Genomic DNA, 54,028 nt, shown 5'->3' on the forward strand with positions numbered 1-54,028 from the left:
TCGCCGGGATTCAACAGGCTAGCTAAGCGCACGACGGTTTTGCCGTAACCTGCCTTACAATGAGAGCCCGCGTCTAAAGCGCGGGCTCTTTTTTTTGCCGTCCGCCGATCGTTGCCGGGCGGCGTCTTTCGGTACGACCGGCGCGCATCGCCGGCCGACCGCCAAGCTCATGACCGTAGCCGCCAAAGCCTTTGCCGCCACCGTGAACCACTTGCTTGCCCGCGAACCGTGGGCGCGCGACCGTCTGCGCCATCACATCGGGGCGTCTGCCCGGCTGGCGATGTCGGCCATCGACCTGCGTCTGCGCGTGGGCGACGACGGCTATCTGGTCGCCGCCGATGCCAACCTGTCTTGCGACGTCAGCATCGCGGTGCCGCCGGCGGCGCTCGCCGACTTCGCGGGCGGCGGTCAGGCGGCTGTCATGCGACACGTCAAGATCGAGGGCGATGCCGAGTTTGCCAACACGGTCTCCTATCTGGCCCAGCATCTGCGCTGGGAGGTGGCCGAAGACCTGAGCAAGGTGATCGGCGACGCGGCGGCACACCGGGTGACCGAAACCGGCAAGGCGGCGGTGGCCGGCGCACGCCGCACCGGCGGCACGCTGGCGCGCTCGCTCGCCGATTACCTCGTGGAGGAGAACCCGCTGCTGGTCGGGCGTGGGCGCCTCGATGCGATGCGCAGCGGCATCGGCACGCTGCGCGACGATCTCGCGCGGCTGGAAAAGCGCCTGGAGAAGCTCGAACGCCAGACGGCCGGGCGCGATGCGGCAGCCGCCTCGGTATCCCGCCCCCTGGGAGGTCGCTGAACGATGCGCCTCCTGCGTCTGATCAAGATCTTTTTCGTCAGCTACCGCTACGGGCTCGACGAACTGGTGCTCTCGAGCATTCCTCATCCCATCGCACGCGGGCTGCTGCGCGTGTTGTCGTTCGGGCGCAGTGGGCTCAAAGCGCCGCGCGGCGAACGTTTGCGCCTCGCGCTTGAATCGCTGGGACCGATTTTCGTGAAGTTCGGACAAGTGCTCTCGACGCGCCGTGATCTGATGCCGCCCGATATCGCGCAGGAACTGGCGCGTCTCCAGGATCAGGTGCCGCCGTTTGATCCGGCAGTTGCCCGCGCGAGCATCGAGAAGTCGCTGGGTCACCCGCTCGAAGACGTCTTCGTGGAATTCGAGCGCATGCCGGTCGCGAGCGCCTCGATTGCGCAGGTGCACTTCGCCCGGGTTCGCGATGGCGAGCACGCCGGCAAAGAAGTCGCGGTCAAGGTATTGCGCCCGAATATGCTCAACGTGATCGACAGCGATCTGGCGCTCATGCGCGATCTCGCCGGTTGGGTCGAGCGGTTGTGGCCAGACGGCAAGCGGTTGAAGCCGCGTGAGGTGGTCGCCGAGTTCGACAAGTATCTGCACGACGAACTCGACCTGATGCGCGAGGCCGCCAACGCCGCGCAACTTCGTCGCAACTTCATCGACTCGGGCATGCTGATGGTGCCCGAGATCTATTGGGAATTCAGTTCCAGCGCCGTCCTCGTAATGGAGCGCATGCACGGGGTGCCGATCAGCCAGATCGACGTGCTGCGCGAGGCGGGCGTCGACCTCAAGAAGCTTGCGCGCGAGGGCGTCGAGATCTTCTTCACCCAGTTCCTGCGCGACGGCTTCTTCCACGCCGACATGCATCCGGGCAATATCCTGGTCAGTCTCGACCCGGCGACGTTCGGCCGGTATATCGCACTCGACTGCGGCATCGTCGGCGCGCTGTCCGAGTTCGACAAGAATTACCTCGCGCAGAACTTCCTCGCGTTCTTCCGTCGCGACTACCACCGGGTGGCATCGCTGCATCTGGAGTCGGGCTGGGTGCCGGCCGACACGCGGGTCGAAGAACTCGAAGGGGCGATTCGCGCCGTCTGCGAGCCTTACTTCGACCGGCCGCTCAAGGAGATTTCGCTCGGGCTCGTGCTCATGCGCCTGTTCCAGACGTCGCGCCGCTTCAACGTCGAGATTCAACCGCAGCTCGTGCTGTTGCAAAAGACGCTGCTCAATATCGAAGGTCTCGGCCGTCAGCTCGACCCGGATCTGGATTTGTGGAAGACGGCCAAGCCGTTCCTCGAACGGTGGATGGCCGAACAGATCGGCCCGCGCGGTTGGCTTGAACGGCTGAAAGCCGAAGCGCCGCAGTGGAGCAAGACGATGCCGCAACTGCCGCGGCTCATCCACCAGGCGCTCGCCGCGCATGCGCGTCCGCAGGACGACACCGTGCTGCTCGCGTTACTTCAGGAGCAACGCCGCACCAATCGGCTGCTGACGGGCGCGTTCTGTCTTGTGGGCGGCGTCGCCATCGGCGTGTTGACGGCATTTGTCTGGCTCTACGGCGGATTCTGAAAATAGCGGAGCCTATGGTGCCCATCGTCCGAACGCCTTACGTCGCATTTGCCGCCCCTCGAGAAGATGACCGCCCGGAGACGGGCGGTGCGTCCGCCGCGCCTGCCGCACCTTCCGTCCCGACTTTCTCCCATCGCGATCCGTCGCGCGCGGAATTCTGGGACGAGCGTTTCGCGAGTGCCTTCATGCCTTGGGATGCGGCCGGGGTGCCCAGGGCGCTGCGCGACTTCGTCGCAGGCGAGGGCGCACCCCGGGCCACGCTGATCCCGGGCTGTGGCTCGGCGTATGAGGCCGCGTGGCTCGACACGCAAGGCTGGCCGGTGCGGGCCATCGACTTCTCGGCGACCGCCGTCGCGTCGGCCAAGGCGGGGCTCGGTTCACACGCGGCGCTCGTGGAACAGGCCGATTTCTTCACCTATACGCCGCCGTTCGCGCTCGAGGTGGTCTACGAGCGGGCGTTTCTCTGCGCCTTGCCCCGCACCCTCTGGCAGGACTACGCACGCCGGATGGCGCAACTGCTGCCCCAAGGTGGACGTCTGGCCGGATTCTTCTTCCTCAAGGAAACGCTGAAGGGCCCGCCGTTCGGCATCGCGCCGGACGCCCTGGATGCTCTGCTCGGTCAGGACTTCGTCTGCGAGGCGGACCGGCTTGTCGACGACTCGGTGCCGGTCTTCGCCGGGGCCGAACACTGGATGATCTGGCGCCGGCGCTGAGCGTCGAACACGCCTTTTGGCGTCTCGGCGGTGACTGCGCACAGGCACCATCAGCATGCAACGTCACCTCAGACGCTAGGCAATTCCCGATATTTGCCGCCATCGAACCGGGCCGTCGCGATTTTTCCTCCCCGCGTCGCGCTCGCGCCGCTATAATCGGCCGAAATTTTTTCGCCAGGCGGCACAGCGGGCAGATAAAAGCGCTCCATCGCATCGGCCCCGTCATGCACGACCTGATTTTCTGTTGCCCGGAAGGCTGCGGCCCAAGGCGCGGTATCGTTCGCTTGCGCAGTGGCCGTTTGAGGCCGGACCGGGCGCAAGACGGACGCCGCCACGCCATGACCGACGCCCCGGGGATTGGCGGGGGCCGCGCTATGCTGATCTGGTTTGTCATACTGTATTGGGTCATTTCAGTGGCCATCGGGCTGTTGGCCGCCCTCAAGGTCCGCAATACCAAGGATTTCACCGTCGCCGGCCGTCGCCTGCCCTACGGCATGGTCATCGCCGTGGTCTTCGCCACCTGGTTCGGCTCAGAAGCGGTGCTCGGCATTCCCGCCACCTTCCTCGGCGAAGGGCTGCGCGGCGTGGTCTCGGATCCGTTCGGTTCGTCGATGTGCCTGGTGCTCGTCGGCATGTTTTTCGCCCGCAAGCTGTATCGCATGAACCTCATGACGATCGGCGACTTCTACAAGCTCAGGTACAACCGTACGGTTGAAGTGGTGACGAGTATCGCCATCGTGATCTCGTACCTCGGCTGGGTCGGTGCGCAGATCAAGGCGCTGGGACTCGTGTTTCACGCGGTGTCCGGCGGCGCAATGTCCGAGCCCATGGGCATGGTGATCGGCGCGGTCTCGGTGCTGGCCTATACGCTGCTCGGCGGCATGATCTCGGTGGCGGTGACCGACTTCGTCCAGATGATCATCATCGTCGTGGGGCTTGTGTACATCGCTGTGCAGGTCTCTGGCATGGTGCCGGGGGGGGCGAGCGCGGTGATCACACACGCGGCTCAGGCCGGCAAGTTCGCGTTCCTGCCGGAGTTGAACCCAACCGAAGTGCTGGCGTTCATTGCCGCGGGCATTACCATGATGTTCGGCTCGATTCCGCAACAGGACGTGTTCCAGCGCGTGATGTCGTCCAAGTCGGAGAATGTCGCGGTCGCCGGTTCGGTCACGGGCGGCGTGCTGTACTTCTTCTTCACGTTCATCCCCATCTTCCTGGCCTACTCGGCCCTGCTGATCGCCCCGTCGATGGTGCAGAAGTACATCGGCACCGATCCGCAACAGATTCTGCCGCAGTTGGTGCTCACTAGTGTGCCGGTCGTGGCGCAAGTAATGTTCTTCGGCGCGCTCCTCTCGGCCATCAAGAGCTGCGCGTCGGCCACGCTGCTGGCGCCCTCGGTGACGTTCGCGGAGAACATCGTCCGCCCGATGCTGCGCGGTCGTATCGACGACAAGCACCTGCTGCGACTGATGCGTATCGTCGTGCTCTGTTTCACGGCGCTGGTGCTGGTGTACGCGCTGAATTCCACGGCGTCGATCTTCCATATGGTCGAGAGCGCATACAAGGTCACGCTCGTGTGCTGCTTCGTGCCGCTGGCGTTCGGACTTTACTGGAAGCGTTCGAGCTCGCTGGGCGGCACGCTTGCCGTGCTCTTCGGCCTGATCGTCTGGATCGGGTGCGAATGGCTGGCGCCCGAGGCCATGGTGCCGGCGCAGTTGGCGGGGCTGGCGGCCTCGATCGCCGGCATGGTCGTTGGCTCGCTCCTCCAACCCAACGCAGCGCATGCGCAGTCGCGGGAGCCGCAGGCGTCGACGATCTGACGACCCAGGCCGGGAAGCCTTTCACTACGCGGATTACGGCAACGACCCATCTTGATCTTGGGTCGTTGCGGCCCCATATGTCGCTGGACAAATCCCGAAAGCCTTGTGAAGCGGTTATAATTCAAGGCTTTGCGCGCCTTTTTCCGTCGGAAAGTACCATGCCTATCTATGCCTATCGTTGCGAAACATGCGGTTTCGCCAAGGATGTGCTGCAAAAAATGAGCGATGATCCGCTCTCCCAGTGCCCGGAATGCGGCAAGGACACGTTTCGCAAGCAGGTGACTGCGGCCGGGTTCCAGCTCAAGGGTTCGGGGTGGTATGTGACCGATTTCCGTGGCGGTTCGGGCGGCGCGAGTGCCTCGGGCGCGGCGTCGACCTCGTCGGCGCCGGCAGCGGCGTCGGGCGAGAGCGCGACGTCGTCCGCTTCGGCCTCGTCGTCTGGCGGCGAGTCGTCGAGCGCGCCGGCGGCGAGCTGTGGCGGCGGGTGCGCCCGCCACTGAGATAGACAGAACGATGCGCGTTCGAGCCCGGCGGCCGGATGCGCCGGAACGCGGATTCGCCTGCTGACATACCCATAGCCGCCCACCTTCGCGAGCCCTGCCATGCGCGTTAAAAAACCCGCGTTGAAGACGATTTTCCTCACCGGCCTGCTGGTGCTGGTGCCGCTCGCCATCACGCTGTGGGTCCTCGGCCTGATCATCGGCACGATGGATCAGACCTTGCTGCTGTTGCCGGACGACTGGCAGCCGTCGCACCTCATCGGCATGCGCGTGCCCGGCTTCGGCGTGGTGGTGACGCTCGCGTTCGTGTTCGTCGTTGGCCTTCTGGCGCATAATTTCATCGGCCAGAAGCTGGTCGGCTGGTGGGAAGCCATCCTGACGCGCATTCCCATCGTTGGACCGCTGTATGGCAGCGTCAAGCAGGTGTCCGACACCTTGCTGTCGAGCAACGGCAACGCGTTTCGCAAGGCGTTGCTCGTGCGATATCCGCACGCGGATTCCTGGACCATCGCTTTCCTGACCGGCGCGCCGGGCGGCGACGTGGTCAATCATTTGCAGGGCGAGTTCGTGAGCGTCTATGTGCCGACGACGCCGAACCCGACGTCGGGTTTCTTCCTGATGATGCGGGCGAGCGACGTGGTCGAACTCGACATGACGGTCGATGCCGCCCTCAAGTACATCGTATCGATGGGCGTGGTGGCGCCCGCCCACAACCCGCGCCAGCAACGTCCCGGTCCGCTCCTCTGAGCCACCGGGAATCGCCGGCGTCATTTTTTGAAAATCGGAACAGCAAAATGTCCATGCGTACCTCCTACTGCGGTCTGGTGACCGAGCAACAACTGGGCCAAACGGTCAAGCTGTGTGGCTGGGTCAATCGCCGCCGCGATCACGGCGGGGTCATTTTCATCGACCTGCGCGATCGCGAAGGTCTGGTGCAGGTCGTGTGCGATCCGGACCGCGCGGAGATGTTCAAGGCCGCCGAAGGCCTGCGCAATGAATTCTGCGTGCAGATCACGGGCCTGGTGCGCAGCCGTCCGGCGGGCACCGAGAACGCCAACCTGACGAGCGGCAAGATCGAAGTGCTGTGCCACGCGCTCGAAGTGCTCAACCCGTCGGTCACGCCCCCGTTCCAGCTCGACGACGAAAACCTGTCGGAAACCACGCGCCTCACGCATCGCGTGCTGGATCTGCGTCGTCCGCAGATGCAATACAACCTGCGCCTGCGCTACAAGGTGGCGATGGAAGTGCGCAAATATCTCGACGCGCAAGGCTTCATCGACATCGAAACCCCGATGCTCACGAAGAGCACCCCGGAAGGCGCACGCGACTATCTGGTGCCCTCGCGTGTGAACGCCGGCATGTTCTTCGCGTTGCCGCAGTCGCCGCAGCTCTTCAAGCAGCTCTTGATGGTGGCCGGCTTCGACCGCTATTACCAGATCACCAAGTGCTTCCGCGACGAAGACCTGCGCGCTGACCGTCAGCCGGAATTCACGCAGATCGACTGCGAAACCTCGTTCCTCACGGAGCAGGAAATCCGCGATCTGTTTGAGAACATGATTCGTCACGTGTTCAAGGAAGCCATCGACGTCGACCTCGATGCCAAGGTGCCGGTCATGGAGTACGCGGAAGCGATGCGTCGCTTCGGCTCCGACAAGCCCGATCTGCGCGTGAAGCTCGAATTCACCGAGCTGACCGACGTGATGGGCGACGTGGACTTCAAGGTGTTCTCGGTGCCGGCCACGACCGAAGGCGGTCGCGTGGTTGCGCTGCGCGTGCCGGGCGGTGCGGAGATCTCGCGTAGCGAAATCGACGCCTACACCGATTTCGTGAAGATTTACGGCGCGAAGGGCCTGGCGTGGATCAAGGTCAACGAAGTGGCCAAGGGCCGCGACGGTCTGCAAAGCCCGATCGTGAAGAATCTGCACGACGCCGCCGTTGCCTCGATTCTCGAGCGTACCGGCGCGCAGGACGGCGACATCATTTTCTTCGGTGCGGACAAGGCCAAGGTGGTGAACGACGGCATCGGCGCGCTGCGCCTGAAGATCGGTCACTCGGAATTCGGCAAGAGCCACGGCCTGTTCGAAGCCGGCTGGCGTCCGCTGTGGGTCGTCGACTTCCCGATGTTCGAGTACGACGAGGAAGATGCCCGCTGGGTCGCGTGCCATCACCCGTTCACGAGCCCGAAGGACGAGCACATCGACTACCTCGAGACCGATCCGGGCAAGTGCCTGGCCAAAGCCTACGATATGGTGCTCAACGGCTGGGAAATCGGCGGCGGTTCGGTCCGTATCTTCCAGGAAGACGTGCAGAGCAAGGTGTTCCGTGCGCTCAATCTCGGTGAGGAAGAAGCGCGCGCGAAGTTCGGCTTCCTGCTCGACGCGCTGCAGTACGGCGCGCCGCCGCACGGGGGCATTGCGTTCGGTCTCGACCGCGTCATCACAATGATGGCCGGCGCCGATTCGATCCGCGACGTGATCGCGTTCCCGAAGACGCAACGTGCGCAGGATCTGCTCACGCAGGCACCGTCATCGGTCGACGAGCGTCAACTGCGCGACCTGCATATCCGTCTGCGCCAGCCGGAAGCGCCCAAGGCCTGACGTGGCTCACGGGGTCGCTCGTCGGCCCCGCACGCAAGCTGAAAACCCCCTCTGCCGTCAGGCGAGGGGGTTTTCGTTTTTCGGGGGCATCGCGCATGCCGCAACACCCGGCGTTTGCCCTATACAATGCGTCATCGGTGCCGGTCTTCGGTGCCGTTCTCGAATCGCCACCTGCATGAAACCCTTCAAGATTCCCGAATCCGTGCTCGTCGTGATCTATACGCCGGCGCTCGATGTTCTGCTCATCGAGCGTGCCGACGCCGAGAACTTCTGGCAGTCGGTCACCGGCAGCAAGGACCGGCTCGACGAACCGCTGCTCGAGACGGCCGTGCGCGAAGTCTTCGAGGAGACCGGTATTCGCGTGGCAAACGGAACTGCGGTGCCCGCCGCTGCGCTGACCGATTGGCAGCACGAAATTCAGTACAACATCTATCCGCGTTGGGCCCATCGTTATGCGCCGGGCGTGACGCGCAATACGGAACACTGGTTCGGCTTGTGCGTGCCGCAGAACACCGCCGTGACGCTCTCGCCGCGCGAGCATGTCGCCTATGCGTGGCTGCCGTGGGAAGCGGCCGCCGCGCGTTGTTTTTCACCGTCGAACGGCGATGCCATCCGGCAGTTGCCGTTGCGCGTGCGCTAGCCGCGGCACGGCACGCCGATGAGCAAGTCCCTGCCGTTCTCCCGCGATAACGATCTGACGCTGCTCTATCTCGGTCAGCGCTACTTCACAGCGCTCATTGCCGCCATCGATGGCGCCACCCGCGACGTGGCGCTCGAGACGTATATCTTTGAGGCCGACGAGGCGGGGCAGCAGGTCGCCGCAGCGCTGCAACGCGCCGCGCAACGCGGCGTTGCGGTACGCGTCATCCTCGACGGCATCGGCACGAGCCGCCGACTGCCGTTTCTCGCCGATTGGCGCGAGCGCGGTGTGGCGTATCGCATCTACAATCCGCGGCTGTTCGGCAAGTTCGGTTTCTCGCGCACGCACCGCAAGCTGGCCATCGTCGATCACGCGGTGGCATTTGTCGGCGGCATCAACATCATCGACGACGACAACGCCGGTGGCGACACCCGCATGGACGATCCGCGCTGGGACTTTGCCGTGCAATGCCGCGGTCCCATCGTCGCCGAAATCTCCATCGCGTTTCACATTCAGTGGCTGCGCCTCGCGCCGGGGTATCTGGGGACGCCGTTCCGTCATCGGCGCCGCGGGCAACGTGGGCGTCTGCACGCGCCTTACGCCGGTCAGGCAGCCTTCGTGGCACGCGATAACCTGCACAATCGTCGCGCGGTCGAAAAGGCGTACCTGATGGCGCTGGGCCGCGCGCGCCACGAGGTTTGGCTCGCGAATCCCTATTTCGTGCCCGGCCGCCGGCTGCGACGTGCACTGACGCAGGCGGCCCGACGCGGCGTGGCGGTGCATCTGCTGATCGGCCGCAACGAGTTCCGCCTGCTCGATGCCGCGGTGCCCTGGCTTTACGCCAAGTTGCTCGATGCCGGCGTGCGCATCGGCGAGTACGACGTGCGTCAACTGCATGGCAAGGTGGCCGTCGTCGACGACGTATGGGCGACGGTCGGCTCCTCCAATCTGGATGCGCTGTCGCTGTTCCTGAATCACGAAGCCAACGTGGTGGTGCTCGACGATCCGCTGGTCATCGAACTGCGCGATCACATCCGCCGAGCCTTTGACGAGGCGCGTCTCATCGACCCCGCCCGCTACGGCGCACGCTCGCGCTGGCGGCGCTTCCGCCAGTGGATGGCGTATCGCCTCTATCGCCTGACGATGCGGCTCCTCACGCGCGGCAAATACGACTGATTTTCGGGCGGATGCCGACGGATGATCCGCCGTTGCTCATGGCTCTCGGCCCTGTGCCGACGTCGCCGAACCCCGCCCTCCGACGGCTACCGATTAGGTATTCCGATCTAATAAATTCCTTGTTCGCCCATGGGTGTCCCCCAATAATAGGACGGCCGTTCGATTTTTTGGTTAGCATCGGAGAACGGATAACCAAAGCGATGCCAAAGATATGCGAAAGGGTGAACAGACACGAGCCGCCATCCTGAATGCCGCGCTGGAACTTGCGGGGCGCGATGGACTTGAGGGGCTGACGATCGGCTTGCTGGCTGATCGTATGCAGATGAGCAAGAGCGGCGTCTTCGCGCATTTCGGTTCGCGCGAGGACTTGCAGATTGAAGTGCTGCGCGAATATCACCGGCGTTTCGAGGACGAGGTGTTCGCCCCCGGGATGGAAGCCCCGCGCGGCTTGCCGCGACTCAGGGCGCTGGTGGATCGCTGGATGGACAAGCGCATTCGCGAGGTGACGACGGGCTGTATCTATATCAGCGGTGCCGTCGAGTACGACGATCGCGCGGCCAGCCCGGTGCGCGAGGCCTTGGTGAAGAGCGTGCGGTTGTGGCGATCGGCCCTGCTGCGCGCGATCACGCAAGCGAAGGAGGAGGGGCATTTGCGTGCGGACACCGATCCGCGTCTGATGCTCTTTGAAATGTACAGCCTGACACTTGGCTTGCATCACGACGCGCGGTTCCTCCGGGAGCCGGGGGCCGTCGAGATGACCCGGGTGGCGCTGGAAAAACTGATTTCGTCTTATCAGCGCGGGTGAGGCGCGAGCCGTCCGCGATTCAATTCGATTTGTTCGGAGGAGTAGGTCATGGGACAGTACAACGCGCCGCTGCGCGACATGCAATTCGTTTTGCACGAACTGCTGGGCGTGGAAAACGAATTGAAGGCATTGCCGAAACACGCGGACATCGATGCCGACACCATCAACCAGGTGCTCGAAGAGGCTGGCAAGTTCTGCAGCGAAGTCGTCTTCCCGCTGAATCAGGTGGGTGATCGCGAGGGTTGCAAGTACGAAGGCGATGGCGTCGTCACGACGCCGACCGGCTTCAAGCAGGCCTATCGGCAATACGTCGAGGCCGGCTGGCCCTCGCTGGCGTGCGACCCCGCGTTCGGAGGCCAAGGGCTGCCGCAGGTCGTCAACAACGCCCTGTATGAAATGCTCAACTCCGCCAACCAGGCCTGGACGATGTATCCCGGCCTGTCGCACGGCGCTTACGAGTGCCTGCATGCGCATGGCACGCCTGAGCAGCAATCCACCTATCTGCCGAAGATCGTATCGGGCGAATGGACCGGTACGATGTGCCTGACCGAGCCGCACTGCGGCACCGACCTGGGCATGCTGCGCACGAAGGCCGAGCCGAATGGCGACGGCTCGTACGCCATCTCCGGCACCAAGATCTTCATCTCCGCCGGCGAGCACGACATGGCCGCCAACATCGTCCACCTTGTGCTGGCCCGCCTGCCGGACGCGCCGCCGGGAACGAAGGGTATCTCGCTGTTCGTTGTGCCGAAGTTCATCCCCGACGCGAATGGCGCACCGGGTGAGCGCAACGGCATCAAGTGCGGCTCGATCGAGCACAAGATGGGCATTCACGGCAATGCCACCTGCGTGATGAACCTCGACGGCGCGCGCGGCTGGCTCGTTGGCGAACCGAACAAGGGCCTGAATGCCATGTTCGTGATGATGAACGCCGCGCGTCAGGGCGTGGGCATGCAGGGCATGGGCCTGACGGAAGTCGCCTACCAGAACTCGTTGGTGTACGCGAAGGAGCGCATTCAGATGCGCTCGCTCACCGGCCCGAAGGCGCCGGACAAGCCGGCGGATCCGATCATCGTGCATCCGGACGTGCGCCGCATGCTGCTCACGCAGAAAGCCTATGTGGAAGGCGGTCGCGCGTTCTCTTACTGGACCGCGCTGCACATCGACAAGGAGCTGTCGCACGGTGACGAAGCCGAGCGTCGGGAAGCCGCCGATCTGGTCGCGCTGCTCACGCCGATCATCAAGGCCTTCCTGACCGACAACGCGTTCGAGTGCACCAACCATGCGATGCAGATTTACGGCGGCCACGGCTTCATCTCCGAGTGGGGCATGGAGCAGTATGTGCGCGACGCACGCATCAACATGATCTACGAGGGCACGAACTCGATTCAGGCGCTCGACCTGCTGGGCCGCAAGGTGCTCGGCGACATGGGGGCGAAGCTCAAGAAGTTCGGCAAGCTCGTGCAGGACTTCGTCGAGGCCGAAGGCACGAGGGAAGAAATGCAGGAGTTCGTCAATCCCCTCGCGGACATCGGCGACAAGGTGCAGAAGCTGACGATGGAAATCGGCATGAAGGCCATGGCCAATCCAGACGAAGTGGGCGCCGCCTCGGTGCCGTATCAGCGCGTGGTCGGGCATCTCGTGTTCGCTTACTTCTGGGCACGCATGGCGCGCATCGCGCTTGACAAGCAAGGCAGCGGCGACAAGTTCTACGAATCGAAGCTCGCCACGGCGCGTTTCTATTTCGCCAAGTTGCTGCCGGAGACCGCGTCGCAAATCCGCATGGCCCGTGCCGGTGCGAAGACGCTGATGGAAGTCGACGTCGACCTGTTCTGAGAGCGGAGGAGATCACCGTGAGCCAAACCAACAAACCCCTGGTCGTACGCAAGGTCGCTGTGCTGGGCGCCGGCGTGATGGGTGCGCAGATTGCCGCGCACCTCGTCAATGCGAAAGTGCCCGTCGTGCTGTTCGATCTGCCGGCCAAGGAAGGCCCGAAGAATGGCATCGTCCTGCGTGCCATCGACGGCCTGAAGAAGCTGAGCCCCGCGCCGTTCGCCGACAAGGCCGACGCCCAATACATCGAAGCGGCGAATTACGAGGACGACCTTGCAACCCTCGCCGGCTGCGACGTGGTGATCGAAGCGATCGCCGAGCGCATGGACTGGAAGCATGACCTGTACAAGAAGGTCGCGCCGCATCTGGCCAAGCACGCAATTTTCGCGTCGAATACGTCGGGCCTGTCGATCACTGAACTCTCGGAAGGCTTCGATGCCGATCTGAAGTCGCGCTTCTGCGGCGTGCACTTCTTCAATCCCCCGCGCTATATGCATCTGGTCGAATTGATCCCGACCGCCACCACGGCGCCGGAGATTCTCGACCAACTCGAAACGTTCCTCACGTCCACGCTCGGCAAGGGCGTGGTGCGCGCGAAGGATACGCCGAACTTCATCGCCAACCGCGTGGGCGTGTTCTCGATTCTGGCGGTGTTCGCCGAAGCGCAGAAGTATGGCATTCCGTTCGATGTGGTCGATGACCTGACCGGCAGCAAGCTGGGTCGTGCCAAGTCGGCCACGTTCCGCACGGCCGACGTGGTCGGTCTGGACACGATGGCGCACGTGATCAAGACGATGCAGGACGGCCTCAAGGACGACCCGTTCGCCCCGACGTATGCCACGCCGCCGGTGCTCAAGGCACTCGTAGAAAAGGGCGCGCTGGGTCAGAAGACGGGCGCGGGTTTCTACAAGAAGGAAGGCAAGGTCATCAAGGTGCTCGACCCGCAATCGGGTGAGTATGTCGAGTCGGGCAAGAAGGCCGACGAGATGGTCGTGCGCATTCTGAAGAAAGCGCCGGCCGAGCGTCTGCGTCTGCTGCGCGAATCGACGAACCCGCAAGCCCAGTTTCTGTGGGCGGTGTTCCGCGATGTGTTCCATTACATCGGTGTGTATCTCGAGCAGATCGCCGACAACGCACGTGAAATCGACTTCGCGATTCGCTGGGGCTTCGGCTGGAGCACCGGTCCGTTCGAGGACTGGCAAGCTGCGGGCTGGAAGGACATTGCGCAGTGGGTGCAGGAAGACATCGACGCCGGTCAGGCGCTCTCGAGCGCGCCGCTGCCCAAGTGGGTGACGAGCGGCAAGGTCGCCGAGGCGGGCGGTGTGCACACGGCGAATGGCTCGTATGCACCGGCCAAGGACGCGTTCGTTGCGCGCAGCACGCTGCCGGTGTATCAGCGTCAGGTTTTCCCGGCCTCGCTCGTGGGCGACGCCAGCGCCGACCCGCGCAAGTTCGGCAAGACCATCGAGGAGAACGACGCTGTGCGCCTGTGGGTCGACGAGACCCCGGGGCAGGACGACGTGCTTATCGTCTCGTTCAAGTCGAAGATGAACACCATCGGGCCGGCCGTCATCGACGGGCTGACCCGCGCGATCGATCTGGCCGAGCAGCACTATCGCGGTGTGGTCGTATGGCAGCCCACCTCGCTCAAACTCGGTGCGCCGGGTGGTCCGTTCTCTGCCGGCGCCGATCTCGAAGCGGCCATGCCCGCGTTCATGATGGGCGGGGCGAAGGGTATCGAGCCGTTCATCAAGAAGTTCCAGGACGGCATGATGCGTGTGAAGTACGCGCAGGTGCCCGTCGTCTCGGCCGTCTCCGGTATTGCGCTGGGCGGCGGGTGCGAGCTGTTGCTGCATAGCGCGAAGCGCGTGGCGGCGCTCGAGAGCTACATCGGTCTCGTGGAAGTCGGTGTCGGGCTGGTGCCGGGCGGCGGCGGCCTGAAGGAAGCGGCGATCCGCGCAGCGGAAGCCGCGAGTGCCGCGGGCAGCGTGCAGTATCTCCAGTTCGTGACCAAGTCGTTCACCAATGCGGCGATGGCGAAGGTCTCGGCCTCGGCGCTCGACGCCCGCGACATGGGCTATCTGAAGCCGACGGACACCATCGTGTACAACGTGCACGAACTGCTGTCGGTCGCCCGTAACGAGGCGCGCGCGCTGGCCATTGCCGGCTACCGTCCGCCGCTCAAGCCGGCTGGCATTCCTGTCGCCGGTCGCTCGGGGATCTCGACCATCAAGGCGTCGCTCGTGAATATGCGAGACGGCAACTTCATCTCGGCGCACGACTTCCTGATCGCCTCGCGCATCGCCGAAGCCGTTTGCGGCGGCGACGTGGAGGCCGGCAGCCTCGTGAACGAAGAATGGCTGCTGGCGCTCGAGCGTCGCGCCTTCATCGACCTGCTGGGCACGTCGAAGACCCAGGAACGCATCATGGGCATGCTGCAATCCGGCAAGCCGGTGCGCAACTAAGCCGATCGGAGACTGACATGAGCAAACAACTGCAAGACGCCTACATCGTTGCCGCCACGCGCGCGCCGATCGGCAAGGCACCCAAGGGCAGCTACAAGAACACGCGTCCGGACGACCTGCTCGCGACCATTCTCAAGAGTGCGCTCGCGCAGGTGCCGGATCTCGATCCTAAGGTCATCGAGGACGCCATCATCGGCTGTGCCATTCCCGAAGCCCAGCAGGGCCTGAACGTGGCGCGTATCGGCGCGCTGCTCTCGGGTCTGCCGAACACGGTGGGCGGGGTGACCGTCAACCGTTTCTGCGCCTCGGGCCTCACGGCGCTCGCGATGGCGGCGGACCGCATTCGTGTGGGCGAAGCCGACGCAATGTTCGCCGGGGGTATCGAGAGCATGAGCATGGTGCCGATGATGGGCAACACGCCGTCGCTCTCGCCGTCGATCTTCGAGCGCGACGAGAACGTGGGCATCGCGTACGGCATGGGGCTGACCGCCGAGAAGGTGGCGCAGCAATGGGGCGTGACGCGCGACGCGCAGGACGCCTTCGCGCTGGCCTCCCACCAGAAGGCGATCCAGGCGCAACAGGCGGGCGAATTCACGAACGAAATCACGCCGATCGAGATCGTCGAACGCTTCCCGAATCTGGCCACCGGCGACGTGTCGATCAAGACGCGCACGTTGTCGCTCGACGAAGGCCCGCGGCCGGATACGTCGATCGAAGGGCTCGGCAAACTGCGTCCGGTCTTCGCGAACAAGGGGTCGGTCACGGCCGGCAACAGTTCGCAGACGTCGGATGGTGCCGGCGCGCTGCTCGTCGTGAGCGAGAAGATTCTCAAGCAGTTCAACCTCACGCCGCTCGCCCGTTTCGTGTCGTTCGCCGTGCGCGGCGTGCCGCCCGAGATCATGGGTATCGGTCCGAAGGAGGCGATTCCCGCGGCCCTGCGCGCGGCGGGCCTGTCGCAGCAGGACATGGACTGGATCGAACTGAACGAGGCGTTTGCCGCGCAGGCCCTTGCCGTCATCAAGGATCTGGATCTCGATACCCGCAAGGTCAACCCGATGGGCGGCGCCATCGCGCTGGGCCACCCGCTGGGCGCGACCGGTGCGATCCGCGCCGCGACCGTGGTGCACGCGCTGCGCCGTCACAACCTGAAGTACGGGATGGTGACCATGTGCGTGGGGACCGGCATGGGCGCGGCGGGGATTCTCGAGCGCATGTAAGCGGGCGCGCCGTAGGCCGTCGGCTGGCAATCGTCAGACGTGCGGCGTACGACGGCCCAGGGCGCCGGGGTGCGGTTTCGCAACAGCGCGACCGCCCCCGGCGTTCTCATCTACGGCGGGCAGTGACCCGGCGTCGCCAGAGGCCCGGAACATCCGAGGAGACACACGAGATGGAAGACGTATTGGTGCATCGCCAGGGCGCGGTGCAGGTGCTGACCTTCAACCGCGCGCACAAGAAGAATGCGATTACCGCCGCGATGTATCAGGCAATGGCCGAAGGCATTGCCGAGGCGGAGGCCGATCCGTCGTTGCGCGTGATCCTGATCCAGGGGCAGCCGGAGGCCTTTTCGGCGGGCAACGATCTCGAAGACTTCCTGAAAAACCCGCCGAAGGACGACGACGCCCCCGTGTTCCAGTTCCTGCGTGCGATCAGCCGGGCGACCAAACCCATTGTCGCGGCCGTGGCGGGCAATGCGGTCGGCGTCGGCACGACGCTGCTGCTGCACTGCGATGTGGTGTATGCCACGCAAACCGCTCGCTTCTCGCTGCCGTTTTCGCAACTGGCGTTGTGTCCGGAGGCGGCGTCGAGCTGGCTGCTGCCGCGCGTGGCGGGCTACCAGCGTGCCGCCGAGAAGCTGCTTTTCGGCGAGCCGTTCGACGTGAATGAGGCTGTTGCGATGGGCTTCGTCAACCGTGCTGTGCCGGCGGACGAACTGGCCGACTACGCCGCGAAGCGTGCCGCGCAACTCGCGGCCATGCCGGCGGCGTCGCTGCGCGTGACCAAGCAGTTGATGAAGGGCGACAGCGCGCAAGCGGTGCAGTCGCGTATTCGCGACGAGGCGTTGGAGTTCGGCAAACGGCTCGTTTCTCCGGAGGCGCGTGAGGCGTTCACGGCGTTCTTCGAGAAGCGTAAGCCGGATTTCAGTCAGTTTTCATAACGCCCCCGCCGTCGCCGGGAAGACTCGGCGGCACAGCAGGCGCATCAACGCCGCACGCCTCATTCTGCGAGGCGGCGGCGTTTTTTTCGTTGGCGGACGCTCAGCTCGCCGTGTCGAGCTTGGGCAGCGGGCGCGGACGGCGATCTTCGTCGGTCGCCACGTAGGTGACCATCGCCTCGGTGACCTTGACGATCTCGTGCGACAGGCGCATGCGTTGCGCATACGCCTCGACGTAGACGGTGATCGACGTATTGCCGGTCTTCACGATCGTCGCGTAAAAGCTCAGCAGGTCGCCCACGAACACCGGCTCCTTGAACAGGAACGAGTTGACGGCAATGGTCGCCACGCGGCCATTGGCGCGCTGTGCGGCGGGGATCGAGCCGGCAATGTCGACCTGCGACATGATCCAGCCGCCGAATACGTCGCCGTGGGCATTGGCGTCGGCAGGCATCGGCAGCACGCGCAACGCCAGTTCTTTTTCTTCGGGCAGGGCCGTGAGGGCAGCAGTCGAGGTACTCATGAGGATCCTTGCGTGAGCCGGGAAGACTGCGAAAGTCGGAAACCGCGAGAAAGACGGCGACGGCACGCCGCTGCCGGTCCTGCTTCGGGTTTCCACGGGCGGGAGAGCCGCCCGGCGTCGGCTCAGCATGAGACGCCGGGTTCTGCGAAAATACGCCATCGACGATTTTAGCGGAAAGCCCTCGAACGAGCCGGACGCCGCCCCTCCCCATCATGAGACGTTACTCTTCGGCCGAGCCTGCACCGACGGCCTCCGACGCCGCTCGCCCCCCCCGCGGCGACTGGCAAGTCATCAAATCGCTGTTCCCGTATCTGCTCGAATTCCGCGGACGCGTCACGCTGGCGCTGTCGTGTCTCGTCATGGCGAAGGTGGCCAACCTCGGCGTGCCCATCATCATGAAGCACATCGTCGACGGGCTCGGCCCCGTGGCGACCTTCTCCGCCACGGCGCGCGCATCGGGCGATGCAAGCCTGATCGTCGTGGGCGGGCTCGGTCTGCTGGTCGTGGCATATGGGGTGGTGCGCCTGTCCACGTCGCTCTTCACCGAACTGCGGGAAATGTTGTTCTCGAAGGTGACGGAGAGTGCGGTGCGGCAGATCGCGCTCAAGGTGTTTCGCCATTTGCACGCGCTGTCGCTGCGCTTTCACCTGGAGCGTCAGACGGGCGGCATGAGTCGCGACATCGAGCGCGGCACGCGGGGCATCCAGTCGATGATCTCGTACTCGCTCTACAGCATTCTGCCCACGCTCATCGAGGTGGCGCTCGTGCTCGGCTTCTTCGTCGTGCGCTACGACGCGTTTTACGCCATCGTCACGCTCGTGGCACTGTCGTTCTACATCGTGTTCACGGTGAAAGTCACGGAGTGGCGCACGCATTTTCGTCGCACGATGAACGAACTCGACTCGAAAGCCAACGCGCGCGCCATCGATTCGCTGATCAACTACGAGACGGTGAAGTATTTCGGCAACGAGGCGTTCGAGACGCAGCGTTACGACGAGAACCTCAAGCGCTATCGCGCCGCGGCGATTCGGTCGCAGAACTCGCTCTCGGTGCTGAATTTCGGACAGCAGGCGATCATCGCGACCGGACTCATCCTGATTCTCTGGCATGCCACCCAAGGCGTGATGAGTGGCCGCATGACGCTCGGCGACCTGGTGCTCGTCAACACCTTCATGCTGCAGCTCTACATTCCGCTGAATTTCCTCGGCGTGATCTATCGCGAACTCAAACAGGCGATGACCGACATGGATCGCATGTTCACGTTGCTCGACGTGAATCGCGAAGTTGCCGATCCGCCGGGTGCGGCGCCACTTGTCTGTCATGGCGGCACCGTGCGTTTCGAGCACGTGAATTTCGGGTACGAGGCGTCGCGCCAGATTCTGCACGACGTCGATTTCACCGTGGCGGCGGGCACGACCACGGCTGTCGTCGGGCACAGCGGCTCGGGAAAATCGACACTCTCACGCCTGCTGTTCCGCTTCTACGACGTCGGCTTCCCCGGCGCGGCGGCGGGGCGCATCACCATCGACGGGCAGGACATTCGCGACGTCACGCAGGACTCGCTGCGCGCGGCCATCGGTATCGTGCCGCAGGACACTGTGCTGTTCAACGACACGATCTACTACAACATCGCGTACGGCAATCCGTCGGCGTCGCGCGAGCAGGTCATCGCCGCGGCCCGTGCGGCGCATATCCACGACTTCATCGAGAGCCTGCCGGCCGGCTATGAATCGATGGTCGGCGAGCGCGGGCTCAAGCTCTCCGGCGGCGAGAAGCAGCGCGTGGCGATTGCGCGCACCCTTCTCAAGAATCCGCATATCCTGATTTTCGACGAGGCGACCTCGGCGCTGGACTCGCGCTCCGAGCAGGCGATTCAGGCGGAATTGCGCAACATCGCCCGTGAACGCACGACGCTTGTCATCGCGCACCGCCTCTCGACGGTCGTGCACGCCGCGCAGATCATCGTGCTCGACAAGGGCCGCATCGTGGAGCGTGGCACGCACGACGACCTGCTGCGTGCCGAAGGACTCTACGCGCAGATGTGGGCGTTGCAACAGCAGCGTCGCGACGGGGAGGGCGATGCCGAGGCGTCGCACTTCGCCACGGTGGTGTCCTGAGGGCGCTTGGCAACTCGGCCGTCGGGCGGAAGGCAGGACGGTTGAGCCGTTGGGCAGTTGGACGACTGGCGCGGACGCGGGTCTGTGCGCCGGCCGGACGATTGAGTAGACTAGCGCGCTGACATCGCCGACGCGGGAGTGCCGCATGGAAATCAAATGGCTCGAGGACTTCGTGTCGCTCGCCAAGACGAACAGTTTCAGTCGTTCGGCCGAGTTGCGCCATGTGACGCAGCCGGCGTTCTCGCGCCGGATTCAGTCGCTCGAAGCGTGGCTTGGCAGTGAACTGATCGACCGATCGAGCTATCCCACGCGCCTCACCGCGGCCGGCGAAGTGTTCTACGAGCAGGCGCTGGCATTGCTCTCGCAAGCGCAGGAGGCGCGCGCCTTGCTGCGCGAACAGCGCTCGGCCGACCATTCGGTGCTCGATTTCGCCGTGCCGCACACGCTGTCGATGACGTTCTTCCCGCGATGGCTCAAGGCGCTGGAGAAGCGTCTGGGCCTGTTGCGCAGCCGTTTGCGTGCGCTCAACGTGCACGACGCGGCGATGTCGCTGACCGATGGAGGCTGCGATCTCCTGATGTGCTACTACCATCCGAGCCAGCCCTTGCAACTCGATGCGGCGCGCTACGAGATGATCGTGCTCGGCAGCGAGCGGTTCAGCCCCTACAGCGCCCCGACGCCGCAAAAGCGCGCCCGCTTCAAGCTGCCCGGCACGCCCGACGCGCCGGTGCCCTACCTCGCCTACACGGCGAATGCCTATCTCGGCCGGATGACCGATCTGCTCGCCGGCGACGCGTCGAGCCGGCTGCATCTGGACAAGGTGTACGAGACCGACATGGCCGAGGCGCTCAAGGCCATGGTGCTCGCCGGACACGGTGTGGCCTTTCTGCCGGAAAGCGCCGTGGTCGATTCGGTCGCGCGCGGCGAGTTGGTCGATCTCGCGCCCCCGGGCAAGGCGGCGGCCCCATGGCATCTGGACATGGAGATTCGCCTGTATCGCGACCGTCTGGCCTATACCGACGCCAGCAACCGGCGCGAGCTGACCAAGCGCGATGCGCTCGAGGCGTTCTGGCAAGCCGTGCGCGATCAGATCAAAGGCTGACCGGCGTGCGTGCCGGATCGGCGCGATGCGCGTCGATTCGCGGAATGTCGGGATAATTTCAGACGGGCGGCAAAACTATGCATGAAATGCATAGTTGCATGTTTATTCGGCATTGGATTGTTCTCGGGGGTTCTCGGTAAAGTGCCAGCCATTCGTGTCGCAAGCACGGTATGTGCGTGCGGCGCAGATTGAAGCCGGAGAATTCCATAATGTCGCAAACGTCACATATCTTGCCTTCTTACCTGCAGGCCGATGATCTCGGTCCGTGGGGCAACTACCTTCAACAGGTCGACCGCGTCACGCCTTACCTGGGCACGCTGTCGCGCTGGGTCGAAACCCTCAAGCGTCCCAAGCGCATCCTGATCGTCGACTGCCCGATCGAACTCGACAATGGCACCATCGCCCATTTCGAGGGCTATCGTGTCCAGCACAATACGTCGCGCGGCCCCGGTAAGGGCGGTGTGCGTTTTCACCAGGACGTCACGCTGTCCGAAGTCATGGCGCTGTCGGCCTGGATGTCGGTCAAGAACGCAGCGGTGAACGTGCCTTACGGCGGCGCCAAGGGCGGCATTCGTGTCGACCCGCGCAAGCTCTCGCGCGGAGAACTCGAGCGTCTGACGCGTCGTTACACCAGCGAAATCAACATCATTATCGGGCCGACGAAGGATATTCCGGCGCCGGACGTCAACACCAATGAGCAGATCATGGCGTGGATGATGGATACCTACTCGATGAACGAGGGGTCCACGGCCACCGGCGTGGTGACCGGCAAGCCGATTTCGCTGGGCGGCTCGCTGGGCCGTCGTGAAGCCACGGGCCGCGGCGTGTTCGTGGTGAGTTGCGAGGCGGCCCGCCGCCTGGGACTCGACGTGCGCGGCGCACGCGTGGTGGTACAGGGCTTCGGCAACGTGGGGGGCATTGCCGCCCGTCTGTTCCACGAGGCGGGTGCGCATGTCATCGGCGTGCAAGATCACACCGGTACGATCTACAAGTCCGACGGCCTCGACGTGCCGAACCTGCTCAAGCACGTGGCCGAAACCGGCGGCGTGGGCGGCTTCCCGGCGGCTGAGACCATCAAGGACGACGAGTTCTGGTCGCTGGACTGCGAGTTCATGATTCCGGCGGCACTCGAAAACCAGATCACCGAGAAAAACGCCGACAAGATCCGCGCGAAGATCGTGGTCGAAGGGGCCAATGGCCCGACGACGACGGCGGCCGACGACATCTTGCGCAGCAAGAACATTCTTGTCGTGCCGGACGTGGTGGCCAACGCCGGCGGCGTGACGGTCTCGTACTTCGAGTGGGTGCAGGATTTCTCGAGCTTCTTCTGGACCGAGGAAGAGATCAACCACCGTCTGGAGCGCATCATGCGCGAAGCGTTCGATGGCGTGTGGCATGTGGCGCAGGAGCATAAGGTTTCGCTGCGTACTGCCGCATTCATCGTGGCGTGTACCCGTATTCTGCAAGCCCGTGAGATGCGCGGTCTGTACCCCTGATCAGGCGGTGCTGTCCGGCTAAGTAGTAATACGCAATAATGCGTAAAACAGAATGTTCGGGGCGATTTGCGTTAAGAAAGACGTACGTTCCGAACATTCGATAATAAAAAAATGGGCAAATGCGGTGCTAAAATGCATCTGTTTTTTGCCAAGGAGACTAAAGAATGACCCTCTCGAAAATTGCATTGGCGATGTGCTGTGTTGGCTTGATGGCAGGTGCTGCCCAGGCGCAGGAAACCGGTACGCTCAAGAAAATCAAGGACACCGGCGTCATCTCGCTGGGTAACCGCGAATCCTCGATTCCGTTCTCGTTCTATGACAATAACCACAATGTCGTTGGCTATGCCAATGATGTGGCGATGGCCGTCGTGGCCGAAGTCAAGAAGGAACTCAAGCTGCCGAACCTGAAGGTCACGCAGACGCCGATCACGTCTCAGAACCGCATTCCGCTGGTTCAGAACGGCACGATCGACATGGAGTGCGGTTCGACCACGAACAACGCCGAGCGTCAGAAGCAGGCAGCGTTCTCGAACACGTTCTTCATCATCGGCACGCGTTTGCTGGCGAAGAACAGCTCGGGCATCAAGGACTTCGCCGACCTCAAGGGCAAGAACGTCGTGACCACGGCGGGCACGACCTCCGAGCGTCTGCTGCGCGAGATGAACCAGAAGGACAACATGGGCATGAACATCATCAGCGCCAAGGACCACGGAGAAGCCGCGATCACGCTGCACTCGGGCCGTGCCGTCGCGTTCATGATGGATGACGCCCTGCTCGCGGGCGAGCGCGCCAAGTTCAAGGACGCCAAGGACTACAGCATTGTCGGCAAGCCGCAATCGTATGAAGCCTACGGCTGCATGATGCGCAAGGACGATCCGGCCTTCAAGAAGCTGGTGGACAAGGCCGTTGCCGATTACCAGAAGTCGGGCCAGGCGCAGAAGGACTTCGCCAAGTGGTTCCAGCAGCCGATCGCTGCGCTGGGCGGCGTGAATATGGACTTCCCCCCGTCGGCCGAGATGGCCGCGCTGTGGAAGTCGCCGAACGACCACGCTGACGTTCAAGGCGCCAAGTAAGCCTCGCAGGCTTCACGAGTCGCCGAGCACCATCAGTGCGTAATGCCGAAGCGGAAGGAGCCAATCCTTCCGCTTCTTTTTAAGCAAGACAAGTAGAAAAGGGGAGATCATGGCTCTCGGTCTCGATTTCAGTTTTTTCTTCCAGCCTGTGGCAACGGGCGAGGGGACGACCTATTTCGGGTGGTTGCTCTCGGGCTTCAAGCTCACGCTTGAAGTTGGCCTCGGCGGCTGGATCATTGCGCTCATCGTGGGCTCCGTGCTCGGCGTGATGCGCACCATCCCCAACAAATGGATATCCGGCTTCGCGACGGCCTACGTCGAGTTGTTCCGGAACATCCCGTTGCTTATCCAGTTGTTTTTCTGGTACTACGTGGCGCCCGACTTCCTGCCGGAATCGGTTCGTACGTGGTTGTTCGCGCTTAATCCGGCGAGCGTCTCGCTGCTCACCGGCGTGATCGGCCTGGGGCTCTTTACGGCGGCCCGGGTGTGTGAGCAGGTGCGCTCCGGTATCAATTCCCTGCCCAAGGGCCAGAAGAGCGCCGGTCTGGCCATGGGGCTCACGCTCCCGCAGACGTACCGCTTCGTACTGCTGCCGGTGGCCTTCCGTGTGGTGATTCCGCCGGTCACCTCGGAATTCGTCAACATCTTCAAGAACTCGGCCGTGATCTCGACGGTGAACCTGCTCGAACTGACCGGGCAGGGCAAGCAGCTCATCGATTACACGGCGCATAGCTATGAGTCCTTCATTGCTGTGACGATCGCGTACATGATCATCAACGTCGCGGTGCTGGTGCTCATGCGCTTCATCGAAGCCAAGACCCGCCTGCCGGGCTACATCGGGGGCAAATAATGGGTGAGATCTTCGCATGGGGCGGCGCTATCGACGCGATGCCGCTGCTCGTCAAGGGCATGATCACCACGCTGCAGATCACGGTGCTCGCCGTGGTCGTGGGCATCCTCTGGGGCACGATTCTCGCGATGATGCGTCTGTCGGGCGTGACCGTGCTGAAATGGTTTGCGGATCTGTACGTGAACCTGTTCCGCTCGATTCCGCTGCTGATGGTGCTGCTGTGGTTCTTCCTGATCGTGCCGCAGGTGTTGCGTTCGGTGCTCGATGTGCCGCCGACCTGGGACATCCGGATGGTCTCGGCACTCGTCGCGTTCTCGCTGTTCGAAGCGGCGTATTATTCGGAAATCATTCGCGCGGGTATCCAGAGCGTATCGCGGGGCCAGATGTCCGCCGCCTACGCGCTGGGCATGTCGTACTGGCAGGCGATGGCGCTCGTGGTGCTGCCGCAGGCGTTCCGCAACATGGTGCCGTTGTTGCTGACCCAGGGCATCATTCTGTTCCAGGACACCTCGCTCGTATACGCGATCGCCTTGGCCGACTTCTTCGGCATGGCGTACCAGGTGGGCCAGCGTGACGGCACGTTGCCCGCAATGATTGTGTTTGCCGGAGCGGTCTACTTTGTGATCTGCTTCACGGTTTCGATGTCGGTTAAACGTCTTCAGAAGAGGTTGGCGAAATGATTACCCTTAAAAACGTCTCCAAGTGGTACGGCCAGTTCCAGGTGCTCACGGACTGCTCCACTGAAGTCAAGAAGGGTGAAGTCGTGGTGGTGTGCGGCCCGTCGGGTTCGGGCAAGTCCACGCTCATCAAGACCGTCAACGGTCTGGAGCCGATCCAGCAAGGCGAGATCATCGTCGATGGCACATCGGTCGCCGATCCGAAGACGAACCTGGCCAAGCTGCGCTCGCGCGTAGGCATGGTGTTCCAGCACTTCGAATTGTTCCCGCACCTGTCGATCACCGAAAACCTGACGCTCGCGCAGGTCAAGGTGCTCGGTCGCAGCAAGGACGCCGCCCGTGTCAAGGGCCTGAAGTTGCTGGAGCGCGTGGGCCTGACGGCGCATGCCCACAAGTTCCCGGGCCAGCTCTCGGGCGGTCAGCAGCAGCGCGTGGCCATCGCTCGCGCCCTGTGCATGGACCCGATCGCCATGCTGTTCGACGAGCCGACCTCGGCGCTCGACCCGGAAATGATCAACGAAGTGCTCGACGTGATGGTCGAATTGGCGCAGGAAGGCATGACCATGATGGTGGTTACGCACGAAATGGGCTTCGCCAAGAAGGTCGCGAACCGTGTGATCTTCATGGATCAAGGCATCATCGTCGAAGACGACAAGAAGGACGAGTTCTTCGCGAATCCGAAGTCGGACCGCGCCAAGGACTTCCTGGCCAAGATCCTGCACTGATCGTTGGTGCGGGTGGAATGAAAAAAGCGTGCCTTCGGGCACGCTTTTTTATGCTCGTCGGCGTCGTCGCGGGCTTACTGGCAGGCAGTGTTCTGCTCGTTGCGCAGACGAACGGCTTCGGGAATCGGCACGACGGTGCGCAGCGACGGCCCCCCCTTCTCGAACAGAATCAACTCACCCGGTGCGAAGGTCGTCCAGACTTCGTTGTCGGTGAGCGGTGCCGTGGCGATCACCGCCACGCGATCGGCCGGCGTCGTGAACTTGGAAAAATCGATTTCCCAGTCGGCGTCGATCAGATGCGCCTTCGTGAACGGCCACTGGCGGGCGATGAAGTGCAGCCGTGTCGAGCAGTGCGCGATCAGCGCCTGGCCGTTCGAGAGGACGAAGTTGAATACGCCGTGGCGCGTGATCGTGCGCGTAATGTCCTCGACCGCATGGAACAACTCGTCGAGTGGCGGTTGCGAACCGGGGAAGCGCTTGCGCAGGCCCTGCATGATGTCGCAGAAGGCGCGCTCGCTGTCGGTCGTCCCCACGGGCTGGTAGACGCCCGAGAGAAACGGATCGTAGTCATGCAGATCGCCGTTGTGCGCGAAGATCCAGTGGCGTCCCCATAGCTCGCGTTGGAACGGGTGGCAGTTCTCCAGCTCAACGATGCCCTGTGTCGCTTTGCGGATATGCGCGATGACGTTCTTGGACTTGATCGGGTATTTCTTCACCAGCTCGGCGATGGGCGAGTTCGCGGCGGCCTGGTGATCGATGAACAGCCGGCAGGCCTTGTCTTCGAAGAATGCAATGCCCCAGCCGTCCGCGTGGTGATCCGTACCGCCTCCACGCGCTGCGAAACCGGTAAATGAGAACGTGATGTCGGTCGGTTCCGCGCAATTCATTGCGAGCAGTTGGCACATGGGGCGGGTCAATCGAAGATGGGTTGCGCACGTCGTGTCGGAGCGCCGCAACCAGTACAATATGGGGTTGCACAAGCATAGCACTGGCCCCTGTGTACGTACATTGCCGCCCAATCGGTCCGTCGCGCCGACGCGTCACCGCGCGGCGACGGTCTCATGGGCTTGCCGTCTCCCCCAGCTCCCGGAAAACGCCCATGATCAACGAACTGACTATCACCCGCCCCGATGACTGGCACCTGCACGTGCGCGATGGCGACGTGCTCAAGAGCGTGCTGCCCGACAGCGCCCGCCAGTTCGGGCGCGCGATCATCATGCCGAACCTCAAGCCGCCGGTCACGACGACCGAACTCGCCGCCGCGTATCGCGAGCGTATTCTCGCGGCGCGCCCGGCCGGCAATGCGTTCGAGCCGCTCATGACCCTGTATCTGACCGACAACACGGCCGCCGACGAAATCCGTCGCGCGAAGGCATCGGGCTTCGTGCATGGGGTGAAGCTCTACCCCGCCGGCGCCACGACGAACTCCGACGCCGGTGTGACCGATCTGGCCAAGTGCCGCGGGGCGCTCGAAGCGATGCAGGACGTTGGCATGCCGCTGCTCGTGCACGGTGAGGTGACGAGCGCCGACATCGACATCTTCGATCGTGAAAAGGTCTTTATCGACCGCGTGATGTCGCCGCTGCGCCGCGATTTCCCGGGCCTCAAGGTGGTGTTCGAACACATCACGACCCAGGACGCCGCCGAGTATGTCGCACAGGCCGACGGCCCCATCGCCGCCACGATCACCGCGCATCACCTGCTGTACAACCGCAACGCGATCTTCACGGGCGGTATTCGTCCGCATTACTACTGCCTGCCGGTGCTCAAGCGCGAGACGCATCGCGACGCGCTCGTGAAGGCGGCTACGTCCGGCAGTCCGCGCTTCTTCCTCGGTACCGACAGTGCCCCGCACGCACGCGAAGCGAAGGAAGCCGCCTGTGGCTGCGCCGGCTGCTACACGGCGCTGCACGCGGTAGAGCTGTACGCCGAGGCGTTCGACAAGGCCGGCGCGCTCGACAAGTTCGAAGGCTTCGCCAGCTTCCACGGCCCGGATTTCTACGAACTGCCGCGCAATAGCGACAAGATCACCCTGGTGCGTGAAGACTGGGAACTGCCGGCGGCACTGCCGATGGGCGATGCGACCGTGGTGCCGTTGCGCGGCGGCGAAGTCATCGGCTGGAAGTTCAGGGGGTGAGTCCAGAGGACGCGTCGGCGCCTTTGGCGTCCACGCGGACAGGCTTGCCGGCGATCGACTGGCACGCGCCCTGGTTCGACGCGGTCGCCGAGCGGGGACGGGACGCCTTGGCGGGCGCCGACTGGCGCGAGGCGCTGTCGGCGCAAGCGGCGGCGGCCGGACAGGTGAGTGGGCGGGGGCGGGCGTTGCGATTCGTCGCCCCACAGGCGCTTCCCGCCGACACCGCCTACGAGGCCTTCATCGCGGACACAGGCGGGGTGCCGACGCGCCTTAATCTGCATGACTTCTTCAATGCGCTGATCTGGCTGGCCTATCCGCGAGGCAAGGCGGCGCTCAACGCTCGTCAGGCCGCCGCCATCGCCGTCGACGGTGTGCAAGCCACGCGCGGTGCCACGCGCGATGCCGCCACCCTCTTCGACGAAAATGCCGTCCTCTTCGCGTGTAGCGACCCTGCGCTGGGCGGGGCGCTTCGGGCGTTCGACTGGCACACGCTCTTCGTTGCACGGCGTGCCGATTGGGGGCGCGCCTGCGAGGTGCAGCCTTTCGGGCATGCGTTGCTGGAGAAGCTCGTTGCCCCGTACCCGGCAGTGACCGCGCACGCGTGGATCGTGGACGTGCCACACGCCTACTTTGACTGGACACCGAATGCGCGCCGCGCCTGGCTCGACACCCGGATCGCGCCGGGGCTCGCCAATGGGCCGCTCACGACACGTGACTTCGCCCCCTTGCCGGTGTTGGGCATCCCCGATTGGTGGCCGGCCAACCAAGACCCCGCCTATTATCGGGACACCTCGGTCTTCCGGCCTGGCCGGCGTCGGACGAGCTGAGTGTCTCGGTGGCGCGTGGGCCAGGAGGGCGGACGTTGGGCAGAGTCAGGCGCTGAAGTAGGGCAGGGGCAGGGCGGCGGAACGGCGGCGGCACGGCGGCACGCGTGGTACACTTCGGCCCGCAGAGTCGGCCAGACAATCGCCGCCTCCCTTTGGGAGGGGGAGGAAAGTCCGGACTCCACAGGGCAGGGTGATGGCTAACGGCCATCCGTCGTGAGACGCGGAACAGGGCAACAGAGAACAGACCGCCGATGGCCCCTGGCGCAAGCCAGGCGGATCAGGTAAGGGTGAAACGGTGCGGTAAGAGCGCACCGCGGCGTGCGGCAACGCACACGGCACGGTAACCTCCACCCGGAGCAATTCCAAATAGGCAGGTGAACGGCATGCGCCTCGTGCGGATGCCGGCAACGGGGCCCCCGGGAGCCTGCGGGTAGGAAGCTTGAGCGGCGCAGTGATGCGTCGCCTAGAGGAATGATTGTCAGGCGCGGCGCGAGTCGCGTTCACAGAATCCGGCTTATCGGCCGGCTCTGCATCCGAACAAAACACAAAAGGCTCCCGCTGGGAGCCTTTTGTGTTTCCAACGTCATCGTGTCGGCGAGCCATGGCCGGACCGAGCGATTCTCAGCCTTCGACGATCTCGACGCTATGGGTGATCTCCGCCGTCTTCGCGAGCATGATCGACGCCGAGCAGTACTTGTCGTGAGAGAGGGTCACCGCGCGCTCCACCGTGGCGGGGTTCAGATTGCGCCCCGTCACCGTGAAGTGGAAGTGAATCTTGGTAAAGACCTTCGGATCTTCGCTGGCCCGCTCGGCCTTGAGCGTGACGTTGCAATCCTTCACTTCGGCCCGGCTCTTCTTGAGAATCAGCACGACGTCGTACGCCGTACATCCGCCCGTGCCAACCAACAGCATTTCCATCGGACGCGGCGCCTGATTGTGACCGCCACCCTCTGGGGCACCGTCCATCGCGACGATGTGTCCGCTTCCCGTCTGGGCGACGAAAGCCATACCGTCCTGGCCCATCCAACTCACCTTGCATTCCATATTCCGAAACCCCGATATCCCGTTCAAGCGAAAATTGTAACGGCTTCCGCTAAGGCGCGTACGACGCTCAACGCGACCTTGGGATGCCGACCTGGGCAGCACGGGTTGCTGCGTCGCAATATTGGCGCTTTTTTGATCGTGGTTTCAGGCGGATAAACCCTAAAGTTAGATGTTGGACTCTACTGGCCGCGTTGTTACGTAAGGTTTTTTGATGGTAACCATTTGATTTTAATGTAGATAATTGTCAGTCCCTCATCTTCCGGCCATTCCGCATTATGGTTGTTGATTTCGCACTATAAATTTTCTTGCATCGCACCATCGGGTTTGCTAGACTGCAGTCATTGGTTGTTGTGCTTCACAGCAATTCTGCCAGTGTCTCCTCCACCCTCCTCCTTTGGTGGATTTAACCCGGACCCATGAGGTTCGGGTTTTTTTTTGTGCGTCGGGAAACGCTGTTTACCGACGAGTGGTTTTTTCTGTATAATCAACGGCTTTTCCGGAAATGCCCACGGAAGATACATCAGGGAGAGCCTGCAAGCACAGGACTGCGCCATGCGATGCAAATCGCGAGGACGCGGCCGGCAGACAAGCAGGAAGTTGATGTTAATTGGGCAAATGTATTTTATTTGGATCGATCATGAAGACGTTTTCCGCTAAGCCGGCAGAGGTGACGCGCGAATGGTTTGTGATTGACGCGACGGACAAAGTCCTCGGCCGTGTCGCCAGCGAAGTGGCACGCCGTCTGCGCGGCAAACACAAACCGGAATTCACGCCGCACGTTGACACGGGTGATTACATCATCATCGTCAATGCTGCCAAGCTGAAAGTTACGGGCGCAAAGCAAACCGACAAGAAGTACTACCGTCACACGGGTTACCCGGGCGGTATCTACGAAACCACGTTTGGCAAAATGCAAGAGCGTTTCCCGGGCCGTGCGCTCGAGAAGGCCGTGAAGGGCATGCTGCCGAAGGGTCCGCTGGGCTACGCGATGATCAAGAAGCTGAAGGTTTACGCCGACGGTAACCATCCGCACGAAGCGCAGCAACCGAAGTCGCTCGAGATCTAAGGGCCACGCCATGTTCAAAAACGATTGGAATTACGGCACCGGCCGTCGCAAAAGCGCTGTTGCTCGCGTCTTCATCAAGGCTGGCAAGGGCGACATCGTCGTCAACGGCAAGCCGATCAAAGAGTACTTCGCTCGCGAAACGTCGCTGATGATCGTTCGTCAGCCGCTCGAGTTGACCAACCACGCTGAAACGTTCGACATCAAGGTCAACGTGTCCGGCGGCGGTGAAACGGGTCAGGCCGGTGCGGTTCGTCACGGGATCACCCGCGCACTGATCGACTACGACGCGACGCTCAAGCCGACGCTGTCGACCGCTGGCTTCGTCACGCGCGACGCCCGTGAAGTCGAACGTAAGAAGGTGGGTCTGCACAAGGCTCGCCGTCGCAAGCAATTCTCGAAGCGTTAATCGCCCGAGTGCTTGTTCGCATCGGCCTCTGGCGGATGCAAGGAAAGGCCGCCTCGTGCGGCCTTTTTTCTATTGTGCGTCGCCTTTGGCGCGTGTGACTTGCGCAGGTGTCAGGCGCGTTGCCGTCCCACACGTGTCGTGGAAGCTTGATAGAATCGCGGTTCCGATTGAAAGGGGTAGGACATGGTCAAGGTAGGTATCGTAGGCGGCACCGGCTACACCGGTGTGGAGCTGCTCCGTTTGCTGGCACAGCACCCGGAAGTGAAGTTGACGGCGATCACCTCGCGCAAGGAAGCGGGTACGCCGGTCGCCGATATGTATCCGAACCTGCGAGGCCGTGTCGACCTGGCGTTCTGCACGCCCGACGACGCCCGCCTGACCGATTGCGATGTGGTGTTCTTCGCCACGCCGCACGGCGTGGCCATGGCGCAAGCGCGTGAGCTGCTCGCCGCCGGTGTGCGCGTGATCGATCTGGCGGCGGATTTCCGCCTGAAAGATATCGCCACGTTCGAAAAGTGGTACGGCATGCCCCACGCTTGCCCCGACATTCTCGAAGAAGCCGTCTACGGCCTGCCCGAAATCAACCGCGACAAGATCAAGAGCGCCCGCGTCATCGGTCTGCCGGGCTGCTACCCCACGTCCGTGCAACTAGGCTATGCGCCGCTGTTTGCCGGTGGTCGCAAGCTGGTCGACCCCAAGCACCTGATCGCCGATGCCAAGTCAGGGGCGAGCGGTGCGGGTCGCAAGGGTGAGACGTCGCTGATTCTCGCGGAGTCGGCCGACAACTTCAAGGCTTACGCCGTGAAGGGCCATCGTCATCACCCGGAAATCAAGCAGGGTCTCGAGGCGATCGCGGGCTACGACGTGGGCCTGACGTTCGTGCCGCACCTGCTGCCCACGATTCGCGGCATCCACTCGACGCTTTACGCGACGATCCTGCCCGAAGCGCGCGACACCGATTTCCAGGCGCTGTTCGAGACGTATTACGCCGGCGAGCCGTTCGTGGACGTGCTGCCGGCCGGCTCGATGCCGGAAACGCGCTGGGTGCGCGCATCGAACTATGTCCGTATGGCGGTGCATCGTCCGGGCAATGAAGATACGCTGGTGATCCTCGTCGTCGAGGACAATCTGGTCAAGGGTGCGTCCGGTCAGGGCGTGCAGTGTATGAACCTGATGTTCGGCTTGCCGGAGAACATGGGGCTGACCCATATTCCCGTACTGCCGTAACGGTATTTATGGTCTCTAAGCCCTTGATTTTTCTGCCGTCGGCACAATCTGGGAATAGAGACTAGAATGGTACCGAACCGATTTTTGGAGATTTGCGATGAACGCACCGCTTGAGGCCGCCGTCACGGAAATGCCCGCTTTCCTGGTCTTTACCGACAGCGCCGCGGACAAGGTCAAGCAACTGATCGACGAGGAAGGCAACGCCGAGCTGAAACTGCGCGTTTTCGTGCAGGGCGGCGGTTGCTCCGGCTTTCAGTATGGTTTCACCTTCGATGAAGACGTCAACGAAGACGATACCGTGCTCGACAAGAACGGCGTGTCGCTGCTGATCGACTCGATGAGCTATCAATACCTCGTCGGCGCCGAGATTGACTATAAGGAAGACATCAACGGCGCGCAGTTCGTGATCAAGAACCCGAACGCTTCCACGACTTGTGGCTGCGGTTCTTCGTTCTCGGTCTGAGCCGCACGAAATCCGTATCTGGATGCAGTACGAGACAGGGCCCGCAAGGGCCCTTTCTTATTGCTCCGTCGATTTCCTGGTGCGATGGGTGTGCCTGGCTCAGTGCGGATAGATCGCGCCGAGAATGCGAGGGCCGTGCGCGCCGGTGACGGATGCAAGATTCCCCGGTTGCCTGACCAGGCAACGTTGCGCGAGCCAGGCGAAGGCGCGGGCCTCGACTTGATGCGGCGGTACGCCGAGCGCCTCGGTCGTCGCGACGGTCACACCCGGCAAACGCGCCGCGATGGCTTGCATGAGTGCACGATTGCGCGTTCCGCCGCCGCAGGCGTAAAACCCTTTGCAGTCGGGCGCGTAACGCAACACGTCGTCGGCGACACACTGCGCGGTCAGCGCGACGAGCGTGGCCTGGACATCCACCGGCGACACGCCCGGAGCGGCCGCCAGTCGGGCATCCAGCCAGTTCGCGTGGAACAGGTCGCGACCGGTGCTCTTCGGCGGTGTCTGACGGAAGTAAGGCTCGCTCAACAACGTGCCCAGCAAGGCCTCGTCGACGTGTCCGCTGGCGCCCCAGGCGCCTGCGTCGTCATACGAGGTTCCGAGATGACGGGCGGCCCAGCCATCGAGCAGTGCATTGCCCGGGCCGCAGTCAAAGCCGCAGACGGGCTGGCCGGATGCGGCCGCCGGCAGAATCGTCACATTGCTGATGCCGCCGAGATTGCAGACGACGCGCGTTTGCCCGGCATCCGAAAACACCGCCTGATGGTAGGCGGGCACAAGCGGTGCGCCCTGGCCGCCGGCGGCGACATCCCGGCTGCGAATGTCTGCGACGACATCGATGCCGGTCAATTCCGCGAGCAGTGCGGGCGCGTTGAGTTGGCGCGTATAACCGATTCCATCGAACTCGCCCGGACGGTGGCGGATCGTCTGCCCATGGGCGCCGATGGCAGCGATAGCGGACGCCGGCAATCCGGCCGCCGTGAGCAGCTCGCGCACGCAGTCCGCATAGACGCTTACCAATGCGTTCGCCGCCAGCGCTTCCCGGTGCAGCTCGTTTTCCGAGGGCGCTTGCAACACCATCAACGTTTCACGCAGATCGCCCGGAAAAGGGAGATAGGCTTCTGCGAGCACCTGCCCGCTGCCTGACGCGACAAGCACACCGTCGACACCGTCGAGACTGGTGCCGGACATCAGGCCGATGAAATGGGAGGGGGATGCTGGGGCGTCGAGGTGGCGAGCGGTGTCGGTCATGGGCGGAGCGGGGGCCGGAGAAATCGAATCCGCACCGGGAGGGCGCGCAGGTGAGTCACCTATCGCCCCGCACAGTGCGGTCTCCAGCATACCTCAATCGCGCTCGGCGACCTGCACGGTGCGCATCAGATCGATGCGCTTGAGAAGGTTCTCGGCGTACATGTCGAATAGCTTCAGGCGCGGACCCGAGAGCGGCGCGACCGCCGCCACGTCCGTTGAGAACGGGTTGAGCGGCACACCCTTGAAGCGCAGTTCATAGTGCAGGTGCGGGCCGGTGGCCCAGCCCGTCTGCCCGACGAAGCCGATAACCTGGCCTTGGGTGACACGCGTACCGGGCTTCATGCCTTGGCCGAAGCCGGACAGGTGGGCGTAACGCGTCTGGTAATTGCCTGAGTGATCGATCTCGACCAGATTGCCGTAACCGTTTTGCTTTCCGACGAACTTGACCACGCCGTCGCCGGCTGCAAACACGCGCGTGCCGATAGGCGCTGCGAGATCCACGCCTTCGTGCTGCTTCCACTTGTGCTGGAACGGATGCTCGCGACCGCCGAAGGCCGACGAAATCCGCGAAAATTCGACCGGCGTGCGCAGGAAAGCCTGCTTCAGATTGCGACCGTCAAAGCCGTAGTACGCGCCCTCGGGCGCGCCCTTCGGATCGGCGTACCAGATGGCCTGGTGCGTCTTGCCCTGATTGATGAACTCGATCGCCAGCACACGGCCAGTGCGCACGGTGCGATCCTGCTGCTTGATCACCTCGTACACGAGGCGGAAGCGGTCGCCGCGGCGAACGTCACGCTGGAAGTTGATCACCCCGGAGAAGATGTTCACCATCTGCGCGACGACCGCATCGGGCACGCCCGCATCGTCCATCGCCGTGAAGAAATTGCCCGCGATGGCACCGGAGCGCATGGCCCATTCGGTATCGTTGGCAAGCTGCTCCATACGGGCGCGCAGGCGACCGCCGTCGTTGCGATCGATCACCAGTTGCTGGGCCGCAGTGCTGCCGTTGGACAACACGGTGGAGAGCGAGACGAGCTTGCCGTCGTCGTCGGTCTCGGCCTGCACGACATTCCCTGGAGGCACGCCGATCAGGCGACGAGCGACGGCGTTCTCACGAATGAACCGCTCGGCCGCGGGGTCCTGGATCGACAACCGCGAGAGCATGTCGCCCAGGGTTTCGCCGCGGCGCAGGGCCACTTGATGAATAAAGGTCTGGGATTGCGCGTCGAGCTGCTGAATCTGTTTGGCCAGGTCGGGGAAGGTGAGCGGCAATGTCACGCTCACACCGTTGCGGGCCGCGTCGGGCACCATCGGTGCCACGCCGAAAGCGGTCACCATTCCCAACGTCAGGGCAGAACCGACCGTTGCCACGATTTGCACCTTCCTGCGACGGTGCTTGGGCTGCGTGGGATCGATCAGCGTCAGCAGTTCACGCGCAAAAAAATCACGGAGTTTTGGCCACATCACGTAAAATTCTGCGCAACTTACAAAAAAAGCCCGGGCGGAGCGGCACGCTTCGAGATTGCCTGTCGGAATTCCGGGGCAACCCGGCGTCGCTTCGGCCCGAGCCGAGAATTGAGCCGCGATTATAGCAGAGCTACCGCGGCCTTCGCCTTTACTGACTGCTCAAGGGAAACCCTGAACCAGTCTGGACAATGATGTTATGACAAGTGAACACGCACTCACCTCGGAAAAGAAGTATCCCGTGACCGACGCCGCGCGGGCCGCACTGGCGATCGCCAAGCGCGGTTGCGACGAGCTGCTCGTGGAAGAGGAGTTCCTCCAGAAGCTGGCGCGCAGTGAAGCGACCGGCAAGCCGCTGCGCATCAAGCTGGGACTGGACCCGACGGCGCCCGACATCCACATCGGCCACACCGTGGTGCTCAACAAGATGCGCCAGTTGCAGGATCTGGGGCACACGGTCATCTTCCTGATCGGCGATTTCACGTCACTGATCGGTGATCCGTCGGGCCGTAACAGCACGCGTCCGCCGCTCACCCGCGAGCAGATCGAGTCGAACGCCAAGACCTATTTCGAGCAGGCCGCGCTGGTGCTCGACCGTAACAAGACCGAAATTCGCTACAACAGCGAATGGTCGATGAAGCTGGGCGCGGACGGCATGATCAAGCTCGCGTCGCGCTACACCATGGCGCGCATGCTCGAGCGCGAGGACTTCACCAAGCGTTTCCAGGGCGGCGTGCCGATCGCCATCCACGAATTCCTGTATCCGCTCATGCAAGGCTACGACTCGGTGGCCCTGGAGTCGGATCTGGAACTCGGCGGGACCGACCAGAAGTTCAACCTGCTCGTGGGCCGCGAATTGCAGAAGCAATACGGCCAGGAGCCGCAGTGCATTCTGACGATGCCGCTGCTGGAAGGACTGGACGGCGTTGAGAAGATGTCGAAGTCCAAGGCCAATTACGTGGGCATCAGCGAGAAGCCGAGCGAGATGTTCGGCAAGCTCATGAGTATCTCGGACGATCTGATGTGGCGTTACTACGAGCTGCTCTCGTTCCGTACGCTCGACGAGATCGCCCAATTGCACAAGGACGTCGAAGGCGGGCGCAATCCGCGCGACGTGAAGGTGCTGCTCGCGCAGGAGATCGTGGCGCGCTTCCACTCGCAAGCCGATGCCGAGCGCGCGCTCGAGGATTTCAACGCGCGCGCCAAGGGCGGTGTGCCGGACGACATTCCGGAAGTTTCCCTTGAAGGCGCGCCGCTGGGGATCGCTCAGCTCCTCAAGCAGGCGGGCTTGGTGCCGTCGACGTCGGAAGCCAACCGCAACATCGAGCAGGGCGGCGTGCGGATCGACGGCGAGGCCGTGTCCGACAAGGGCGCGAAGATCGACGCCGGCACCTATGTCGTGCAGGTCGGCAAGCGCCGCTTCGCGCGCGTGACGCTCGCTTGAGCGTCGCCGCCCGATCGCCGCTGATGTGGCGCCTGCAGGCGCGGGTCAGCCGATGATCGCGCTCATCCAGCGGGTGCTCGAAGCCGCCGTGACGGTCGATGGCCGCACGGTGGGCGCCATCGGTCCGGGCCTGCTCGCCCTCGTGTGCGCCGAGCGCGGCGACACCGAAGCGAGCGCGGACAAGCTGCTCGCTAAGCTGCTCGGCTATCGCGTGTTCTCGGACGAGGCGGGCAAGATGAACCGCAGCGTGTCGAGCCTCGACGGCAACGGCGCGGCTGGCGGCTTGCTGCTCGTCTCGCAGTTCACGCTGGCGGCCGACACCCACAGCGGTACCCGGCCGAGCTTCACCCCGGCGGCCAGTCCGGCCGACGGCAAGCGGCTCTTCGATCATTTCGTGACGCAGGCGCGTGCGCGCCATCCGATCGTGGAAACGGGCGAATTCGGCGCTTACATGCGCGTCTCGCTCGTGAACGACGGACCGGTCACGTTCTGGCTTCAGACGCGTCCCGACGCCGGTTGACGTTCGGGGTGGGCGGCGTGTGCTGCCGATACCGCGCGTTATCTGCGCCGCCGGCCGCATCCGCCCAGGGCCTATCCCGAAAATTGCTCGGAATCGTCCGGTTGTGGGGGATGGCCCGCACGCGATTCGCATCGGTGTGATACCGTCGTCGAGTTCCGAAACGACAATGCTTGGGAGAAACCGATGAAAGTCTGGAGTGACTCGTTTGCCGACAATGCGGCGATAGATGAACAGTTCGCCTTCGGCAAACCGGATGCACAGGCGCACGTGGCGCTGTCGCAGAACAAGAATCCCCATTTGGCGTGGTCCGATGCGCCGGCCGGTACCCGTTCGTTTGTCGTGATCTGCACCGATAGCGACGTACCGAGCCAGGGCGACGACGTCAACCAGGAAGGTCGCGAAGTGCCGGCGACGCTGCCGCGCGTCGATTTCTATCATTGGGTGCTCGTGGACGTGCCGGCGTCGGTGTCCGAGATCCCGGCGGCCAGCCATAGCAACCACGTTACGCCGCGCGGCAAGTTCGGCCCGGACGCGCTCGACGGCATGCGTCACGGCGTCAACGACTACACCGCCTGGTTTGCGGGCGACGAGGGCATGCGCGGCGATTACTACGGCTACGATGGCCCGTGCCCGCCGTGGAATGACACGATCGTGCACCACTACCACTTCACCGTGTACGCGCTCGATATCGCCCGTGTGCCGCTCGACGGCCGTTTCGGGGGCGACGACGTGCTCGCGGCGATTCAGCCACACGTGCTTGGGCAGGCGCGCGTGACCGGCACCTACACGCTCAATCCGGCGCTGGCCTGACTGCGCGCCGTTTGCCTCCGCTCGCTTTGACTCACGCCACACGTAACAAGCAATCGCATCGATGACCGGCATGACCACGACCCTGACTTTGATTCGCCACGGTGAGACTGACTGGAACCGCGCCAAACGGATTCAAGGCCACACCGATATCCCGCTCTCGACCGAGGGCGAGCATCAGGCGGTCTTGTTGGGACAGCGTATCGAACGCGAGGTGGCGGCGCGCGGGCGCGTTTTCGACCACGTGCTTACGAGCGATTTGCAGCGAGCGGTGCAGACGGCGGAACCCGTCGCGCGCGCGTGCGGTTTGCCGCTGGTGCGCACCGCGAGTTTGCGGGAGCGTCACTACGGGGTCTTCGAAACCCGTGTGCCGGACGAGATCCAGGCGGAATTTCCGCAAGACTATGCGCGTTGGCAGAGCCGCGATCCCGATTTCGTGATTCCCGGCGGCGAGTCCACGCGAGGTTTCTACACGCGTATCACCGAGTCCGTCGCGCAACTGCTGCACGACTATGCGGGCAAGCATCTGGCGCTGGTGGCGCATGGCGGCGTGCTCGATTGCTGCTATCGGCTCGCAACGCGGCTTGCATTGACCGAGCCGCGAGCCTATCCGCTGCTCAATGCGAGCGTGAACCGCCTGGCCTACGATGGCCAGCGCTGGCAAGTGCTGTGTTGGGGGGATGTCGCGCATCTGGACGCCGCCGTGCGAGACGAAAGCAACGACAGGCCGGAGGGCGCTGCCGCCATGGATCGCGTCGATCCGCGCGTGGTGTGACAGGCTGGCCGGTCGGGTCAGCACGTCGGGGCGTGTAAGGCCGCTAAGTCACCTAAGTCCGCTAAGTCTGCCAAATCCGCTAAGGGCCGTGACGCAGACGTGCCTAGCGTTCCAGCGATGACTGCACGACGACAACATCGGGCGTCGCCAATGCGCGACGTCGCGCGCGGTGCGCCACGCTGTTGCGCATCGACCATCGGGCGACCTGCGCCATGTGACGCACTGCGGGCCGCACCGTCAGGCGACGTACCGTCGCCCCTTCCCCGAAGCCGAGCATCGCCTGCGACCAGTCGGGCAGCAAATCGATGCCTGCGCGAAACAACACGCCGCTGAACAGGCGCGCGCCTGTGAACGGCGCGGGCAGATTGCGCAACACACGCACGACTTCGTCGGTGCGCTCGCTCGCGCACAAGGCCGGGCGCATGGCCGCGAGATAGTCGTCGATCTGCGCGACACTCGTCGGCACGTCGCGAGCGCCGAGCGCCACCGCAATGCGCGCGACTTCCGCGTAATAACGATCCTGCTCGCTTCGGGCGAACGCCGGATCCTTGTAGACGAGATAGCTGCGCAGGAAGCTCGACGTCTCGGCCACATGCACCCACGTCAGCAGATCCGGATCGTAAGCGGCGTAGGGGCGCCCGTCGGGGGCGACGCCCTTGACCTGCAGGTGGATGCGTCGCACCCGCTCAAGCAGCGCCTGCGCGTCGGCGGTATTGCCGAACGTCGTGCCGCCGATGAATGTGGCCGTGCGGCGCAGACGGCCGATCACGTCCTGTCGGAAGGTCGAGTGATCCCAGACGCCGGCCATCGCGAGCGGGTGCAACGACTGCATCAGCAGCGCGCTGATGCCGCCGATCATCATCGACGTGAAGTCTCCATGCACATGCCAGCAGGCGGCGTCCGGGCCGAACAGGCCGGGGTCGCCAGCCGGGGTGTCGTAGTTCAGTCGTGGAGCGCCGGGGCCTGAGGTCAGGCTCACCAGCCGCATCGCAATGGCGTGCCGCACACGTCCCGACACGCCCACGACCGGCCCGGCAGGCCGCAAGGGCGTTGCCGGAGGTGGTGTCGGGAGGTCGTCGTGCGAGGACATGCGAGGTTCAGTGTGGCGATGTCAAAGCGGCAGGTTTCACTTGCCGGTGGCGTCGGGCGACCAGAGCGAGCTGCTGTCCGGCGCACTGCCAGGGGCGGCCAGTCCGAAGTGACGATACGCGGCAAGTGTCGCGACGCGCCCGCGAGGTGTGCGTTGCAGGAAGCCCTGCTGGATCAGGTACGGCTCGATCACGTCTTCGATGGTGTCGCGCTCTTCGCCGATGGCGGCGGCGAGGTTGTCCACGCCCACGGGGCCGCCGTCGAACTTGTGGAGCACGGCTTCGAGCAGCTTGCGGTCCATCACGTCGAGGCCGACCGAATCGACGTCGAGCATCGAGAGCGCGGCGTCGGCCACGGCGGCGGTAATGCGCCCGTCGGCCTTCACTTCGGCGTAGTCGCGCACACGCCGCAGCAACCGGTTGGCGATACGCGGCGTGCCGCGCGCGCGGCGGGCGATCTCAAAAGCGCCGTCGTCGACGATGGCCGCGCCCAGCAGGCCGGCCGAGCGGCGTACGATGCCGGTCAGTTCTTCGGCCGTGTAGAACTCCAGACGCGCCACGATCCCGAAGCGGTCGCGCAGCGGATTCGTCAGCATGCCGGCGCGCGTGGTCGCTCCCACGAGCGTGAACGGTTGCAGATCGAGCTTGACGCTGCGCGCCGCAGGGCCTTCGCCGATCATGATGTCGATCTGGTAATCCTCGAGCGCCGGATACAGGATTTCCTCGACGACGGGCGAAAGCCGGTGGATTTCGTCGATGAACAGCACGTCGTTGGCTTCGAGATTGGTCAGCAGCGCGGCGAGGTCGCCCGGGCGCTCGAGCACGGGCCCCGACGTCTGGCGCAAATGCACGCCCATTTCGCGGGCGATGATGTGGGCGAGCGTCGTCTTGCCCAGGCCCGGCGGCCCGAACAGCAGCACGTGGTCGAGCGGTTCCGAGCGCTTGCGCGCGGCCTCGATGAAGATCTCCAACTGGCCGCGCACCTTGCGCTGACCGACATATTCGTCGAGCAGCTTGGGACGCAGCGCGCGCTCGAAGGCTTCTTCGTTAGGCGAGGCCGGGGTCGGCGCAATGATGCGCTCGGCGGCGAGTTTGTCGGTTTCGATCATGGCTGCATTGTAGCGCTTCGGACGTCGCTTGCCGGCGTGAGGCAGCACGGTATGCCGCGACGTACGACGATGACCGTGATGGCAACCGCCACGGCAAGCGCACGCGTAAGGGCAACCGCAACCGCAACGGCGGTGGTGCCGCTCAGCCGACCAGACGACCGCGCCGCACGCGCAGGCCCTTGGCCGCAAGGGTCGGGGCGACGCCGGCCAGTGCCGAGTACGTCTCGCCGCTGTGCGCATGGCAGATGGCGACGCCCAGCGCGTCGGCCGCATCCTTGCCGGGGGTTCCGGTGAGCGTGAGCAGACGGGTGACCATCTCCTGGACCTGCTCCTTTCGGGCGCGTCCGTAGCCGACCACCGCTTGCTTGAGCTGCATCGGCGTGTATTCGAAGACCTCGAGCCCGCCGACCGACAGCGCTGTGATCGCCGCGCCGCGCGCTTGTCCAAGCAGAAGCGTGGATTGCGGATTGACGTTGACGAACACCTTCTCGATGGCCGCCTGATCGGGCCGATAGGTGTCGACCAGTTCCGCCACGCTCTCGAAGATGATGCGCAGCCGCGCGGGCAGTGTGCCTTCGCCGGTGCGTATGACGCCGCTCGTCACGTACTGCAGACGGTTGCCGTGCTTTTCGAGCACGCCGAAGCCAGTGACACGCAGCCCGGGGTCGATGCCAAGAATTCTCATGCGGGGGCCAATGATCGGAAAACCGACCGATGCGGGGCGAAGACGCCAATATGGCCCGTATTCTGGCACAGCCGCGCGAGGGCGTCGCTCAAGGTGTGTTTCATCGGGTGAGACGCGATGACGCTGCACCCCAGCGGATGACAACCCGGTGCGCGATAACGCCGCGGGCCGCGTCGCGTCGATTTGTCGCGGTGCCCGAGCCTGAATGCGCGGGACGTTGCCCTTCGCGGCGCGACGGATTGTTGTACATTGTTTGCTGTTCAAAATATTCGACGGCCTGCGTGCGGGCCGCCCGTCCCCGATGCTCTGGATCAAAGCGCTCCATATCGTTTTCGTCGCCTCGTGGTTCGCCGGCCTGTTCTACCTGCCGCGCATCTTCGTCAACCTCGCGATGGAGAGCGATCCCGCTGCCACGCAGCGCCTGCTGCTCATGGCCCGCAAGCTCTATCGCTTCATGACGATACTGGCGGTGCCCGCGCTCGCTTTCGGACTGATCCTCTGGCTGTACTACGGGATCGGACGCTACGGCGGCTGGTTGCACGCCAAGCTGCTCATCGTGGTGTTGCTGCTGGGGTACCACCATGCGTGCGGCCGTCTGCTGCGCAAATTCGAAACCGGTCGCAACACACATTCGCATCGCTGGTATCGCTATTTCAACGAATTTCCGGTGCTGGCGCTGCTCGCGGCGGTGATCCTCGTGGTCGTCAAGCCGTTCTGACGCGCCGGATCATTTTTCACCCACGTCGTCGCACATCGCCAGCACTGGCCACCGCACCATCGCGCGCCCACCCGCGCCCACCACCAATACCCGAGAGGAGTCTGCCGTGAGTCTGACCTGCGATTATTTCGTGGCGCCGCCGTCGCCCTATGTCTACATGGGGCAGGCCCGCTTTGTCGAACTGGCACGTCGCTACGACGTGCAGATCCAGTTGAAGCCGATGGATATCGGGCGCATCTTCGCCGGCATCTTCGCCGGCTCGGGCGCCCTGCCGCTGGCCAAGCGTGCGCCGCAGCGCCAAGCGTATCGTCTGGTCGAGCTGGCGCGCTGGTCCCGCTATCTCGGCGTGCCACTCAACCTGGAACCGAAGTACTTTCCGGTGGCGGGCGATCCGGCGGCGCGTTTGATCGTCGCCGCGCAGCTCGCGCATGGCACGGACAAGGCGCTCGCGCTGACGGCGGCCATTTCGACGGCGCTGTGGGCCGAGGAGCGCAACATCGCCGACGAGGCAACGTTGCAGGCGATCGCCGACAGCCTGTCGCTCGACGGCGCATCGCTGCTCGCGGCGTCGAAGACGGCCGGCGTGCAGGCGGCCTACGACGCCAACACCGACGACGCCGAACGCGCCGGCGTCTTCGGCGCGCCGTGGTTCGTGTTCGACGGCCAGCCCTACTGGGGCCAGGACCGCCTCGATTTTCTCGAACGGGCTTTTGCCGACGCTCAGGGCACTCGGCGCTGATCCGGCATACCGAACGTGTCGTCCGGTGCCCGCGGGTGCGGGTAGCGGCAACCTCCCAAGGAGTGAAGAGGATGAGTCTTCCGGAAGTGGTGCTGTACAAGAGCGTGCCGCCAGATGTGCGCGCGCGGTTGGCCGAAACCTTTACGCTGACGGAATTCGACGGGGTGAACGACGGCAATCGCGCGGCATTCCTGGCGGCGTTGGGCCGCGCCGAGGGCGCCATCGGCGGGGGCATGAACGTCACGCCCGCATTGCTGGACGCCGCACCCAGGCTCAAGGCCTGGGCCACCATTTCCGTGGGCTACGATCAATTCGACGTGGCCGATCTCACGCGTCGCGGCATCGTGCTGATGAATACCCCCGATGTGCTGACGGAAACCACGGCGGATACCGTCTTCGCCCTGATTCTGTCGAGTGCCCGGCGCGTCGTCGAACTGGCCGAACTGGTGAAGTCGGGCGGTTGGACGGCGAGTCTCGACGAGGCACATTTCGGTACCGACGTGCAAGGCAAGACGCTTGGCATCGTCGGCATGGGCCGCATCGGCGGCGCGGTCGCGCGTCGTGCCGCGCTCGGCTTCGGCATGAAGGTGTTGTACAGCAACCGTTCGCGCAACGAGGCTGCGGAGCAGGCCTACGGCGCTCGGCACCGGGCACTTCCGGCGTTGCTGGCCGAAGCCGACTTTGTCGTGACGCTCGTACCGCTATCGCCGGCGACGGAACGGTTGATCGGAGCGAACGAATTCGCGCAGATGAAGCCGGGCGCCATTTTCATCAACGCGGCGCGCGGCAAGGTGATCGACGAGGCGGCGCTGATCGATGCGCTGGCGTCGGGCCATCTGCGTGGGGCGGGCCTCGACGTGTTCGAGCGCGAGCCGGTGTCGGTCGATTCGCCGCTGCTGAAGATGAAGCAAGTGGTCGCGCTGCCGCATATCGGTTCGGCAACACACGAGACGCGCCATGCCATGGCCGCGTGCGCGGCGGACAACCTCGTTGCTGCGCTGACCGGCAAGCCATTACAGAACGCCGTCAATCCGCAGGCACAGCAGCGCTGAGCGCGGCATAGGCGCTGACCTTAAGCGATGCGAAATGACGAGGGTGAGGCGATAGCCGTGGCTATCGCCCTTCGTTCGTCGTCCGGCGGCGATTGATGACTTCCTTCGCGCGGGCGAGTTGGGCGGGCAGGCGATCGCCCAGGCGCAGCGCCATGCCCACGGCGAGCACGTCGCCAATGGCGAGATGCGCGATACGCGAGGTCAGTGGCGAGTAGACGTCGGTGTCTTCGTCGACATCGGCGAAGAGCGCGACGCTCGCCTGCCGCGCCAGTGGCGAGTTGCTGTGCGTGATTGCAATCACGCTCGCGCCCGCCGTTCGCGCCAACTGGACGGCTTCAAGCAGATCCTGCGTGCGCCCGGTGTTGGAGATTGCCACCACCACATCCCCTTGTCGCAGCAGCGCGGCCGACATTCCGTAGACATGCGGGTCGCTATATGCCACGGCGGGCACCCCGAGCCGGAAGAACTTGTGCTGCATGTCCTGTGCGGCAATCCCCGACGCCCCCGCGCCATAGAACTCGATGCGCCGTGCCCCGGCAAGCAGCTCGATGGCTTGCCCGATACTGTCGGGCGAGAGATTGTTGCGAACCTGCATGAGACTGCCGATGGTGCGGTCGAGCACCTTGCTGGCGATGCCCGGCACCGGTTCGTCGGGGCGGACGTCGCGGTGTACGAACGGCACCCCTTGCGCGATGCCCTGCGCCAGCCGGATCTTGAACTCCCGATAGCCGCTGCAACCCACCGCCTGACAGAACCGGGCGATTGTCGGTTGGCTGACGCTGGCGCGTTCGGCGAGTTCGTTCATCGACAGATCGACGACTTCGCGCGGCGCATCCAGCACATAGGTCGCGAGCTTGCGCTCGGACGGGCGCAATTGGGTCAGCGTGGCTTTGATTCGGTTCAGCATGGCAGGCGTCGACAAAAGCAGGCGCCCACTATAGCACCCGCAGGTCCCGGCGCCGCAGTGCGGGCGCGGATCGGCACGTGTGCATGTTGCGGCGAGAATGTACAAAAACTACAGGAAATCAGCATTTCATATTATGGGGTTATGTTTCTTGATGCGGTAAAATTCGACGTAACTATTGGATAACACTAGGGACAAGCCCGGATGCCGATGTCTTTCGATTGATGCGATGTAGAATTTCTACTAAACTCCGCTCCGAATCGCACCTACCCTGGGTGCGTCGCAATTTCCGTTCCCCGGCATGATGTCTGAGCAAAAGAAGCCCCTGCACCCGACCGTAATGGCCGTCACGGCGCGCATTGCCGCGCGCAGCCGCGACACGCGTGCGGCGTATCTGGCCCGCATCGACGCCAGCGCCGGACGCTTCCCGCAGCGCGGCGCGCTGTCCTGTGCCAATCTGGCGCACGGATTCGCCGCCATGCCGGCCAATGACAAGCTCGTCCTGCGCGAACAGCGTCGTCCGAACGTCGGCGTCGTCACGGCTTACAACGACATGCTCTCGGCACATCAGCCGTATGAGTCGTATCCGGCGCGTTTGCGCGAAGCCGCGCGCAAGCTCGGCGCCACGGTGCAGGTCGCGGGCGGAGTGCCGGCGATGTGCGACGGCGTCACGCAAGGTAACGCGGGCATGGAGCTATCGTTGTTCTCGCGCGAGATCATCGCCATGAGCACGGCGGTCGCGCTCTCGCACAACATGTTCGATGCCGCGCTGATGCTCGGTGTTTGCGACAAGATCGTGCCGGGTCTCGTGATCGGTGCCCTGCAATTCGGTCATCTGCCGACGATTTTCGTGCCGGCTGGTCCGATGGCGAGCGGCTTGTCGAATGACGAGAAGGCCAAGATCCGCCAGGCATATGCCACGGGCAAGGTCGGCCGCGACGCGCTGCTCGAAGCCGAGTCGCAGGCCTATCACGGTGCAGGCACCTGCACGTTCTACGGCACCGCCAACAGCAATCAGCTCCTGATGGAAATCATGGGCCTGCACCTGCCGGGCGCGGCCTTCGTGCATCCGCACATGCCGCTTCGCGACGCACTGACCGACGCCGCCCTCGCGCGCGTGCTGGCCATCGGCGCCGACACGCCCGACTACACCCCGATCGGCCATGTGGTCGACGAGCGTGCCGTCGTCAACGGCATCGTCGGCCTGCTGGCCACGGGCGGTTCCACCAATCACACGCTCCATCTGGTGGCGATGGCCCGCGCGGCGGGCGTCATCATCGATTGGGACGATTTCGACGCGTTGTCGGCCGTGGTGCCGCTCATGGCGCGCGTCTATCCGAACGGCAAGGCCGACGTGAATCATTTCCACGCGGCGGGTGGCATGGGCTTCCTGATCGGCGAATTGCTCGACGCCGGCCTGCTGCACGACGACGTCAAGACCGTGGCCGGTCCGGGCCTCGCGCGCTACCGCGCCGAGCCGTGGCTGTCGCCCGATGGACTGGCGTGGCGCGCCGGTAGCGCCTACAGTGGTGATCGTGACGTCCTGCGCGGCCATGCCGAACCGTTCGCCCCCGATGGCGGATTGCGGCTCATGCACGGCAATCTGGGACGCGGCGTCATCAAGGTGTCGGCGGTCAAGCCGGAACATCGGCGCGTGGCCGCAACGGCACGCGTATTTGCGTCGCAGGAAGCGGTTCAGACCGCGTTCGACGCCGGTGAATTGCGTCGCGACGTGGTCGTGGTGCTGCGTGGCCAGGGGCCGCGCGCCAATGGCATGCCCGAGCTGCACCGTCTCACCCCGCTGCTCGGTGTTTTGCAGGACGAAGGGTTTGCGGTGGCACTCGTGACCGATGGTCGGATGTCCGGCGCCTCGGGCAAGGTGCCCGCCGTGATTCACGTGTCGCCCGAAGCATCGGGCGGCGGCCCGCTGGCACGGGTGCGCGACGGCGATCTGATCGTGCTCGACGCGAACGCCGGCATGCTGCACGCCGAGGTGGCCCCGCAGGTATGGGAGGCGCGTGAGATGGCAGAGGTGCCGGTCTCGGGCGACGACACCGGGCGTCTGCTCTTCGGTCACATGCGCGCGGCGGTGGGCGCGGCTGAAGCCGGCGCGTCCGTGTTCTTCGGTTCTGAGTGACGTGCCGGTCACGTCGCTGCATTCAAGGAAAACGTAATGGACATCAATGACATCGTTCGTGCCGGCCCCGTGGTTCCGGTGCTCCAGTTCGACAGCGTCGAGCAGGGCGAGCAGGTCTCGCGCGCGCTGCTCGCGGGCGGCGTGCGGGTCCTCGAAATCACGCTGCGCACCCCGGCCGCGATGGACGTCATTCGCCATGTGGCGGGGCTGTCCGACGAACTGATTGTCGGCGTGGGCACGCTCACACGCCCGGAAGAAATGGCGCAGGCCGTGGCGGCCGGCGCGCGCTTCGGCGTCTCGCCGGGCTACACGAGCGCGCTGGGCGCGGCGGCCAAGGCAGCAGGTCTGCCGTTGCTGCCGGGCGTGGTGACGCCGTCCGACATTCTCGCGGCGCTCGCCGATGGCTACGACACGGTGAAGTTCTTCCCGGCCGAACCGTCGGGGGGCGTGCCGATGCTCAAGGCCCTTTACGGGCCGTTCCGGCACGTGCGTTTCTGCCCGACGGGCGGTATCAGCGCCGAGTCGGCGCCGTCGTATCTCGCGCAACCCAATGTGGTGTGCGTGGGGGGATCGTGGCTCACCCCCAAGGCGCTCGTGGACGCGCAGGACTGGGACGGCATTACGCGTCTCGCGCGAGCGGCGACTGCCTTGCCGCGCCGCTAGGCAACACCGGTTTCATCGAAGCAACGCATCACATCCCACAATTCCAATAATCGGGCGCAAGCCCTTCGGGCATTCGCCCATCTAGCCAAACGAGGAGACCCCCCATGGTCGCGGTGCAAGGCAACTTGCTGCTGGTGTACGCGCTAGTCGCGGTAATCGCGCTGATTCTGCTGATCGCGCGTTTCAAACTGAATCCGTTCATCACGCTGATCGTCGTCTCGCTCGTGCTCGGGCTGGCGGTGGGTATGCCGATGGGGGGAATCGTCAAGGCGTTCGAGACAGGCGTGGGCAACACGCTGGGGCACATTGCGCTGGTGGTGGGGCTTGGCACGATGCTCGGCAAGATGATGGCCGAGTCGGGCGGGGCCGAACGCATTGCGCGCACGCTCATCGGCGCTTTCGGTGAGAAGAACGTGCACTGGGCGATGGTCGTGATCGCGTTCATCGTCGGTCTGCCGGTGTTCTTCGAAGTCGGTTTCGTGCTGCTGATTCCGATTGCGTTCAACGTCGCCAAGCGGACCGGTACGTCGATGGTGCTCGTGGGCATTCCGATGGTGGCGGGCCTGTCGGTCGTGCACGGCCTGATTCCGCCGCACCCGGCCGCGTTGCTCGCCGTGACCGCCTACAACGCGGACATCGGTCACACCATCATGTACGCGCTGATCGTCGGCATTCCGACGGCGGCCATTGCCGGCCCGCTGTTCGCAAAGCTCATGGCGCGCCACGTGGTGCCCAATCCGGACAATCCGCTGCTCTCGCAGTTCGTCGAAAAGGACCGTGCGCTGAACGAACTGCCGGGCTTCGGCATCACGCTGTTCACGATCCTGCTGCCGGTGATCCTGATGCTCATCGGTAGCTGGGCCGACCTGTTCTTCGCGCCGAAGACGTTTGCCAACGAATTTCTGCGCCTGATCGGCAACTCGGTGATGGCGTTGCTGATCGCCACGCTCGTGAGCTTCTTCACGTTCGGCAAGCAGCGCGGTTTCAATCGCGACCACATCCTGAAGTTCACCAACGAGTGTCTGGCGCCGATCGCCACGATTACGCTGGTGGTGGGAGCGGGTGGCGGTTTCGGGCGTATCCTGATGGACAGCGGCGTGTCGAAGGCGATCGTCGATGTCGCGACGAACGCCCACCTCTCGCCGCTGCTGTTGGGCTGGCTGGTGGCGGTGCTGATTCGTATCGCGACGGGCTCGGCCACGGTGGCCATGACCACGGCGTGCGGCATCGTCGCACCGATCGCGGCGGCCGCCGGTGCCACCGTGAAACCGGAATTGATGGTGCTGGCCACGGGCGCGGGCTCGCTGATCCTGTCGCACGTCAACGACGGCGGCTTCTGGCTGGTCAAGGAATATTTCAACATGACCGTGCCGCAGACCTTCAAGACCTGGACGGTGTGCGAGACGATCATTTCGGTTGTGGCGTTGCTGCTGACGCTCGGCCTCGCCACGGTGGTGTGAGGTAGCGATGCAGGGCGTGCAACAGCGTCAATACGCTGACGCGAGTCAGCCGGTTACAAGGAGGCGAGCCATGATCGTCGTGGTAATGGGCGTATCGGGCAGCGGCAAGAGCACGGTCGGGCAACGACTTGCCGAGCGTCTGGGCTGCGGGTTTTCCGACGCGGATTCGTTTCACAGCGCCGCGAACATCGAAAAGATGCGGCGCGGTGAGGCGCTTAACGACAACGACCGCGCCCCGTGGCTGGCGGCGATTCGCGAGGCGATCGTCGCGCGCCGCGTGGCGGGGCGTCACCACGTGTTCGCGTGTTCGGCGTTGCGCTCGCGCTATCGCGACGTGCTGGGCGAGCACGACGGCGACGTCGTGTTCGTCTACCTGAAGGGGGCCCCCGAGGTGATCGGCGAGCGCCTGGCGTCGCGTGGCGGGCACTTCTTCGACCCGGCGCTGTTGCAAAGCCAGTTCGACACGCTCGAAGAACCGCGCGACGCGTTGGTGATCGACATCCGCGAGTCGCCCGACGCCATCGTCGAGACGCTGTTGCACAAACTCGCCGCCTGCCCCGGTGGCGCGGCGCTGACGCCGGCCGGGTCGGCGCGCGTACAATAGCGGTTTATTCCCTCCGCCGGCACTTCGCGTGCCGGTCGTACGCATCGAAATGGCTTCCTTCGAATTCTTCGCGCCCTGTCCTCGCGGACTGGAAGAGGCGCTCGCCGCCGAATTGGCAGAGCTGGGACGTCTGGCGCCCGTGTCGGTGGGCAAGCAGGTGCCCGGTGGCGTGCATTTCGCCGGTCCGTGGGCCGCCGGCATGGCCGCCAACCTGCATTCGCGCATCGCGAGCCGCGTGCTGCTGCGCATCGCACAGCAGGCGTACCGCACCGAACAGGACATCTACGACTTCGCCTTGCGTCAGCGCTGGGAAGAGTGGTTTTCGTCTCAGCAGACGCTGCGCGTGGACGTCACCGGCATCAAGGCGCCGGTGCGCAGCCTCGAATTCGTCACGCTGCGGATCAAGGACGCTGTGTGCGACCGCCTGCGCGAGAAGACCGGCGCGCGGCCGAACATCGATACGTCGCAGCCCGACGTGCGGGTGTTCGCCTTCCTGACCGCCACCGACGCTACCCTCTATCTCGATACTTCGGGCGAAGCGCTGTTCAAGCGCGGCTGGCGCCTGGACAAGGGGGCGGCCCCGCTGCGCGAGAATCTGGCTGCGGGCATTCTGCGTCTGGCCGGCTGGCGCACCGACACGGCGGCCGACATGGTGCTGTACGACCCGATGTGCGGCAGCGGCACCTTCCTCGCGGAAGCGGCGCAGATTGCGCTGGGCGTGCCCGCGGGTGCCGAGCGCCGCTTTGGCTTCGAGAAGCTCAAGGGCTATGACATCACGGCATGGCAGGCGCTGAAGGTGCAGGCCACCGAAGCGCAACGCGATGCCCGCGTGCGCGGTGTGCCGCCGACGATTTTCGGCAGCGATATCTCGGGCGACATGCTGGCCAAGGCCCGCGCCAACCTGGAGCGTGCGGGCGTGGGCGACATCGGCCTCAAGCAGGTGGATGCGCGCGATATGTCGCCCCCGGTGGATCGACCCGGCATCATCGTCGCCAATCCGCCGTACGGCGAGCGTATCGAAGTGCGCGGACGTCGCGGATCGCGCGACGCCGATGACGGCGACGAATCGCCGGACATGCAGGGCAATCGCGGCGGTCAGTTCCAGCGCAATCAGCCTGACGGTGTCGACGCGGCATTCTTTCGCGCCTTCGGCGACGCGCTCAAGCAGCGCTTTACGGGCTGGAGTGCCTATCTGCTGACGGCCGACATGAGTCTGCCCGGACAGATGCGTCTGCGCGAATCGCGTCGTACGCCGCTGTTCAACGGCGCGCTCGAATGCCGTCTGTTCCGCTTCGACCTGATTGCCGGCTCGGTGCGCAAGCGCGCGGAAAGTGAGGGCAAGAGCGAAGGCAAGGACGAGGCGGGCGCGCCGCAAGCGTAAGCGAATCGTCTCGTTCGACGTTACGACAAAGACCGGCGGCCGCCGGTCTTTTGCTTTGTGCGCGACGGGCGCGTCGTGGCTACTGGTCGGTGGCGGGAGACCAGGCGACCCGCCTGGCTGAAGGGGGGGCAAGTGATGGAGGTGGTGCAGGTGGTGCAAGCGATACCGCCGATGCGGCTTGCGTCTCCCCGCGTCGCTGCGCCGCCAGCGTTGCGAGGCGCACGCGCAGTTCGCTCGGCGAGACCCGCGCGCGCTCTGGATCGCACGTCACGTTGTCCGGGTCCGACAGATCGCTGTCGTAGTCGAGGCCGGTGCGCGGCGAGTGGCCGGAAACGTTCATGAATCCGACGGGTGTAACGTTCCGGAGCCACCGCTCCGTCTCGCAGGTGATGGCGTTCTCGGACACGATGTCGTCACGGAAGGTTTCGCCGCGCGGATCCGGGTAAATCTCCCAGGTGTCGTCTCTCGCTTCCCAATGCGGCCAGAGCTGGCCGTCTGCGCCGAAATGCGTATACGCCAGCGCCTGATAGGCCTTGCGGCATGCTTCGCGCCGGACGCTGTCGTCCGGTCGATCGCGTGTCGCCGTATTGAGCAGTCGCGTGAGGCACCCCGTGTCGCCCGACGATACGCTGTAGAAGTACACCCACTTGTTGGTGACGTCGAACGTCCACGGCACGGCGACGTCGTGACCGAACGCCTGCAGGATGCGCAGCGTCAGCACGTCGTCGGCCACGTGAACGGGGTCCTGGCGTTCCAGTACGGATCGCGCCCAGTCGTTCAGCGTCGGCGTGATCACGAGCCGCTCGAAGAGGGACCAACCCATCGGACGTACGCTCAGCCGCTGCACGAGATCGACGGCAATGGCGGTGGGCAAGCCCGTATCCCTGAGCGAATCGACCGTCACTTCATGGTCTTCCAGCACGGCGAGCCGACGCAGCGCCGTTTGCTGTTGTGCATTGCGTGCCGGTTCGCCGATGGCCGTTTTGCCGATGTACGGCGCGATTTCGCGTCCGAACACGCAATCCGGGTGCTCGGCCGCCACCGTGATCGCCTCTTTCGTCGGATTGCACTTGGGGTTGAGGGCGCGGATCTGGACGACGTCGCTCCAGGCCATCGTTCGATAGATCGGCGCCAATGCCGGCGTACTCAGACGCGCCGTTGCGCCTGTGCCGGCATGATGATTTTCCACGTTCATCGAAACTCTCCTTCGGACAATGCGAGAAACGGCATTGTCCGTAAGGCAGTCGTCGCCGGGTGTCGAGATCGTTCGCCGGAGTTGTCTAAACGGGGACGGACGCCTCGCGGGGCCGACGGCGAGGCGGCGCCCGATCAGGCCGGCCGTTGCGTCAGGAAACGGCGCAGCACGCCGTGCGAGTAATGGCTGGCCACTTCGCGCAGAAAACGTGGAAAGTCGACGTGCGCGGTGTCGTCGGCGCTATCGGAGAGGGTGCGCATCACGGCGAACGGGATGCCATATTCATGACACACCTGTGCCACGGCGGCCCCTTCCATCTCCACGGCGAGGGTCTGCGGCAGCGCGTCGCGCAGCCGGCTGACCTCGCCCGCGCTGGAGACGAACTGATCGCCGCTCGCGATTTGCCCGACGTGCACGCGTGGGGCGCTCATCTGCCATTCGGTGCGCAGCGCGACAGGCACTTGCGTCGCCATCTCCTCGGCGAGCCAGTCGCGCGCCGCTTTCGCAAGGGCGTCGCGCAGCGGCGGTGCGCTGGCGAAGGCGCTGCGTCCGAGCAGCGGGATCTCGAAACGAGGGAAGAGGGGGCTGGCGTCCATGTCGTGCTGCACGAGCGTGTCGGCCACGACGATGTCGCCGACCGACAACCCATGCGCGAGTCCGCCGGCCACGCCTGTGAAAACGAGCTCGTCGATCGCGAACCGGTGAATCAACGCGGCGGTCGTGGCGGCCGCTGCAACCTTGCCGACACGTGCGAGCACGACGACACAGTCATGGCCATGCAGCTTGCCCATGTGGTAGTCGCGCATACCGATGGACTCGACGTGCGCGCCGGGCGCCATCTCGGCGAGCAGATCGGTAATTTCTTCGTGGAGAGCGGCGACAATGCCGAGCGTCATGGCGCGGTTCCTGGGAGCAATGAGGAGCGCGCATTGTAGCGCGGGGCTGCCGGTCACCTTCCCGTGCAGCCCCGCAGTCCGGCCGATGGCGAACGTGTCGCCTTAGTCGACGGCCTTGACCATTTCCTCGACGACCTTCTTCGCGTCGCCGAACACCATCATGGTCTTGTCGAGATAGAACAGCTCGTTATCGAGACCGGCATAACCCGCCGCCATCGAACGCTTGTTGACGATGATCGTCTTGGCCTTGTACGCCTCGAGAATCGGCATGCCGGCGATCGGCGATGTCGGATCGTTCTTCGCGGCCGGGTTCACCACGTCGTTCGCGCCG

General features: G+C 64.2%; 52 protein-coding genes and 1 other RNA gene. 40 read left to right on the forward strand and 13 right to left on the reverse strand.

Going from position 1 to position 54,028, the window contains the following annotated elements:
- Window positions 1–169: 169 nt before the first annotated feature.
- From A985_RS26695 to A985_RS0122430, 3 genes are read left to right on the forward strand one after another with little or no spacing between them, the layout of a single operon-like run.
- Window positions 170–805, forward strand: a complete 636-nt coding sequence (locus A985_RS26695; RefSeq protein ID WP_039830728.1) for an SCP2 domain-containing protein — start codon at window positions 170–172, stop codon at window positions 803–805.
- A gap of 3 nt (window positions 806–808) precedes the next feature.
- A complete protein-coding gene (gene ubiB, locus A985_RS0122425; protein WP_017235621.1) occupies window positions 809–2,374 on the forward strand; it encodes a ubiquinone biosynthesis regulatory protein kinase UbiB in 1,566 nt (521 codons plus the stop codon).
- Window positions 2,375–2,388: 14 nt separating this feature from the next.
- Window positions 2,389–3,087: a methyltransferase domain-containing protein gene (locus tag A985_RS0122430; RefSeq protein WP_017235622.1), complete on the forward strand. Its 699-nt coding sequence runs from the start codon at window positions 2,389–2,391 to the stop codon at window positions 3,085–3,087.
- A 68-nt stretch (window positions 3,088–3,155) separates the two neighbouring features.
- Here the strand turns inward: A985_RS0122430 and A985_RS28385 are convergent, their stop codons facing one another.
- Entirely contained in the window at window positions 3,156–3,317 is a 162-nt protein-coding gene (locus A985_RS28385) for a hypothetical protein (protein ID WP_157211558.1), read from the reverse strand.
- 144 nt (window positions 3,318–3,461) lie between these two features.
- On the opposite strand from A985_RS28385, the gene A985_RS0122435 reads away from it, so the two are divergent.
- The 11 genes from A985_RS0122435 (at window position 3,462) to A985_RS0122485 (ending at window position 17,078) form a co-directional block, all read left to right on the forward strand.
- Complete coding sequence (locus tag A985_RS0122435) at window positions 3,462–4,907, forward strand: sodium:solute symporter family protein (protein WP_017235623.1); 1,446 nt, start codon at window positions 3,462–3,464, stop codon at window positions 4,905–4,907.
- A gap of 158 nt (window positions 4,908–5,065) precedes the next feature.
- A complete protein-coding gene (locus A985_RS0122440) occupies window positions 5,066–5,407 on the forward strand; it encodes an FmdB family zinc ribbon protein (protein WP_017235624.1) in 342 nt (113 codons plus the stop codon).
- Window positions 5,408–5,509: 102 nt separating this feature from the next.
- A complete protein-coding gene (locus tag A985_RS0122445) occupies window positions 5,510–6,154 on the forward strand; it encodes a DUF502 domain-containing protein (RefSeq protein WP_017235625.1) in 645 nt (214 codons plus the stop codon).
- Between the two features lie 47 nt (window positions 6,155–6,201).
- Complete coding sequence (gene aspS / locus A985_RS0122450; protein ID WP_017235626.1) at window positions 6,202–8,004, forward strand: aspartate--tRNA ligase; 1,803 nt, start codon at window positions 6,202–6,204, stop codon at window positions 8,002–8,004.
- A 175-nt stretch (window positions 8,005–8,179) separates the two neighbouring features.
- Entirely contained in the window at window positions 8,180–8,644 is a 465-nt protein-coding gene (nudB, locus tag A985_RS0122455; RefSeq protein ID WP_017235627.1) for a dihydroneopterin triphosphate diphosphatase, read from the forward strand.
- Between the two features lie 18 nt (window positions 8,645–8,662).
- On the forward strand, window positions 8,663–9,820 hold the full coding sequence (gene clsB / locus A985_RS0122460) for a cardiolipin synthase ClsB (protein WP_017235628.1): 1,158 nt from the start codon (window positions 8,663–8,665) through the stop codon (window positions 9,818–9,820).
- Window positions 9,821–10,031: 211 nt separating this feature from the next.
- Window positions 10,032–10,625: a TetR/AcrR family transcriptional regulator gene (locus tag A985_RS0122465; RefSeq protein ID WP_017235629.1), complete on the forward strand. Its 594-nt coding sequence runs from the start codon at window positions 10,032–10,034 to the stop codon at window positions 10,623–10,625.
- 48 nt (window positions 10,626–10,673) lie between these two features.
- Window positions 10,674–12,461, forward strand: coding sequence for an acyl-CoA dehydrogenase C-terminal domain-containing protein (locus tag A985_RS0122470; protein WP_017235630.1), 1,788 nt, complete (start codon window positions 10,674–10,676; stop codon window positions 12,459–12,461).
- A 17-nt stretch (window positions 12,462–12,478) separates the two neighbouring features.
- A complete protein-coding gene (locus A985_RS0122475) occupies window positions 12,479–14,923 on the forward strand; it encodes a 3-hydroxyacyl-CoA dehydrogenase/enoyl-CoA hydratase family protein (RefSeq protein WP_017235631.1) in 2,445 nt (814 codons plus the stop codon).
- A 17-nt stretch (window positions 14,924–14,940) separates the two neighbouring features.
- Window positions 14,941–16,140 carry an acetyl-CoA C-acyltransferase gene (locus A985_RS0122480; RefSeq protein ID WP_017235632.1) on the forward strand — a complete coding sequence of 400 codons (1,200 nt, stop codon included), beginning with the start codon at window positions 14,941–14,943 and terminating at the stop codon, window positions 16,138–16,140.
- 170 nt (window positions 16,141–16,310) lie between these two features.
- A complete protein-coding gene (locus A985_RS0122485) occupies window positions 16,311–17,078 on the forward strand; it encodes an enoyl-CoA hydratase (RefSeq protein WP_017235633.1) in 768 nt (255 codons plus the stop codon).
- Between the two features lie 100 nt (window positions 17,079–17,178).
- Here the strand turns inward: A985_RS0122485 and A985_RS0122490 are convergent, their stop codons facing one another.
- Window positions 17,179–17,598: an acyl-CoA thioesterase gene (locus A985_RS0122490; RefSeq protein WP_017235634.1), complete on the reverse strand. Its 420-nt coding sequence runs from the start codon at window positions 17,596–17,598 to the stop codon at window positions 17,179–17,181.
- A 212-nt stretch (window positions 17,599–17,810) separates the two neighbouring features.
- Between A985_RS0122490 and A985_RS0122495 the strand changes: the two genes are divergently transcribed.
- The 7 genes from A985_RS0122495 to A985_RS0122530 all read left to right on the forward strand — a co-directional run bounded on the left by A985_RS0122495 (window position 17,811) and on the right by A985_RS0122530 (window position 25,638).
- Window positions 17,811–19,715 carry an ABC transporter ATP-binding protein/permease gene (locus A985_RS0122495; RefSeq protein WP_017235635.1) on the forward strand — a complete coding sequence of 635 codons (1,905 nt, stop codon included), beginning with the start codon at window positions 17,811–17,813 and terminating at the stop codon, window positions 19,713–19,715.
- Between the two features lie 145 nt (window positions 19,716–19,860).
- Window positions 19,861–20,817, forward strand: a complete 957-nt coding sequence (locus A985_RS0122500) for a LysR family transcriptional regulator (RefSeq protein ID WP_017235636.1) — start codon at window positions 19,861–19,863, stop codon at window positions 20,815–20,817.
- Between the two features lie 209 nt (window positions 20,818–21,026).
- Window positions 21,027–22,313 (forward strand): Glu/Leu/Phe/Val dehydrogenase, encoded by a 1,287-nt coding sequence (locus A985_RS0122505; RefSeq protein WP_017235637.1) that lies wholly within the window; start codon window positions 21,027–21,029, stop codon window positions 22,311–22,313.
- Window positions 22,314–22,477: 164 nt separating this feature from the next.
- On the forward strand, window positions 22,478–23,386 hold the full coding sequence (locus A985_RS0122510) for a glutamate/aspartate ABC transporter substrate-binding protein (RefSeq protein ID WP_017235638.1): 909 nt from the start codon (window positions 22,478–22,480) through the stop codon (window positions 23,384–23,386).
- Between the two features lie 109 nt (window positions 23,387–23,495).
- Window positions 23,496–24,236, forward strand: coding sequence for an amino acid ABC transporter permease (locus A985_RS0122520; protein ID WP_017235640.1), 741 nt, complete (start codon window positions 23,496–23,498; stop codon window positions 24,234–24,236).
- On the forward strand, window positions 24,236–24,916 hold the full coding sequence (gene gltK, locus A985_RS0122525) for a glutamate/aspartate ABC transporter permease GltK (RefSeq protein WP_017235641.1): 681 nt from the start codon (window positions 24,236–24,238) through the stop codon (window positions 24,914–24,916). The genes A985_RS0122520 and gltK overlap by 1 nt, the downstream gene beginning before the upstream one ends.
- Window positions 24,913–25,638, forward strand: a complete 726-nt coding sequence (locus tag A985_RS0122530) for an amino acid ABC transporter ATP-binding protein (protein WP_017235642.1) — start codon at window positions 24,913–24,915, stop codon at window positions 25,636–25,638. Before gltK ends, A985_RS0122530 begins: the two co-directional genes overlap by 4 nt.
- A 74-nt stretch (window positions 25,639–25,712) precedes the next feature.
- Here A985_RS0122530 and A985_RS0122535 read toward each other — a convergent pair whose 3' ends face one another.
- Window positions 25,713–26,543, reverse strand: coding sequence for a class II glutamine amidotransferase (locus tag A985_RS0122535; RefSeq protein WP_017235643.1), 831 nt, complete (start codon window positions 26,541–26,543; stop codon window positions 25,713–25,715).
- Window positions 26,544–26,737: 194 nt separating this feature from the next.
- Between A985_RS0122535 and pyrC the strand changes: the two genes are divergently transcribed.
- The 3 genes from pyrC to rnpB all read left to right on the forward strand — a co-directional run bounded on the left by pyrC (window position 26,738) and on the right by rnpB (window position 29,135).
- Window positions 26,738–27,775: a dihydroorotase gene (gene pyrC, locus A985_RS0122540; RefSeq protein WP_017235644.1), complete on the forward strand. Its 1,038-nt coding sequence runs from the start codon at window positions 26,738–26,740 to the stop codon at window positions 27,773–27,775.
- A 44-nt stretch (window positions 27,776–27,819) separates the two neighbouring features.
- Complete coding sequence (locus tag A985_RS0122545; protein ID WP_017235645.1) at window positions 27,820–28,602, forward strand: DUF3025 domain-containing protein; 783 nt, start codon at window positions 27,820–27,822, stop codon at window positions 28,600–28,602.
- Between the two features lie 123 nt (window positions 28,603–28,725).
- Window positions 28,726–29,135: RNase P RNA component class A (gene rnpB, locus A985_RS27255), an RNA gene on the forward strand.
- Window positions 29,136–29,223: 88 nt separating this feature from the next.
- On the opposite strand, the gene A985_RS0122550 is transcribed toward rnpB, so the two are convergent.
- Window positions 29,224–29,646, reverse strand: coding sequence for an OsmC family protein (locus A985_RS0122550; protein WP_026132304.1), 423 nt, complete (start codon window positions 29,644–29,646; stop codon window positions 29,224–29,226).
- Between the two features lie 637 nt (window positions 29,647–30,283).
- Between A985_RS0122550 and rplM the strand changes: the two genes are divergently transcribed.
- From rplM to erpA, 4 genes are all read left to right on the forward strand, one after another.
- The gene (gene rplM / locus A985_RS0122555) at window positions 30,284–30,712 is read left to right on the forward strand and encodes a 50S ribosomal protein L13 (RefSeq protein ID WP_010805091.1); all 429 of its coding nucleotides are present in this window, start codon (window positions 30,284–30,286) and stop codon (window positions 30,710–30,712) included.
- Window positions 30,713–30,722: 10 nt separating this feature from the next.
- Window positions 30,723–31,118 (forward strand): 30S ribosomal protein S9, encoded by a 396-nt coding sequence (rpsI, locus tag A985_RS0122560; protein ID WP_010805092.1) that lies wholly within the window; start codon window positions 30,723–30,725, stop codon window positions 31,116–31,118.
- A gap of 183 nt (window positions 31,119–31,301) precedes the next feature.
- On the forward strand, window positions 31,302–32,345 hold the full coding sequence (gene argC / locus A985_RS0122565; protein WP_017235648.1) for an N-acetyl-gamma-glutamyl-phosphate reductase: 1,044 nt from the start codon (window positions 31,302–31,304) through the stop codon (window positions 32,343–32,345).
- Between the two features lie 97 nt (window positions 32,346–32,442).
- Entirely contained in the window at window positions 32,443–32,808 is a 366-nt protein-coding gene (gene erpA / locus A985_RS0122570) for an iron-sulfur cluster insertion protein ErpA (RefSeq protein WP_017235649.1), read from the forward strand.
- 99 nt (window positions 32,809–32,907) lie between these two features.
- Here the strand turns inward: erpA and A985_RS0122575 are convergent, their stop codons facing one another.
- The gene (locus A985_RS0122575) at window positions 32,908–34,056 is read right to left on the reverse strand and encodes an anhydro-N-acetylmuramic acid kinase (RefSeq protein WP_017235650.1); all 1,149 of its coding nucleotides are present in this window, start codon (window positions 34,054–34,056) and stop codon (window positions 32,908–32,910) included.
- 93 nt (window positions 34,057–34,149) lie between these two features.
- Window positions 34,150–35,520 carry a M23 family metallopeptidase gene (locus A985_RS0122580; protein WP_017235651.1) on the reverse strand — a complete coding sequence of 457 codons (1,371 nt, stop codon included), beginning with the start codon at window positions 35,518–35,520 and terminating at the stop codon, window positions 34,150–34,152.
- Between the two features lie 199 nt (window positions 35,521–35,719).
- Between A985_RS0122580 and tyrS the strand changes: the two genes are divergently transcribed.
- From tyrS to A985_RS26700, 4 genes are all read left to right on the forward strand, one after another.
- Entirely contained in the window at window positions 35,720–36,964 is a 1,245-nt protein-coding gene (gene tyrS / locus A985_RS0122585; protein WP_017235652.1) for a tyrosine--tRNA ligase, read from the forward strand.
- A gap of 52 nt (window positions 36,965–37,016) precedes the next feature.
- The gene (gene dtd / locus A985_RS0122590; protein WP_017235653.1) at window positions 37,017–37,484 is read left to right on the forward strand and encodes a D-aminoacyl-tRNA deacylase; all 468 of its coding nucleotides are present in this window, start codon (window positions 37,017–37,019) and stop codon (window positions 37,482–37,484) included.
- Between the two features lie 183 nt (window positions 37,485–37,667).
- Window positions 37,668–38,294 carry a YbhB/YbcL family Raf kinase inhibitor-like protein gene (locus A985_RS0122595; RefSeq protein WP_017235654.1) on the forward strand — a complete coding sequence of 209 codons (627 nt, stop codon included), beginning with the start codon at window positions 37,668–37,670 and terminating at the stop codon, window positions 38,292–38,294.
- A gap of 70 nt (window positions 38,295–38,364) precedes the next feature.
- Window positions 38,365–39,066 (forward strand): histidine phosphatase family protein, encoded by a 702-nt coding sequence (locus A985_RS26700; protein WP_051060347.1) that lies wholly within the window; start codon window positions 38,365–38,367, stop codon window positions 39,064–39,066.
- Between the two features lie 103 nt (window positions 39,067–39,169).
- Here the strand turns inward: A985_RS26700 and A985_RS0122605 are convergent, their stop codons facing one another.
- The 3 genes from A985_RS0122605 to ruvC form a co-directional block, all read right to left on the reverse strand.
- Window positions 39,170–40,156, reverse strand: coding sequence for an oxygenase MpaB family protein (locus A985_RS0122605; protein WP_083902410.1), 987 nt, complete (start codon window positions 40,154–40,156; stop codon window positions 39,170–39,172).
- Window positions 40,157–40,192: 36 nt separating this feature from the next.
- On the reverse strand, window positions 40,193–41,263 hold the full coding sequence (gene ruvB / locus A985_RS0122610; RefSeq protein ID WP_026132306.1) for a Holliday junction branch migration DNA helicase RuvB: 1,071 nt from the start codon (window positions 41,261–41,263) through the stop codon (window positions 40,193–40,195).
- Between the two features lie 142 nt (window positions 41,264–41,405).
- Window positions 41,406–41,948 carry a crossover junction endodeoxyribonuclease RuvC gene (ruvC, locus tag A985_RS0122615; RefSeq protein WP_017235658.1) on the reverse strand — a complete coding sequence of 181 codons (543 nt, stop codon included), beginning with the start codon at window positions 41,946–41,948 and terminating at the stop codon, window positions 41,406–41,408.
- A 301-nt stretch (window positions 41,949–42,249) separates the two neighbouring features.
- Here ruvC and A985_RS0122620 point away from each other — a divergent pair, with 301 nt between their 5' ends.
- From A985_RS0122620 to A985_RS0122630, 3 genes are all read left to right on the forward strand, one after another.
- Window positions 42,250–42,666, forward strand: a complete 417-nt coding sequence (locus A985_RS0122620; protein WP_026132307.1) for a CopD family protein — start codon at window positions 42,250–42,252, stop codon at window positions 42,664–42,666.
- Between the two features lie 106 nt (window positions 42,667–42,772).
- Window positions 42,773–43,405: a 2-hydroxychromene-2-carboxylate isomerase gene (locus A985_RS0122625; RefSeq protein ID WP_017235660.1), complete on the forward strand. Its 633-nt coding sequence runs from the start codon at window positions 42,773–42,775 to the stop codon at window positions 43,403–43,405.
- A gap of 71 nt (window positions 43,406–43,476) precedes the next feature.
- Window positions 43,477–44,457 (forward strand): bifunctional glyoxylate/hydroxypyruvate reductase B, encoded by a 981-nt coding sequence (locus A985_RS0122630; protein WP_017235661.1) that lies wholly within the window; start codon window positions 43,477–43,479, stop codon window positions 44,455–44,457.
- A 61-nt stretch (window positions 44,458–44,518) separates the two neighbouring features.
- On the opposite strand, the gene A985_RS0122635 is transcribed toward A985_RS0122630, so the two are convergent.
- Entirely contained in the window at window positions 44,519–45,364 is an 846-nt protein-coding gene (locus A985_RS0122635; protein WP_017235662.1) for a MurR/RpiR family transcriptional regulator, read from the reverse strand.
- Window positions 45,365–45,665: 301 nt separating this feature from the next.
- On the opposite strand from A985_RS0122635, the gene edd reads away from it, so the two are divergent.
- The 5 genes from edd (at window position 45,666) to A985_RS0122660 (ending at window position 51,606) form a co-directional block, all read left to right on the forward strand.
- Window positions 45,666–47,498, forward strand: coding sequence for a phosphogluconate dehydratase (edd, locus tag A985_RS0122640; protein WP_039830735.1), 1,833 nt, complete (start codon window positions 45,666–45,668; stop codon window positions 47,496–47,498).
- A gap of 36 nt (window positions 47,499–47,534) precedes the next feature.
- Window positions 47,535–48,161, forward strand: a complete 627-nt coding sequence (gene eda / locus A985_RS0122645; protein WP_017235664.1) for a bifunctional 4-hydroxy-2-oxoglutarate aldolase/2-dehydro-3-deoxy-phosphogluconate aldolase — start codon at window positions 47,535–47,537, stop codon at window positions 48,159–48,161.
- A gap of 104 nt (window positions 48,162–48,265) precedes the next feature.
- Window positions 48,266–49,621, forward strand: coding sequence for a GntP family permease (locus A985_RS0122650; RefSeq protein ID WP_017235665.1), 1,356 nt, complete (start codon window positions 48,266–48,268; stop codon window positions 49,619–49,621).
- A 70-nt stretch (window positions 49,622–49,691) separates the two neighbouring features.
- Entirely contained in the window at window positions 49,692–50,225 is a 534-nt protein-coding gene (locus tag A985_RS0122655; protein WP_017235666.1) for a gluconokinase, read from the forward strand.
- A 49-nt stretch (window positions 50,226–50,274) separates the two neighbouring features.
- Window positions 50,275–51,606 carry a class I SAM-dependent RNA methyltransferase gene (locus tag A985_RS0122660; protein WP_017235667.1) on the forward strand — a complete coding sequence of 444 codons (1,332 nt, stop codon included), beginning with the start codon at window positions 50,275–50,277 and terminating at the stop codon, window positions 51,604–51,606.
- Window positions 51,607–51,685: 79 nt separating this feature from the next.
- Here the strand turns inward: A985_RS0122660 and A985_RS0122665 are convergent, their stop codons facing one another.
- The 3 genes from A985_RS0122665 to A985_RS0122675 all read right to left on the reverse strand — a co-directional run.
- Window positions 51,686–52,801, reverse strand: a complete 1,116-nt coding sequence (locus A985_RS0122665) for a hypothetical protein (RefSeq protein WP_017235668.1) — start codon at window positions 52,799–52,801, stop codon at window positions 51,686–51,688.
- A gap of 134 nt (window positions 52,802–52,935) precedes the next feature.
- Window positions 52,936–53,697: a 5'-methylthioadenosine/adenosylhomocysteine nucleosidase gene (locus A985_RS0122670; protein WP_017235669.1), complete on the reverse strand. Its 762-nt coding sequence runs from the start codon at window positions 53,695–53,697 to the stop codon at window positions 52,936–52,938.
- Between the two features lie 102 nt (window positions 53,698–53,799).
- On the reverse strand, window positions 53,800–54,028 hold a 229-nt coding region (locus A985_RS0122675; RefSeq protein WP_017235670.1), incomplete at its 5' end, for an NAD(P)(+) transhydrogenase (Re/Si-specific) subunit beta.

It is taken from the genome of Pandoraea sp. B-6, from assembly GCF_000282835.1.
GTDB classification, from domain to species: Bacteria; Pseudomonadota; Gammaproteobacteria; order Burkholderiales; family Burkholderiaceae; genus Pandoraea; species Pandoraea cepalis.

Coding starts and splice junctions, on each gene's coding strand:
- A985_RS26695 (WP_039830728.1), top strand. CDS start 170: ATGACCGTAGCCGCCAAAGCCTTTGCCGCCACCGTGAACCACTTGCTT.
- ubiB (WP_017235621.1), top strand. CDS start 809: ATGCGCCTCCTGCGTCTGATCAAGATCTTTTTCGTCAGCTACCGCTAC.
- A985_RS0122430 (WP_017235622.1), top strand. CDS start 2,389: ATGGTGCCCATCGTCCGAACGCCTTACGTCGCATTTGCCGCCCCTCGA.
- A985_RS0122435 (WP_017235623.1), top strand. CDS start 3,462: ATGCTGATCTGGTTTGTCATACTGTATTGGGTCATTTCAGTGGCCATC.
- A985_RS0122440 (WP_017235624.1), top strand. CDS start 5,066: ATGCCTATCTATGCCTATCGTTGCGAAACATGCGGTTTCGCCAAGGAT.
- A985_RS0122445 (WP_017235625.1), top strand. CDS start 5,510: ATGCGCGTTAAAAAACCCGCGTTGAAGACGATTTTCCTCACCGGCCTG.
- aspS (WP_017235626.1), top strand. CDS start 6,202: ATGTCCATGCGTACCTCCTACTGCGGTCTGGTGACCGAGCAACAACTG.
- nudB (WP_017235627.1), top strand. CDS start 8,180: ATGAAACCCTTCAAGATTCCCGAATCCGTGCTCGTCGTGATCTATACG.
- clsB (WP_017235628.1), top strand. CDS start 8,663: ATGAGCAAGTCCCTGCCGTTCTCCCGCGATAACGATCTGACGCTGCTC.
- A985_RS0122465 (WP_017235629.1), top strand. CDS start 10,032: ATGCGAAAGGGTGAACAGACACGAGCCGCCATCCTGAATGCCGCGCTG.
- A985_RS0122470 (WP_017235630.1), top strand. CDS start 10,674: ATGGGACAGTACAACGCGCCGCTGCGCGACATGCAATTCGTTTTGCAC.
- A985_RS0122480 (WP_017235632.1), top strand. CDS start 14,941: ATGAGCAAACAACTGCAAGACGCCTACATCGTTGCCGCCACGCGCGCG.
- A985_RS0122485 (WP_017235633.1), top strand. CDS start 16,311: ATGGAAGACGTATTGGTGCATCGCCAGGGCGCGGTGCAGGTGCTGACC.
- A985_RS0122490 (WP_017235634.1), bottom strand. CDS start 17,598: ATGAGTACCTCGACTGCTGCCCTCACGGCCCTGCCCGAAGAAAAAGAA.
- A985_RS0122495 (WP_017235635.1), top strand. CDS start 17,811: ATGAGACGTTACTCTTCGGCCGAGCCTGCACCGACGGCCTCCGACGCC.
- A985_RS0122500 (WP_017235636.1), top strand. CDS start 19,861: ATGGAAATCAAATGGCTCGAGGACTTCGTGTCGCTCGCCAAGACGAAC.
- A985_RS0122505 (WP_017235637.1), top strand. CDS start 21,027: ATGTCGCAAACGTCACATATCTTGCCTTCTTACCTGCAGGCCGATGAT.
- A985_RS0122510 (WP_017235638.1), top strand. CDS start 22,478: ATGACCCTCTCGAAAATTGCATTGGCGATGTGCTGTGTTGGCTTGATG.
- A985_RS0122520 (WP_017235640.1), top strand. CDS start 23,496: ATGGCTCTCGGTCTCGATTTCAGTTTTTTCTTCCAGCCTGTGGCAACG.
- gltK (WP_017235641.1), top strand. CDS start 24,236: ATGGGTGAGATCTTCGCATGGGGCGGCGCTATCGACGCGATGCCGCTG.
- A985_RS0122530 (WP_017235642.1), top strand. CDS start 24,913: ATGATTACCCTTAAAAACGTCTCCAAGTGGTACGGCCAGTTCCAGGTG.
- A985_RS0122535 (WP_017235643.1), bottom strand. CDS start 26,543: ATGTGCCAACTGCTCGCAATGAATTGCGCGGAACCGACCGACATCACG.
- pyrC (WP_017235644.1), top strand. CDS start 26,738: ATGATCAACGAACTGACTATCACCCGCCCCGATGACTGGCACCTGCAC.
- A985_RS0122550 (WP_026132304.1), bottom strand. CDS start 29,646: ATGGAATGCAAGGTGAGTTGGATGGGCCAGGACGGTATGGCTTTCGTC.
- rplM (WP_010805091.1), top strand. CDS start 30,284: ATGAAGACGTTTTCCGCTAAGCCGGCAGAGGTGACGCGCGAATGGTTT.
- rpsI (WP_010805092.1), top strand. CDS start 30,723: ATGTTCAAAAACGATTGGAATTACGGCACCGGCCGTCGCAAAAGCGCT.
- argC (WP_017235648.1), top strand. CDS start 31,302: ATGGTCAAGGTAGGTATCGTAGGCGGCACCGGCTACACCGGTGTGGAG.
- erpA (WP_017235649.1), top strand. CDS start 32,443: ATGAACGCACCGCTTGAGGCCGCCGTCACGGAAATGCCCGCTTTCCTG.
- A985_RS0122575 (WP_017235650.1), bottom strand. CDS start 34,056: ATGACCGACACCGCTCGCCACCTCGACGCCCCAGCATCCCCCTCCCAT.
- A985_RS0122580 (WP_017235651.1), bottom strand. CDS start 35,520: ATGTGGCCAAAACTCCGTGATTTTTTTGCGCGTGAACTGCTGACGCTG.
- tyrS (WP_017235652.1), top strand. CDS start 35,720: ATGACAAGTGAACACGCACTCACCTCGGAAAAGAAGTATCCCGTGACC.
- dtd (WP_017235653.1), top strand. CDS start 37,017: ATGATCGCGCTCATCCAGCGGGTGCTCGAAGCCGCCGTGACGGTCGAT.
- A985_RS0122595 (WP_017235654.1), top strand. CDS start 37,668: ATGAAAGTCTGGAGTGACTCGTTTGCCGACAATGCGGCGATAGATGAA.
- A985_RS26700 (WP_051060347.1), top strand. CDS start 38,365: ATGACCACGACCCTGACTTTGATTCGCCACGGTGAGACTGACTGGAAC.
- A985_RS0122605 (WP_083902410.1), bottom strand. CDS start 40,156: ATGTCCTCGCACGACGACCTCCCGACACCACCTCCGGCAACGCCCTTG.
- ruvB (WP_026132306.1), bottom strand. CDS start 41,263: ATGATCGAAACCGACAAACTCGCCGCCGAGCGCATCATTGCGCCGACC.
- ruvC (WP_017235658.1), bottom strand. CDS start 41,948: ATGAGAATTCTTGGCATCGACCCCGGGCTGCGTGTCACTGGCTTCGGC.
- A985_RS0122620 (WP_026132307.1), top strand. CDS start 42,250: ATGCTCTGGATCAAAGCGCTCCATATCGTTTTCGTCGCCTCGTGGTTC.
- A985_RS0122630 (WP_017235661.1), top strand. CDS start 43,477: ATGAGTCTTCCGGAAGTGGTGCTGTACAAGAGCGTGCCGCCAGATGTG.
- A985_RS0122635 (WP_017235662.1), bottom strand. CDS start 45,364: ATGCTGAACCGAATCAAAGCCACGCTGACCCAATTGCGCCCGTCCGAG.
- edd (WP_039830735.1), top strand. CDS start 45,666: ATGTCTGAGCAAAAGAAGCCCCTGCACCCGACCGTAATGGCCGTCACG.
- eda (WP_017235664.1), top strand. CDS start 47,535: ATGGACATCAATGACATCGTTCGTGCCGGCCCCGTGGTTCCGGTGCTC.
- A985_RS0122650 (WP_017235665.1), top strand. CDS start 48,266: ATGGTCGCGGTGCAAGGCAACTTGCTGCTGGTGTACGCGCTAGTCGCG.
- A985_RS0122655 (WP_017235666.1), top strand. CDS start 49,692: ATGATCGTCGTGGTAATGGGCGTATCGGGCAGCGGCAAGAGCACGGTC.
- A985_RS0122660 (WP_017235667.1), top strand. CDS start 50,275: ATGGCTTCCTTCGAATTCTTCGCGCCCTGTCCTCGCGGACTGGAAGAG.
- A985_RS0122665 (WP_017235668.1), bottom strand. CDS start 52,801: ATGAACGTGGAAAATCATCATGCCGGCACAGGCGCAACGGCGCGTCTG.
- A985_RS0122670 (WP_017235669.1), bottom strand. CDS start 53,697: ATGACGCTCGGCATTGTCGCCGCTCTCCACGAAGAAATTACCGATCTG.